The sequence below is a fragment of the Pseudorhodobacter sp. MZDSW-24AT genome, assembly GCF_002794355.1.
GTDB lineage: Bacteria > Pseudomonadota > Alphaproteobacteria > Rhodobacterales > Rhodobacteraceae > Pseudotabrizicola.
This window is the reverse complement of record NZ_PGOI01000002.1, coordinates 222,570-278,725: the sequence shown is the minus strand read 5'-3', so window position 1 is coordinate 278,725 and position 56,156 is coordinate 222,570. Positions and strand designations below refer to the sequence as shown.

Genomic DNA, 56,156 nt, shown 5'->3' with positions numbered 1-56,156 from the left:
AGCAGGAAACGGCTCCCGGCCTGCTCTGCCTCGACGGCGCCCGAGGCGATGAACCAGACCCGGTCGGGCCGATCATCCTTGCGCATCAGCAGGTCACCGGGCTTGGCGTAGACGGTTTTCATCTGACGGGCCAGTTGCGCGAGCGAGTCGGCGTCGAGATCCGAGAACAAGGGAAAGCTGCGCACGATGTCGCGGCGTTGCAGCCGCAGATCCAGACGGGGGCGTGCGGCGAGCAGGGTGCTTTCGGCCGCAGTTTGGGCGCGCAAGGACAGACGCAACTCGGGGCCGATCAGGCCATCTGCGGTCATCTGGTCGTATTCCGCCTCTTCGCGCTGCATCACAAGGCGACGGATCACGCGGCGCTCCAGCTCTTCGGCGTAGCCGGGGAACTGCGTGCGCAGGCCGTCCATCTCGCGGTTGGTGTCTTCGATGCGCCGTTTGATCAGATCGTGCAGCAGGCCAGCCACCCGGCGCGAGTGGATGCGCGTGATGCGGGAATCGATGAAGCCCGTGAGCGCGCGCAGCATCTGGCGATGCGCGACCAATGCTTCGAAACGATCCTCTGTCAGGCGTGCAAGGGGCGGTTTGATGCGGAAACGATTGTGCAGCCATTCTGCCGCCCGCAACGTGCGCCCAGCCACCAGCGCCCGACGGGCTTGCGCGCGATACCCGGCGCGGCCTTCGGTGAGCGTGGCCTCGATCAAGCGGTCGGCATCGGCCAGCATACGGTCGGCCAGACGGGCCGACATCAGATTGGCCTGAAAGGCTTCGAGGATCAGATCGCGTTCATGCCCGGCAAGGGCGAGAAGACCCAAAGTCACGCGGTCTTTTTCCAGAATGTCGCGCGCTTCATCCGCGCGTTCGACGGCGGAGTTCAGGCGCTCGCCAAAGCGGACGGCCTCTTCCCGGATGATGGCAGGGGTAAGATCCATTTCGCGTGCCGTTTCCGCGACGGTTTCGCGCACCTCTTGCAGCGCGACGGCCACCACCTGATCTGACAGCGCGCGGTCGAGAGGCGAGAGCCGGTCCAGACCGAGGAGCGAAATCACCCGGCGCAGGGTCGTGCCTTGGACCAGCAGGGTGAATAGCACGAAGCCGGTGGCGATGATGCCGACCTGCCGCTTGGTTTCCACAAAGATCGCCGGGTTTTCAGTGACGGCCAAGGCCAGCGCGAGCGTGACGGCGCCGCGCAGGCCGCCCCAAAGGATGGCGATGCGGTAGGGCGAGTCCACTCGGGGGGACAGGCGGGCCGCCGTGAGAAGCGGCAGGATGCCATAGAGCACGATGGCCCGGGCCGCGAAAGCCGCCACCACGGTGACGAGGATCAGGCCGATGTCGCTGGGGCGGATATTGGCAAGGATGCGCGGCACCAGAAGCGCTGCCAGCACAAAGATCAGCCCCCCCGCCCAGTAGGCGATGAGCGCCCAGGCATCGCGCAGCTGTGACAGGGCGGGCGGCGAGATGCGGCCGGGGGAAGAGAAGTTCACCGTCATCCCGGCGGCGACAACCGCCACCACCCCTGAGGCGCCGATCACCTGATCGGCCAGAAGAAAGGTGACAAAGGGTGTGGCAAAGCTGATCGACACCTGAGCCAGAGGCCAAGGATTCATCCAGCCCATCAGCTGAACGGCGAGACGGCCGCCCAGCCAGCCTACGGCCGCACCCGCTGCGATCAGCCAAGGGAGTTGTAGCAAGGCAAGCCCGATATTCGGCTCGGTGTCGCGGGCGGCGACGGCGACCAGAAACACAGACGTGAGCGCGATGGCCGCGGCGTCGTTCAGAAGGCTTTCCCCTTCCACGATGCGCGCCAGCCGCTGTGGGGCAGGTGTGGCGCGGAAGATGCTGACAACGGCGGACGGGTCGGTGGTGGAGACGATGGCCCCGATCAGCAGGCAGGCGATCAGCGGCAGGCTGGTAAAGGGTTTGAGCGCCATGCCGATCACAAAGGTTGCCACCACCACTGCCACCACTGCCAGCACCAGCACCGGGACCCAATCATCGAGCAGGCGGCGCAGGTTCAGGGTGAGGGAGACCTGAAAGATCAGAACCGGCAGGAAGATGTAGATGAACAGATCAGAGGAGATCGGCAGGTTCAGGATCGCCAGCGCCACCGGGTTGAGCGCATCGGTCACCTCGGTGCGGAAGAACCATGAGGCGGCCGCGCCAAGGCCAATGCCGATGGCGGCCAGAATGACGGTCACAGGCAAGCGCAGGCGGGCCGCGAGCGGCTCGGACAGGGCGATGGCCAGAAACAGGCCCGACAAAATGGCAAGAAAGACGATCAGATCCATGCGGCGGTGATAACCCTTTGTGCTTCCGAGAAAAAGGAAGGGCCGGTCACGAATGGTGACCGGCCCGAAACATAGACGCAACAGGTGTGATCGTCAGATCAGCTTGCCCATGGCGACGGCGGTATCGGCCATCCGGTTCGAGAAGCCCCATTCGTTGTCATACCATGTCAGGATTGAGCAGAAGGTGCCGTCCATCACCTTGGTCTGGTCCATGTGGAAGACCGAGGAATGTGGGTCGTGGTTGAAGTCTGCCGAGACATTCTTGAACTCGGTATAGCCCAGAATGCCCTTCAATTTGCCATTGGCGGCGGTCTTGATGGCTTCGTTGATTTCCGCGACCGAGGTTTCGCGCTTGGCGATGAACTTCAGATCCACGACCGAGACGTTCGGCGTGGGCACGCGGATCGCGAAACCGTCCAGCTTGCCTTTCAGCTCTGGCAGCACCAGACCCACGGCCTTGGCGGCGCCCGTGCTGGTCGGGATCATCGAAAGCGCTGCGGCGCGTCCGCGGTAAAGATCCTTGTGCATGGTGTCCAGCGTGGGCTGGTCGCCGGTGTAGCTGTGGATCGTGGTCATCATGCCTTTTTCAATGCCGATCACCTCGTTCAGGATATAGGCAACGGGCGAGAGGCAGTTGGTGGTGCAAGAGGCGTTCGACACCACAAGGTCATCCTTGGTGAGCGTGTCGTGGTTCACACCGTAGACGATGGTTTTGTCGGCGCCATCGCCGGGGGCGGAGATCAGCACGCGCTTGGCGCCGTTTTCCAGATGGGCTTGGCACTTTTCCTTGCTCGTGAAGATGCCGGTGCATTCCATCACCACATCCACATCGCTCCACGGCAGGTCGGCCGGGTTGCGCAGGGCGGTGACGCGAATCTTGCCACGGCCTGCATCGATCCAGTCTTCACCCGTGGTGACAGTGCCGGGGAAGCGGCCATGCACCGAGTCAAAGCGCAGCAGATGCGCATTGGTTTCAACGGGGCCCAAATCGTTGATCGCAATCACCTCGATGTCGGTGCGACCCGACTCGATGATCGCGCGCAGCACATTGCGCCCGATGCGCCCGAATCCGTTGATGGCAACCTTTACCGTCATGGCAATCTCCTTTGAAATGCGACTCGACCGTCACGTTTAGCGCTAACATCACCAGTCAGCGGCAAAAATCAACGGCAGACTGGCGCGATCAGCGCCAGAATGCCAGCCATTCGATCATATCGGCGAATTTCACCAGAAGAAACAGTGTGGCGCTTGCATGGTTCAGCGCGAGATCTGCGACAAGCGCCGCCAAGATCACGGCGCCCAGACTGAGCGCGATGCGGTCGGTCACGTCTTCCCCCTTGCGGGGGTCGGCGCCCCCTTAGTGCAACAAACGGCCCATCACCCCGGCCACATCGGCCATTCGGCAAGAAAAGCCCCATTCATTGTCATACCATGCCAGCACGCGAACGGAACGTCCCACGACCCGGGTTTGATCGGGGGCGAAGATGGACGACTGCGGCGTATGGTTGAAGTCGATCGAGACCTTGGGTTCTGGATCATAGGCCATGACCATGCCCATGTAACCGGCACAAGCCTCACGCACGATCTGGTTGACATCGTCGACCGTCACCGATTTGGCGGCGATGAATGTGAGGTCTACGGCACTCACGTTGGGGGTGGGGACACGCAGCGAGGTGCCGTCGAGTTTGCCGGCGAGTTCGGGCAGCACTTCGCCCAAGGCCTTGGCAGCCCCCGTGGTGGTGGGAATCATCGCCATGGCGGCGGCGCGGGCGCGGTAAAGATCCTTGTGGCGGCGGTCGAGCGTGGGCTGATCGCCGGTATAGCTGTGGATCGTGGTCATGATGCCAGACTCGATGCCGATGGCGTCGTTCAGCACCTTGGCCAGCGGGGCAAGGCAGTTGGTCGTGCAGGACCCGTTTGACACCACATGATGCGCGGGTGTGAGGTGGCGGTGGTTGACACCGTAGACCACGGTCAGATCGGCACGTTTTGCGGGAGCGCTGACCAGAACCCGTTTGGCCCCGCGCGACAGGTGCACGGCGGCGCGGTCGCGGTCATTGAACTTGCCCGTGCATTCCAGCACCACATCGACACCGTCCCAGTCCAGTTCGGTCGGGTCATAGGTGCTTTGCACCCGGATCGGACCCCGGCCAAGATCCAGCGTGGTGTCGCTTACCTTGATCATCCCGGGGAAGCGGCCATGCACCGAATCGTATTTCAGAAGATGCGCATTGGTTTCAATAGGCCCGGTGGCGTTGATGGCCACAACCTGCACATCGTTGCGGTTGGACTCTGCGATATGCGCGAGCGTGCAACGCCCGATGCGGCCAAAGCCATTGATGCCGACGGTGATGGTCATGCGCCTCTCCTGCGTGAACATGAGTGTCGGTTACAAGGCGAAGCGATCCATGCATAGATCAAAAATGAATAATTATCAGTGTGTTAGCGCAAACTTTCGCTGTTTGCGCTAACGTGTTGCGGCCTTTGCCTTGGACAGCGGCATCCGCTACAAACGAAGCTGCGCAGGGAGTGACAGAATGAGCGGTTTGCTGGCTTTGCTGGATGACGTGGCCGCGATCGCCAAGGTGGCGGCCGCCTCGGTGGATGATATCGCCGCGGCGGCGGCAAAGGCGGGCGCCAAGGCAGCGGGTGTGGTGATCGACGATGCTGCGGTGACGCCGAAATATGTCACCGGGTTTTCGGCGGATCGGGAGTTGCCGATCATTTGGCGCATCGCGCTTGGCTCTGTCCGCAACAAGCTGGTGATTTTGCTGCCGGCGCTGCTGCTGTTGCAGGCGTTTCTGCCGCAAGCGATCACGCCGCTGTTGATGCTTGGCGGCGCCTATCTGTGCTTTGAAGGGGCAGAAAAGGTGTTTCACGTGCTGTTCCCGCATGGGGACGCGGTGGTGGCGGCAGATCTTGCGCCCGGAGACCCGGCGCATCTGGAAGAAGAAAAGATCGCCGGAGCCATCAAGACCGATTTCATCCTGTCGGCCGAGATCATGACCATCGCACTTGCCGCCATCCCGCAAAGCACACTCTGGATGGAAGCCATCACGCTTGCGGTGGTGGGCATTGCGATCACGGTGGTGGTCTACGGGGCCGTCGCGCTGATCGTGAAAATGGATGATGTGGGGCTGCACATGGCCGCCGCTGGCCGCACCGGGGCAGGGCGCGGCATCGGGCGCGGGCTGGTGGCCTTTATGCCCAAACTGCTGGCGGTCTTGTCGCTGGTAGGGACGCTGGCCATGCTGTGGGTCGGCGGTTCCATCGTGATCCACGGGCTGGAGGAATTGGGCTTCGGCTGGGTTGGCCACCATATTCACGACTGGGCCGTGCTGGCCGGGCAAAGCGTGCCGCACGCGCCGGGGGCGGCTGAATGGATGGCAAAGGCGGTGATGGATGGCCTTTTCGGTCTGGCGCTTGGCCTTGTGCTGATCCCGCTCGCCACGCGGGTGATCCTGCCCGTCTGGGCCGCGGTGACGGGGCGCAAGGCAGGGCATTGACGCGCCGGCTCAGGCAACCCTGAGAAGGCTGGTCAGATCGGTGTTGTTCTGCATCAATTGCGCCAAGGTGATGGTGTCGAGGCTTGCGTAAAACGCCTCAAGCGCTTGGGCGAGGGCGCCTTTCAGGCGGCAGGCACCGACCAGCGGGCAATTGCACTCTGATCCCGTAAAGCATTCGGCGAAGGGTAAGCTGGCCTCGAACTGACGGACCACGGTGCCGACACGGATCTGATCGGCGCGGCGCCCCAGCATCAATCCCCCGGCCCGGCCGCGCAAGGTGTGAAGATAGCCGCTTTGGGCCAGTAGATGGATGACCTGCGCCAGATGATTTTCGCTGGCATTGCAGGCCTCGGCCACTTCGCGCTTGCGCACGATCCGATCGGGGTTGGCGGCACAGAACATCAGCGTCCGCATGGCGAGATTGGTTCGGGTGGTCAGTCGCATGCGCGTTCTCCGTGCTGGGTGGGGCGCAAGATGCCGCGCTCTGCGATCCGCCGAATTGATCCAGATCATCTGTGAAAGGCGGGGCGCGGAAAAATGTGCATTCCATGACCAAGTTTCGTGCGAAACGCGGTGGAGCGGTGGGGTTTATCGAGGCCAGACGGGCCCAACGAAGCCGCACCGCCGAATCGAACCGCCTTAGCCCGCTTTCATAGGTGCTAAGCCGCCTTGCGCGCACCGGCGTGACCTCGTCCGCACTGCCGCAGGCTGCAAGATCTTGGCGGATGTCGTGTGACGAAGGAGCTGCGCTCAGGGCTGCATCGTTCCTGCGGTGCTGCCTTTCAAGCACGGATGCCCTTGGATCAGGCAGGCGTTTTGACGCGATGGCGTGAGGGCGGACTCACCCGCGCTGGCAAGGCAGGTTTTTCAAAGCGCTTTGAAAAGTGTAAAGCTCTGAAATATTGAAATTTAAATTCCGTGCTTTTGCGCCACGGTTGCGATAACAGTTGGTCAAAGGCTTTGCGTTGTGACGGGCCGGGGTTTGCAGGACGGTGCGGGGCGCTTTACCCTGCTTTGTAGATGTTTACCCTTGGTCCAGCCCGCCGCCACCCCTAACTGTGGAACCCGATGTGAATGATCTGAGCCCCAACCCGACTGCGTTGAAAGCGAACATCCTGCGGCATCTGGCTTTTACGCTGGGCAAGGACCCAGAACATGCCAGCACCTATGATTGGCGCATGGCCTTGTCCTATGCCGTCCGCGATCAGATCATGGAGCCGTGGTTTGCGTCTACCCGCAAGACATGGGCGGCCGATCACAAGCGGGTGTATTACCTGTCGATGGAATTTCTGATCGGGCGTCTGTTGGAAGATGCGACCGTGAACCTGGGTCTGCGCGAGCAGGCGCAGGAAGCGATGGCAAGCTTCGGGCAAGAGTTTCGTGGGATCATCGAGGATGAGCCGGATGCGGCGCTTGGCAACGGCGGCCTTGGCCGTTTGGCCGCGTGCTTCATGGAGTCGATGGCCACGCTGGGATGCCCGGCCTATGGCTATGGCATCCGTTATGAACATGGGCTCTTCCGCCAGCGCTTTGAAGGCGGGCGTCAGGTGGAGACGCCGGAGGATTGGCTGAAGCAGGCGCATCCGTGGGAGTTTGCACGCCCCGAGGCGGCTTATGTGATCCCCTTCAAGGGGCACATGGAACGGCGCGACGGGCGGGATGTGTGGATGCCGGGCGAAACTGTGGTGGCGTCGGCCCATGACACGCCTGTGGTGGGTTGGCAGGGCAAATGGGCCAACACGTTGCGGCTGTGGGGGGCGCTGCCCACCACCATGTTTGACCTCGACCGTTTCAATCGGGGCGATTACGCCGCGGCGGCAGAGCCCGAAGCCTTGGCCCGCACGCTGAGCCGGGTGCTTTATCCGGATGACACCACCTATCAGGGCAAGGAGTTGCGTCTGAAGCAGGAGTTTTTCCTGACCTCGGCCGCTTTGCAGGATATTCTGCGCCGTTTCCTCGCCTCGCAATCCGATTTGCGCAAGCTGCCGGATTTCGTGGCGATCCAGATGAACGACACCCACCCTGCAATTGCGGGGCCAGAGCTGGTGCGTCTGCTTGTCGATGAGCACGGGATGCCCTTTGAGGAGGCGCTGCCAGTGGCGCGCGCCTGCCTTGGCTATACCAACCACACCCTGCTGCCCGAAGCGTTGGAGCGTTGGGCCACCTTCACCTTTGGCAATGTGCTGCCGCGCCACATGCAGATCGTCGAACAGATCGACCATTGGCACCGGACCGAGAACCACAGCCGTCCACATTATGTGGGTATCGTCAAACACCATGAGGTGCGGATGGGCGAATTGGCCTTCATCATGGCGCATAAGGTGAACGGCGTGTCGGCCCTGCATTCGGATCTGGTGAAGAAGAACCTTTTCCCCGAGTTGCACGCGCTGCACCCGGACCGGATCGTGAACCAGACCAATGGCGTGACACCGCGCCGCTGGCTGAAGATGTGCAACAAACCACTGTCCGACCTGATCACCGACAGCATCGGATCGGGCTGGGAGGCTGATCTGGACCAGCTCAAGGGTCTGGAAAAGCCCATCAATACCAAAGCCTTCCGCAAAGAGTTTGATGCCGCCAAGCGCCGGAACAAGGTGGAGTTGTCGAATTGGCTGGCAAGTCATGAAGGCATCACCGTCAACCCAGACGCGCTGTTCGACGTGCAGATCAAGCGCATCCATGAATACAAGCGCCAGCTTTTGAACATCCTGCAAACCATCGGTCATTGGGAAGCGATCAAGCAAAATCCGAACGCAAATTGGGTGCCGCGCGTCAAGATTTTTGGTGGCAAGGCTGCGCCGGGCTATGCGGTGGCCAAGGAAATCATCCGCCTTATCAACGACGTGGCGCAGGTTATTAACAACGATCCGGTCAGCGGTGACTTGCTCAAGATCGTCTATCCGGCCAATTACAACGTCTCGATGGCAGAGCGGTTGATCCCGGCGGCGGATCTGTCCGAGCAGATTTCGACGGCCGGCAAAGAAGCCTCGGGCACCGGGAACATGAAGTTCATGATCAACGGGGCGCCGACGATTGGCACTTTGGACGGCGCGAATGTGGAGATCTTGCAAGAGGTCGGGCATGAAAACTTCTTCCTGTTCGGGATGACGACCGAACAGGCGATGGCCCGCCGCCAAGACCCGGACCACGCCCGCAAGGCGATTGAGGCGAGCCAAACGCTGCAAGACGTGCTTCAGATGATCGCCGAAGGGCGCTTTAGCCCGGAGGACAAGGGCCGCTATCACGATCTGGTGCATCGCGTCTGGCATCACGATTATTTCCTCGTGGCCAGTGACTTCGACGCCTATGATGAAGCACAGGCCAAGGTGGATACCGCCTATGCCGATCGGGACAATTGGGTGAAAATGGCGGCTTTGAACACGGCACGCTCCGGGTTCTTTTCCTCGGACCGCACCATTCGCAGTTACATGAAAGACGTCTGGAACGTGACCTCGGCGCTGTAGCGCCGGGGCCTTTCTGCGCGGCTGACTTTGGGAGGAGCCAGCATGGCCGAGATCACGATTGACGAAGGAGTGGCTTGGGCCATTTGCGAAGGGCGTCATGGCGACCCGTTTTCGGTGCTAGGGCCGCACAAATTGGGCGGCAAATGGGTGGTCACGGCTTTTGTGCCGGGGGCTGAAAAGCTGTGGCTCTTGACTGGGAAATCAGGTCAAGAAGTAGAGGCAACGCATTGGGGGCAAGGGCTTTTCTTTGCCACGCTGCCGCGCAAGGCGGCGTATCGGCTGCGCGCCACGGGTCATGGCACCACATGGGAATTTGAAGATCCGTTCCGCTTTGGCCCGGTGCTGGGCGAGCTGGATGAATACCTGCTTGGCGAAGGAACCCATCAGCGCCTTTGGAAGGTGCTGGGGGCGCATGTCATCACACATGAAGGGGTGAAGGGCACGCATTTTGCGGTCTGGGCGCCAAATGCCGAACGGGTGTCGGTGGTCGGCGATTTCAACATCTGGGACGGTCGTCGCCATCCGATGCGGCGGCGGGGAGCCACGGGTGTTTGGGAAACCTTCGTCCCCGAACTGGGGGAAGGCACCACCTATAAGTATGAGATCCGCGCGCAAGGCGGCCATCTGCTGCCGCTCAAGGCCGATCCTGTCGGATTCGGATCTGAACATCCGCCTGCAAATGCCTCTGTTGTCAGGAGAATTTCCGGTGCCTTCACCGATGCCGACTGGATGGCCACCCGCGCCGAACGGCAGACGATAGACGCGCCGATCTCGGTTTACGAGGTGCATCTGGGGTCTTGGCGGCGCGCGCCGGGGGACCGGATGCTGTCCTACATTGAACTTGCCGAGCAACTTGTTGATTATGCGGCAGATATGGGGTTCACGCATATCGAACTTCTGCCCGTCAGCGAGTTCCCCTTTGATGGGTCTTGGGGGTATCAGCCGGTGGGGCTGTTTGCGCCCACCATCCGCCATGGCACGCCGCCCGAGTTCCGCGCCTTTGTGAATGCGGCCCATCGCAAGGGCCTTGGCGTGCTGCTGGACTGGGTTCCTGGGCATTTTCCGACCGACGCGCATGGCTTGGGCCAGTTTGACGGCACGCCGCTTTATGAACATGCCGATCCGCGCGAAGGGTTCCATCAGGATTGGAACACGCTGATCTACAACTACGGCCGGACCGAAGTGCAGAACTTTCTGGTGTCCAATGCGCTGTATTGGTTGGAAGAATTCCACATCGACGGGCTGCGGGTGGATGCTGTCGCCTCGATGCTTTACCGCGACTACAGCCGCAAGCAGGGCGAGTGGGTGCCCAACCGGGATGGCGGGCGCGAGAATTACGAAGCGATCGAGATGCTGCGCCGCATGAACGTCACCGCCTACGGCGAATGCGCGGGCGTGATGACGGTGGCCGAGGAAAGCACGGCTTTTCCGGGTGTCAGCCGCCCTGTGAACCACGGCGGTTTGGGCTTTGGCTTCAAGTGGAACATGGGCTGGATGAACGACACCTTGTCCTACATGGAAAAGGATCCGATCCACCGCAAGTATCACCATCACCAGATGACCTTTGGCCTGCATTACGCTTGGTCCGAGAATTACATCTTGCCGATCAGCCATGACGAGGTTGTGCATGGCAAGGGCAGCATGCTGGGGAAGATGCCGGGGTCGGGCGAGGAGAAGTTTGCCAATCTGCGCGCCTATTACGGCTTTATGTGGGCGCATCCGGGCAAGAAGCTTTTGTTCATGGGGCAAGAGTTTGCGCAAGGCGCGGAGTGGAACCACAATCAAAGCCTTGACTGGCATCAGCTTGATATTCCTGCGCATTCCGGCATTCAGTCTTTGGTGCGCGATCTGAACCGGGTGTATCGAGCCACGCCTGCGCTGCACCGCAACGACACGCGGCCCGAAGGGTTTGAATGGATTGAATCCACCGATGCCGAGGCCAGCGTTTATGCTTGGCTGCGCAAGGGGGCGGCCGGGGACCCGATGGTGGTGGCGCTGGTGAACATGACGCCGATCGAGCGGCGGTATCGCATCGGCCTGCCAGCGGGAGGCCATTGGGCAGAATTGCTGAACACCGATGCCGCGCTTTACGGCGGCGGCAACCGTGGCAACCTTGGCGGTGTCACGGCAGAGGCGGTGCCATGCCATGGGCGGCCGTGGTCAGCGCTTGTGACATTGCCGCCGCTGTCGGCGGTTTATCTCAAAGAGGGGGATCTTGCGTAAAGCAAGGCAAGGGAGGGATCATGAAGGCTAAACCCAATACAAGGCTGTCGTCGCAGGCGATGGCATTCGTTCTTGCCGGCGGACGGGGAAGCCGTCTGAAGGAATTGACAGACCGCCGCGCAAAGCCGGCGGTCTATTTCGGTGGCAAGACCCGCATCATCGATTTCGCGCTGTCCAATGCGCTGAATTCCGGCATCCGCAAGATGGCGATTGCGACACAATACAAGGCGCATAGCCTGATCCGCCACATGCAGCGCGGCTGGGGGTTTTTCCGGGCCGAGCGGAATGAATATCTGGACATCCTGCCCGCCAGCCAGCGGGTGGATGAGAACAAATGGTATCTGGGCACGGCGGATGCGGTGACGCAGAACATCGACATCGTGGATGATTACAAGGTGAAGTATGTGATCATTCTGGCGGGGGATCACATCTACAAGATGGATTACGAGATCATGCTGCAGCAGCATGTCTCATCCGGTGCCGATGTCACGATTGGCTGCTTGACGGTGCCCCGGATGGAGGCGACGGCCTTTGGGGTCATGCATGTGGACAAGGACATGCGGATCACCCAGTTTCTGGAAAAGCCCAAAGACCCGCCCAGCATTCCGGGCGATCCGGATCATGCGCTGGCCAGTATGGGGATTTACGTCTTCAACTGGGACATGCTGCGCGATCTTTTGATTCGGGATGCGGAAGACCCCAATTCCAGCCATGATTTCGGCAATGACATCATTCCGCAGATCGTGAAGAACGGCAAAGCGGTGGCGCATAAATTTGCCGACAGTTGCGTCACCTCGGGCTTGGAGGATGAGCCCTATTGGCGCGATGTGGGAACGATCGACGCATTCTGGCAGGCCAATATCGACCTGACCGATTTCGTGCCCAAACTGGATCTGTATGACAACAGCTGGCCGATCTGGACTTATGCTGAAATCGTGCCGCCTGCGAAATTCATTCATGACACCGACGGGCGGCGCGGGACGGCGATTTCCTCGCTGGTGTCGGGGGATTGCATCGTCTCGGGGTCGGAGGTGCGCAATTCGCTGCTGTTCACGGGATGTCGCACGCATTCCTACAGCACGCTGGATCATGTGGTGGCCTTGCCGCAGGTCTGTGTGAACCGGAAGGTGGAGTTGAAGAATTGTGTGATCGACCGGGGGGTGATCATCCCCGAAGGTCTGGTGGTGGGGCAGGACCCGGAGGAAGATGCCAAGTGGTTCCGCCGCACGGATGCGGGCATCGTATTGATCACGCAGGATATGCTGGATATGCGGGCGCGCAAGCTGGGATAGGCTGCGCCCATGGCAGACCCCGGGGGGCTGTCTGCCCCCCGGTCCCCCCGAGGATATTTGAGAACAGATGATGAGGGAAGCATGACCGGTCGGGTTCTGTCTGTTGCGTCGGAATGTGTGCCTTTTGTCAAGACCGGCGGGCTTGCCGATGTGGTGGGGGCCTTGCCGGAGGCCCTGGCTGGGGTTGGCTGGGAGATGCGCGTCCTGATCCCGGCCTATCGGGCGCTGCGGGGGCTGTGCGCGGGGATGACGGCGGTCTGGGAAGAGCCGGGGCTGTTTGGGGGGCATGGCACGGTCTATGCCGGGCAGGTCGAGGGGATGGAGGTGCTGCTGCTGGATGCGCCGCATCTTTATGACCGCGATGGGGGCCCTTATGGCGGACCGGGCGGGGATTGGGGAGACAATCCGCAGCGGTTTGCGGCGCTGTCTTGGGTCGCGGCGCGGATCGCGCGCGAGGGCGTGGCGGGCTGGCGGCCGGATGTGCTGCATGCGCATGACTGGCAAGCGGGATTTGCGCCTGCGTATCTGGCCTATTCCGGCGCGCGCGATGTGAAATCGGTGATGACGGTGCACAACATTGCCTTTCAAGGCTGGGCGCCCGTGCATCTGCTGCATGATCTGCGCCTGCCGGGAGAGCAGTTTTATCCCGATGGGCTGGAATATTACGGCGGCTTGTCCAGCTTGAAGGCGGGTCTGGTCACGGCGGATTGGATCACCACCGTGTCGCCCACCTATGCGGCCGAATTGATGCGGGCCGAATTTGGCATGGGTTTGCAAGGCGTGATCGCGGCGCGGGCGGCGCGGGTGTCGGGCATTCTGAACGGGGTGGACACAGGGATCTGGGCGCCCGAGTCGGAACCGGTGCCGTTCAGCGCGGCACATCCTGCGGGAAAAGCGACGGCCCGTGCGGCGCTCTGTGCCGAGTTCGGGATCGATGTGCCGGGGCCCTTGGCGATTGTGGTGAGCCGCTTGACCGATCAGAAGGGCATCGACCTGCTGCCGCAGGTGGTGCCGGACTTTGTGGCCGCAGGGGGCGGGCTCATCGTTCTGGGTTCGGGCGATCCGGGGCTGGAGGGCGCCATGCGCGCCTTGGCCGAGGCGCATCCAGCCCGGGTGGCCGTGCGGATCGGTTATGACGAGGCGCTCAGTCACCGTCTGTTTTCCGGCGCAGATGCGGTGCTGGTGCCGTCGCGCTTTGAGCCCTGTGGGCTGACACAGATGTATGGGCTGCGCTACGGCGCCTTGCCTGTGGTGGCGGCGACGGGCGGTCTGGCCGATACGGTGATCGGTGTCTCGCCTGCCACTTTGACGGCAGGGGTGGCGACGGGGGTGGTGTTTCACCCCACCGATGCGTTGGCCTTTGGTCAGGCCCTGACCAAACTGTTGCAGGTTTATAGCCAGCCCCAGCAATGGGCGCGGCTGCGGGCCAACGCGATGGCGCATCCGGTGGGCTGGGAAACTTCGGCAGCGGCCTATGCCGACTTGTATGCGCGGCTGCGCGCATGACAGCGGGGCAGGTTCTGGCGCCGCATCGGCTGTCGGGCCATGCGGTGAGCGCGGGGCGCCCTTGGCCGATGGGCGCGACGCTGGATGGCGATGGCGTGAACTTTGCGGTTTTCTCGGCGCATGCCGAACTCATCGAGCTGTGTCTGTTTTCGGCAGACGGGCGCAAGGAGCTCACACGGCTGCCGTTTCGTGAGCGCGACGGCGACATCTGGCATATGCATGTGGGCGGGCTGACGCCCGGGGCGGTTTACGGGTTTCGGGCGCATGGGCCTTATGTGCCGGAACAGGGACATCGCTTCAATCCGCACAAGCTTTTGCTTGACCCTTACGCGCGGGCGCTGGAAGGCCGGTTGCGGTGGTCGGATGCGGTGATGGGATACAAGATCGGCTCCAACCGGGGCGATCTGTCCTACGACACGCGGGACTCGGCCTTTGCTGTGCCCAAGGCGGTGGTCACCGACACCTCCTTCACATGGGGCGACGATGCCGCGCCGCGCACGCCGCGCTGCGAGACGGTGATTTATGAAGCGCATGTCAAGGCACTGACCCAATTGCATCCGGGGATCGAAAAAGGCCTGCGCGGCAGTTATCTGGCCTTGGCCAGCGATCCGGTGATTGCACATCTGCAAACGCTGGGCGTGACCGCGATCGAGCTTTTGCCGGTGCAGGCCTTTCCTGACGACCGCTTTCTGGTGGCCAAGGGCCTGCGCAACCACTGGGGCTATAACACGCTGGCCTTCTTTGCGCCCGAGCCGCGCTATATGGCCAAAGGCGCCCTGTGGGAATTCCAGACGATGGTGCGGCGTCTGCATTCGGCGGGGATCGAGGTGATCTTGGACGTGGTTTACAACCACACGGCCGAGGGAGATCAGTGGGGCCCCACGCTGTGCTACCGGGGCCTGGACAATGCCAGCTATTACCGGCTGGCCGATGGCGGGCGGCATTATGTGAATGACACGGGCACCGGCAACACGCTGAACCTGACGCATCCGATGGTGCTGCGCATGGTCATGGATTCCTTGCGCTATTGGGTTGAGGTGTGCCATGTCGACGGCTTTCGCTTTGATCTGGCCACGGTGCTGGGTCGCGAGCCGCATGGCTTTGACCCGAATGGCGGGTTTTTCGATGCCATCCGGCAAGACCCGGTGCTGAGCCGCGTCAAGCTGATCGCCGAGCCGTGGGATATTGGCCCGGGCGGCTATCAGCTGGGGCAGTATCCGCATCCGTTTCATGAGTGGAACGATCAGTTCCGCGATGGCGTGCGGCGGTTCTGGCGAGGGGACGCGGGGATGACGCCCGATCTGGCGAAACGGCTGTTGGGCAGTGCCGAACGCTTTGACCATTCGGGTCGGTCCGCCACCAGTTCGGTGAATTTCCTGACCGCGCATGACGGGTTCACTCTGGAAGATTTGGTCAGCTTTACGATCAAGCGCAACTGGGCCAATGGTGAGGACAACCGCGATGGCCATTCCGACAACCACGCCGACAATATGGGGGTGGAGGGGCCAACCGACGACCCGCAGGTGCTTGCGGCCCGTGCCTTGCGCAAGCGCAACCTTCTGGCGACGCTGTTCCTTAGCCAAGGGGTGCCGATGATATTGGCCGGGGATGAGCTGGGGCACAGTCAGGGCGGCAACAACAATGCCTATGCCCAGGACAATGCCGTCACCTGGCTGGACTGGACCCGCCCGGATCAGGGGCTGACGGCCTTTATCGCCCGGCTGACGGCGGTGCGCCGGGCGCATCCTGTGTTGCGGCAGCGGCGATTCTTGCACGCGCGCAAACGTGCTGCCGATGGCAAGCTGGATGTGGTTTGGCGCAAACCCGATGGCCAGACGCCGACGCCGCAGGATTGGCATGACCCGGCCTTCCGCGCCTTGGGGGTAGAGCTGCGGATGGCGGCCGAAGGACAGGACGCGGGCTGCGATGCGGTGCTGGCCTGGTTCAACTGCGGCGCGGCGGTGGATCTGACCTTGCCTGACGCCTCTGGCTGGGAGCTGGTGCTTGACACCACGCGCCCCGATGTCTCCTCTGGGCCGGTGCCGTCGCGGTTGCCTGCGCAATCCGTTCTGTTGTTCCGCCTGTGCCCCGACTCGGGGCAGGCGCAAGGAGAAAGACCATGATCACCACCGTTGCCACCCAACCGATCGCCGGGCAAAAGCCGGGCACTTCGGGCCTGCGCAAGAAGACGCCTGTCTTCATGGGGCCGCATTACCTCGAAAACTTCGTTCAGGCGATTTTCGATGTGGTGGGCGCCAGCGGCAAGACCTTTGTGCTGGGTGGTGACGGGCGCTATTTCAACGATCGCGCGGCACAGGTGATCTTGCGCATGGCCGCAGCAAATGGCGCGGCGCGGATGATCGTGGGGCAGGGTGCGGTGCTGTCCACCCCGGCGGCCAGCCATTTGATCCGCCTCAACAAAACCGACGGCGGCATCATCATGTCGGCCAGCCACAATCCCGGCGGACCGGAAGAGGATTTTGGCGTCAAGTTCAACATGCCCAACGGCGGCCCGGCCCCCGAAGGCGTGACCGAAGCGATGTTCCAGCGCACCACCGAGATCACCGCCTACAAGATGCTGGAGGCGCAAGACGTGGATCTGAACGCCATCGGGCGGCACGATTTGGGCGGCATGATCGTCGATGTGGTGGACCCGGTGGCGGATTACGCCGATCTGATGGAAACCCTGTTCGATTTCCCGGCCTTGCGCGCGCTGTTTGCGGGCGGCTTTCGGATGCGCATGGATTCGATGTGCGCAGTGACCGGCCCCTATGCGGTCGAGATCCTTGAAAACCGGCTGGGCGCGGCCCCCGGCACCGTCACCCACGCCACCCCTTTGCCCGACTTTGGCGGCATGCACCCCGATCCAAACCCGACTTGGGCGCATGAGTTGATGGACGAGATGATGGGTGCGGATGCCCCCGATTTCGGCGCGGCGAGTGATGGCGACGGCGACCGCAATATGGTGGTGGGGCGCGGGATCTATGTTTCGCCTTCGGACAGCCTTGCCGTGCTGGCCGCCAATGCGCATCTGGCGCCGGGCTATGCCAAGGGGCTGGCCGGGGTGGCGCGCTCGATGCCGACGTCCGCCGCCGCCGACCGGGTGGCCGATGCGCTGGGGATTGCCAAGTTCGAAACGCCCACGGGCTGGAAGTTCTTCGGCAGTCTGCTGGACGCAGGCCGGGCCACCCTGTGCGGTGAGGAATCCTTTGGCACCGGCTCTGACCATGTGCGTGAGAAAGACGGGCTGTGGGCGATCTTGCTTTGGCTCAACATCCTTGCGGTGCGCAAGCAATCGGTGGCCGAGATACTGGCCGAGCATTGGGCGCGCTTTGGCCGCAATTACTACAGCCGCCACGATTTCGAGGCGATTGCCACCGACAAGGCCGATGCGATGATGGCGGCTTTGCGTGCAAGCCTCGCCGATCTGCGGGGCCGCGAGGTGGAAGGCATGACCATCGCCACCGCCGATGACTTCGCCTATACCGACCCGGTCGATGGCTCGGTCAGCGCCAAACAGGGCGTGCGGATCATTTTCGACGATGGCAGCCGCATCGTGATGCGCCTGTCAGGCACGGGCACCGAGGGCGCCACGTTGCGCGTCTATCTGGAGCGCTACAGCCCCGGGCCAGAGGGGCTTGACCACGATCCGCAAGAGGCGCTTGCGCCCGTGATCCGCGCGGCCCACGGGCTGGCACGGCTGGCGGAGTTCACCGGGCGCACGGCGCCTGACGTGGTGACCTGACCCGACGTTCGGAAGCGCTCCGCGCGGGAGTATTTGGAAAAGGTGCAAACTGGACAGGTCCAGACCAGGCGATCTGCGGATGGATTTGCACCTTTCTGAAATACTCCCGCCGGAGGCGCAGCTTTCCACCCGGACAGGCGGCGGAGTCAGCGGAACTGTTTGGCCAGCTTCAGGCCCTGACCTTGATAGTTGGATGCAATCCGGGTGCCATACAGCGCGTCAGGGCGTTCGGACATCCGTTCATAGACCAGACGGCCGACAACTTGCCCATGCTCCAGCACAAAGGGCGCCTCATGGCAGCGCACCTCGAGGACGCCGCGCGACCCGGCCCCCCCTGCGGCGGCATGGCCAAAGCCGGGATCGAAGAAGCCCGCGTAATGGACCCGGAACTCTCCCACCATCGCCAGATAGGGCGCCATTTCGGCTGCGTAATCAGGAGGAATGGTCACCGCCTCGCGGCTGACAAGAATGTAGAAAGCGCCGGGATCCAGAATGATGCGGCCATCTTGCGTGCGGATTTCTTCCCAGAATTCGGCCGCCGGATAATGCCCGATCCGATCGAGATCGATCACACCCGTGTGCGGCTTGGCGCGGTAACCGACCAGATCGCCAGACCGGGGCCGCAGGTCGACCGAAAAACCAAGACCTTCGGAGATCACCGGGGTGCCGTCCACCAAAGGCTCTGTCTGGTGCAAGAGGGCAAGCGCATGGTCGGAGAGCACGGCTTGCCCGTCCCGAAACCGGATCTGGTTCAACCGTTGCCCTGCCCGGACGAGCACCGAGAAGGACCGGGGGCAGACTTCCGCAAAAAGCGGACCATCATAGCCATCGGGAATCCGATCAAATTCGGTGCCGCCATCGGTGATGAGACGCGTCAGCAAATCGAGACGACCGGTCGAGGATTTTGCATTAGCCACAGCCGTCAGGCCTTCGGGAAGTGACAGCCGCTCCAAGAGGGGAATCACATACACGCAGCCTTTTTCCAGCACCGCGCCATCGGTCATGTCGATCCGGTGCATTTCAAACTCCGCCAAGCGCTCGGCGACGGGGCGGCCTTTGCCTGCCAGAAAGGACGCGCGCACCCGGTAGGCGATGTGCCCCAGACGCAGATCAAGGCTGGCGGGCTGCACCTGTTCGGGAAGGATCGCGGGGGTGGCGCTGATCGCCCCATTGGCGATCAGATGGCGCAGTTGTTGCGCGGCAAGCACCCCGGTTTTCGTCATCGCGCACCCTCCAAGCCCTTGAAATGAAAACCGCCCGCAAGGCACTGGGCCAAGCGGGCGGTTTTTTCGATGGTCGGGCCGGAGAGATTCGAACTCTCGACCTTCCGCCCCCCAGACGGACGCGCTAACCAGGCTGCGCTACGGCCCGAACATGCGGGGATACATACTGATATTCGCGGGCGGCACAAGCGGGAAAGCACGAATTTTTTCCCCAGAAAGCAAATGTGTCAGCCGGGCAGGCGGGCAGAACCATCCCGGCGGTTCCGCAAAAGCACAGCCTGATCGCGCAGTTGCACCAATTGCGCATGCTGCTCATCACTCAGGGTTTCGCGCGACAGCGCGCGCAGACGCTGGGCCAAGGTTGTGCCGGCCTGCGCTGCTTTGGGCTTCTGGCGTGGGGCTTCTTGCGGCCCGGTGGGGGGCGCTTGCGCTGTCTCGGCAGGGACGACGCGGCTGAGGTGCACTACGGGTGCAGCAGCAGGTGGCTTTGGTGCTGCCTCCTCTAGCGTATCCGCCTCTTCGGCCCAAACCGCCATGGGCGCCTCGGCCACAGGTTCGGGAAGCGAGGGCACAGGCGCCGGTGGGCGTGGAAAAAGCTCGGTCACCGACGGCGCCGACTGCGGCACCGCCAGCGGCGCCGCAGGCTCGGCCATGGGGGGCTGCGGCGCCTCAGGGGTAAGGTCAGACAGCGCATCTTCTGCCAGCGGGTCTTCCTGCCGCTCCACGGGGGCGAAAGGCTCGTCACCCTCTGCGGCGGGCGTTTGCGCCGAAGCGGCGGGTGCCCGCGCCGCGGCCTGAAGCGCAATGATTTGCGCGGTTTCGGCTTCGGGCAAGGCGTGGCTGGCCACGACCGGCGGCGCGGCCGGTGTGGGAGAGGCCGCCATCTCTTCGTTTTGGCTGTCTTCCTCGGGGTCTTCGACCACACCGGCAACGTAGCGAACACCTTGTTCGCGCAGGATTTTCTGCACGCCACGGATCGTCATGCCATCTTCGTGCAACAACCGCTTGATCCCGGTCAACAGCGCCACGTCCGACGGACGATAATAGCGACGGCCGCCCGCGCGTTTCACGGGACGGATCTGCGGAAATCGGCTTTCCCAAAACCGCAGCACATGGGCCGGGGTTTCCAGAAACTCAGCGACTTCCGATATGGTGCGGAAGGCGTCGGGCGATTTGTTCATGCGCCGCGCTCTCCTTTGATCATGCGGTTACTTCTTTTTGCCTGCGGCCACGCGGTCGCGCATCAGATGGGAGGGGCGGAAGGTCAGAACCCGGCGCGGGCTGATCGGCACCTCATCCCCGGTCTTGGGGTTCCGGCCGACACGGGCCGATTTGTCCCGCACAGAAAACGTGCCAAAGGAGGAGATCTTCACCTGTTCCCCCGAAGCTAGGGCATCGGACATATGCTGCAGCACAGATTCGACAAGCTGCGCCGACTCATTCCGGCTAAGTCCAACCTCACGGAAAACGGCTTCCGACAGGTCCATACGGGTCAGTGTTTTTTCGCTCATTCGCAAATCCCCCCCGGGCTGTTGCGGCAAAGGATGCGCCGTCCGGATTTCCGAGTCAATATCAGAGACTTGAGGGCTGGAGTTAAAACAGACTCACCAGCGGAGAACCACCGACCCCCAAGCAAGGCCGCCTCCGATGGCTTCGGTCACGATCAGATCGCCTTGCTTGATCTGGCCGCGCGCCTTGCCCACCGAAAGCGCCAGCGGAATGGACGCGGCGGAGGTGTTGCCATGGTCCTGAACGGTCACCACCACCTGATCCATGGACAGCTGCATCTTCTTGGCGGTGCCTTCGATGATGCGGATATTGGCTTGATGCGGCACGATCCAATCGACATCGGCACTGGTCAACCCGGCCTTGTCGAGGCAAGCATGGGCTGTTTCGGCAAGCTTTTCAATGGCATGCCGGAACACTTCTTTGCCTGCCATCCGCAGATGCCCTGTCGTGCCCGTGCTGGTGCCTCCGTCGACGTAGAGAATGTCCTTGAAACGCCCGTCCGAGTGAAGATCGCTGGCCAGAATGCCACGATCCGTGGCAGCGCCGCTGCCCTCTTGCGCTTCCAGAACCAGCGCACCGGCGCCATCGCCGAACAACACGCAAGTGGTGCGGTCGGTCCAATCCATCAGGCGGCTGAAGGTTTCGGCGCCAATCACCAGCACCCGCTTGGCCTGACCTGACACCAGCAGCGCATTGGCGGTGGTCAGGGCAAAGACAAAGCCGGCGCAGACCGCTTGCACATCGAAGGCAAAACCACCGGGCATCGCAAGTTCGGATTGCACCATGGTGGCCACCGAAGGAAAGGTCAGATCGGGGGTGGAGGTGGCGACGATCAGCGCGTCAATATCGGCGGGCACGAGGCCAGCATCGGCCAAAGCCGCACGCGCGGCATGGGCGGCCAGATGCGAGGTCATCTCGCCCTCGGCCGCAAAGTGCCGCCGTTCGATGCCCGAGCGCGAGCGAATCCATTCATCGCTGGTTTCCACCAACGCTTCCAAATCCGCGTTTTCCACAACGCGTGCGGGCAAGTAATGGCCCACGCCCGCCACGACGGCGCGTAATGTCATAATTTTGCCCCGACTTCCCCGGCAGGTTCTTCTGCCGTCTTTTTCACCGTCAAAGCCACCCGTGCAGCCAGACGTTCCACAAAACCGCTGCGTGCCAGCTGGATCGCAAGGCCGATCGCCGCCGCAACCCCGGTTTCATCGGCAGAGCCGTGTGACTTCACGACCGTGCCATTGAGCCCAAGGAAAACGCCGCCGTTCACCCGTCGCGGATCTATGCGCTTTTGCAACTGTTTCAAGGATTTCAGCGCCAAAAGCGCCGCGAGCTTGGACAAAAGCCCGGCACCAAAAACATCGCGCAGAAAATCTGAAATCAGCTTGGCAGTGCCTTCGCCGGTTTTCAGCGCGATATTGCCAGTGAAGCCATCGGTCACAATCACATCGACCCGGTCGCCCGGAATGTCTCCGCCTTCGACAAAACCGACGAATTCAAATCCGCCTGCCTCGGCTGCTTCGACCATGCGATCATGGGCGATCTTGAGTTCGGCACGGCCCTTGTGCTCTTCGGTCCCCACATTGAGCAGACCCACGCGCGGACGCGGCAGGGCAAGGCCGTTGCGCGCGTAAGAGGCCCCCATGGCGGCGAATTGCAACAGATCCTCGGCCTCGGCCTCGATTCCGGCACCGACGTCCAGCATCACGTTGAAGCCGCCGGGGTTCCGGCTGGGCCACAGGCAGGCGATGGCGGGGCGGTTCACGCCCGCAATCTTGCGCAGGCGGACCATAGAGACCGCCATAAGCGCGCCCGTGTTCCCGCAAGACACGGCCGCCTGCGCGGCGCCTGATTTCACCGACTCGATCGTTGACCACATCGAGGTGCCTTCGCCATGGCGCATGACCTGGCTCGGCTTGTCATTCATTGTGACCGCGCGTTCCGCGTGCACCAAGCTGACGCGCCCCGACAGGCCCGGCTGCGCGGCGAGGAGGGGTGTAAGCACCGCACTGTCGCCGTGCAGGATGAACGAAACATCAGGATGCTTGGCGGCAGACAGGCCAAGACCGGCGACCACAGCCGCCGGTCCACGGTCGCCGCCCATGGCGTCGACCGAAATAACCGTCTTCGCCCCGCCTTCAAGCGTGTCCGTCACCGGAGTTTGCAGTCCGCTTGCCATGGGCAGGGTGAGCCGTCCGGGCGCGGCTTACGCCGCGTCCTCGTCCAGATCGACGTCTTTGGTGGTCGCCACGACTTCGCGGGCGTCATAGTGGCCGCAGGCGCCGCACACGTGGTGCGGGCGCTTCAGCTCGCCACAGTTCGGGCAATCAGCGGGGTTGCCAGCAACCAGAGCGTCGTGAGCGCGACGCATGTTACGGCGGGATTTGGTGACTCGGTTCTGCGGGACAGCCATGTCGCAACCTTTGGGTAGTGGGGACATGCCCCTGTTTTACTTGATCATTCTACGGTCGGATAACACCGCCGGGGGCGCGTTTCCACACCCCGAATGAGGCGCGGAACATACATTTATCTGGGCGCGGTGCAAGCCCCAATCTGCCCAAATCGGCATCATGCCCCGGAGGAGCCGCCCAGTTTGTCCTTTAGCGCCGCCAAAGAGGCAAAGGGTTTCAGGTCGACATCGCGCAAGGGTTCGGCGCCCGGAGGCGTGGCCACAAGCTCACCGAGTTCGGCGCCGGGCGCGCGGGGGTATTGCGGCAGCGCCAGCACCAAGGCCTCCAACGCGACCGCGCCCACATCGATCACCTCGGGAATCGGCTCGGCGCTGTCATCCTCTGGCATCTCAACCTCGTCGCCGCTCGGCTCGACCCAATCGGCGACAAAACGGCGCGTGACCGTTTCGCGGATCTTCGCGGGCACTGGCGCCAGCGTGACAACGCATGGCTGCTCGATCTCGGCCTCCAGCTCGGCTTCCAGCACGAAATCGCGGTTGGGGGCCGGGCGCAGTTCCCCCTTGAAGTGAAATGTCCTGACCGCGAGCAATCCAAGATCCTCGGCAATCGCCTGACGCTGGGCAGGCTCGGGCGAAAGCGCGAACCGGGTGGGTTTGCGCATCGACAGCGCGCCAGATCGTAGCGGATGGGATAGTGCGGGCGATCGTTCTGGCGCGACGCTTTCACGCAGATCAACCGAAGCATCGGATTTTTTCATGGCACGATCACCTTTGTTGTGTCAGGGCGGGCGCCTTAAGGCGGCACCGATCGGATCAGGGCGGCGCGCTGCGCCGCTTGCGCACGTTCCATTCTTGAACCGGCCTGCATCCTTCTGTAAGCCTTTGCGTCAGGAGACAGGTCTTCACCCTGTGGCACCTAAGCGCCGATGCTTGGCTTGGCAAGTCCACAGCTGATTTCGGGCCTTGGTGGTGCGGTAAAGCTGGTTAGGGAATACGACGGATGGCATCGACTTCAGTTCAGCGTGACCGCAAGCCCGCGGATGCTTCCCGTGGCGGCCTTCGGCGCGCCCTGATCGGCGTGGGTCTTGCCCTGACTTTGACGGCCTGCGCGCCCATCATCCGCAATCACGGCTATGTGCCAGCAGAGGAAGACCTGTCACAGCTTGTGGTTGGCCAAGACACGCGTGAAACCGCTGGAACCAAAGTGGGCCGTCCGTCGACCTCTGGCCTGCTGAACGACACCGGATGGTTCTACGTGCAAAGCCGCTGGGAACAGCGCGGTGCCTTCGCGCCGCAAGAGATGGACCGTCAGGTTGTCGCGCTGACCTTCAGTGATTCCGGTGTGCTTCAGAATGTGGAGCGTTTCGGGATCGAGCGCGGGCAGATCGTTCCGCTGTCACGCCGCGTGACCGAGAGCAGCGTCAAGGGTCAGAGCGTTCTGGCGCAACTGTTCTCAAGCTTTGGTCGCCTGAGCGCAGGCCAGCTTCTGAGCGAGTAAGCCCAGAAGCTGCCGCCAAGGCAGGGTTACTCTGGCTCAAACTTCAGGGCCACCCCGTTCATGCAATAACGCAGGCCCGTTGGGGCGGGACCGTCATTGAACACATGGCCCAGATGCGCATCGCAGCGATTGCAGTGCACTTCGGTGCGCCGCATGAACCAACTGCGGTCTTCGGTCTCCCCCACCAATTCCTCGCTGATCGGTGCATAGAAGCTGGGCCAGCCGGTCCCTGAATCGAACTTCGTCGACTGGTCGAACAAGGGAGCGTCGCAACACACGCAGCGATAGGTCCCCGGTTCTTTTGGGAAGTTGTCATGCGTAAACGCCCGTTCGGTGCCGTGTTTGCGTGTGACCTTGTAAGCAAGATCCGACAGCATCGCCTGCCATTCGGAATCCGATTTCACAACCTTGTCCATACGCATCTCCTGTGGTTCTGTGCGCCTGACAGGCGCCGGTTGGGCGCTGTCTGTGATGTCTATCTAGGGGGGGCAGGTGCAGGTGCCAAGGGTCGGGGGGCAGGCATGAAGCCATTTGCACGCGGCCGCTATGAGGTGCGCTTTGCCCAATCCGAGGCCGAAGTCGAGGCCGCACAGCGCTTGCGACACAAAGCTTTTCTTGCGGCACGCGGGCACACGCGCGCGGACGGGCGCGATGTGGATGCCTTTGATGCGACGGCGCGGCATGTCCTTGTGCTCGACACGGCCTGCGCCGAGCCTGTTGCCTGTTACAGGGTGCAACTGTTCCACGGAACCGAAGTGGCAGCGTCTTATGCAGCACAGTTCTACGATCTGTCACGGCTGACGCATTTTCCAGAACCGATGCTGGAAATGGGGCGCTTTTGCCTCGACCCCAGCAGACATGACCCCGACATCCTGCGCCTTGCTTGGGCTGCCATGACGCGCCTTGTGGACGATGCGCGGGTGGGGCTGTTGTTTGGTTGCTCAAGCTTCAACGGCGCAGACATTGCGCTGCATGCCAGTGCTCTGGCCGCATTGACCGGGCGTGTCGCACCCTCGACGTGGCGGCCTGCGGCGCGCGCGCCCGAACAGGTGACGCTTGCCAAGCTTTCAGCGGCAACTCAATCGGCGGCAACGCTGCCCCCGCTGCTGCGCACCTATTTGTCGATGGGGGGCTGGGTCAGCGATCACGCGGTGATCGACCGCCACATGGATACCTTGCATGTTCTGACCGGGGTCGAGATTGCGGCAATCCCCGCCGCGCGGGCGCGCGCCTTGCGCATTCTGGCGGCGTCCTGAATGGGGTATAATAATACCACTTTTGTAAGCATATGTTTTTGCTTACTTTTATATTGCCATGGGTCCTTGACGCAATGCAGATGATACGCGATAAGCCGCCATCCGAGTTACCGGGGGGGCAACCCCTTCCTATTCTCCATGGGACACCACCGATGAAAACCTTTACCGCTACTCCGGCGGACATCGAGAAAAAGTGGATCCTGATCGATGCCGAAGGTATCGTTCTGGGCCGCCTTGCCACGATCGTCGCCAACATTCTGCGCGGCAAGAACAAGCCGACCTTCACGCCGCACATGGATATGGGTGACAATGTCATCATCATCAATGCGGACAAGATCCAGATGACCGGCAACAAGCGTGCCGACAAGGTCTATTACTGGCACACCGGCCATCCGGGCGGGATCAAGCAGCGCACGGCACGTCAGGTGCTGGAGGGCGCGCATCCTGAGCGTGTCGTGATCAAGGCCGTCGAGCGGATGATCACCCGCAACCGTCTGGGCCGTCAGCAGATGACGAACCTGCGCGTCTATGCCGGTGCGGAGCATCCGCATGAAGCTCAGCAGCCGATCGTCCTGGACGTTGCGGCGCTGAACCCCAAGAACACCCGGAGCGCGTGATCATGGCTGACATCAAATCTCTTGACGATCTGAAATCGGCCGTTTCCGGCACCTCCGCGGATGTGGCGGCTCCGGCTGCGGCACCGCGTGTGGCTGTGCGCGACGCGCTGGGTCGGTCTTATGCGACCGGCAAGCGGAAGAACGCTGTGGCCCGCGTCTGGGTCAAGCCGGGCACCGGCAAGGTGACCGTGAACGGCAAGGAAATGGCCGCCTATTTTGCGCGTCCGGTTCTGCAGATGATTCTGAAGCAGCCCTTCACCGTCGCCAACGTGGAAGGCCAGTTCGATGTGATGGCCACCGTCGTGGGTGGTGGTCTGTCGGGGCAGGCGGGCGCTGTGAAGCATGGCATCTCGAAGGCCCTGCAGCTTTATGAACCCGGCCTGCGCGGCGCGCTGAAGGCGGCGGGCTTCCTGACCCGTGACAGCCGCGTGGTCGAGCGCAAGAAGTATGGCAAGGCGAAAGCCCGCAAGTCCTTCCAGTTCTCGAAGCGCTGATCGGCTTTGGTTTTTGGAAAAGGCCCGCCTTCTGGCGGGCCTTTTTCGTTGCGGTGCCCCCTGTGTTACACGCGCAGGGGTCTTGTGAGATCAAAGACTTAGCCTGGCTCTGTTCAGGAAGTTTTAACCTTTGGCGGCCCGTGCTCTGCCCAAAAAAAAGGGCCGGATAAATCCGGCCCAGTCAGGGGAAGTAAGGGAGCTACAAAGGGGTGGGAAAGATCAGCTTTCCCAGAAACGACGGCTGGCCTCGGCCTCGGCGGTGAGCGGGTCGACACCGATGTCGCGCAACAAGTGCCCGTCCAATCGGCGCAAGTCCTTTCGGGTGCGCTGGCGGGTTTCCCACGCCATCACGCGGACCGCGGCGGCCAGCACCAACCGCGACAGCGGAGGGAGAGAGGCGGGGCGGATAACCAGCGTTTCGGCGGGTGACATGACGGGTTCCTATTCACGAGCAATTTGTGTTGATACAATGGCGCGTCGGCCATATGATAGAGATACAAAGCCCGGAAATGAATCGCCAGAGGAACATTGTGGCTGATACAATATGGTTGCCGAAGCTGTCGGATGCCGATGGCCCCAAATATCTGGCCCTGACGCGCGCGCTGCGTGAAGCGATCAGGTCGGGCGAGTTGGAAACCGGGGCGCAATTGCCGACGGTGCGCGAATTGGCATGGCAGTTGAAGGTGACGCCCGGCACGGTGGCGCGGGCCTATAGTCTGGCGACGCAAGAGGGTATGCTGGCGGCGACGGTGGGGCGCGGCACCTTTGTGGCGGCGAGCGCGCCACGGCTGGGGCCGACGCAGGCGCTGTTTGTCGACCGTGAGCCCGCCCGGGTGAGCGGCAAGGTGGACCTGCGCGCGCCGATCTTGCCGGATGTAGGGCAGGGCGCGGCGATTGCGGCGGCCTTGCTGGCCTTGGGCGGCGATGGCGAAACCGACTGGATCGACTACCCGAGCCAGCAGGCCGAGCTGCCCTTGCGCGCGGCGGTGTGTGACTGGGTGTCGGACCGGATGCTGGGGCCGATTTCGGCGGAGGATATTGTGCTGGCCCATGGCGGCCAGAACGCCATCAACCTTGTGTTCATGTGCTGTCTGCGCGGCGAGCGCCCGGTGGTGCTGACGGAAGAACTGGCCTATCCCGGTTTTCGCCACGCGGCGCGCCTGAGCCGGGCCGAGGTGGTGGCGGTGGAGATTGACGGCGAGGGGATTGTGCCAGAGGCGCTGGAACAAGCCTGCCGTCGCCATGGCGCGCAGGTTCTGTGTCTGACAACCGAGGCGCAAAACCCCACCACGGTGCGGATGGGGCTGGAACGGCGGCAGGCGCTGGTGGACATCGCCCGGCGCTATGACCTGCAAATCATTGATGATGATTGTTATTCGGTGTCGACCACCACGCTGCCGTCGATGCGGGCGCTGGCGCCCGAACGTGTGTGGCATGTGGGCAGCCTGTCAAAGACCATTTCGGCGGGCTTGCGCTTTGGCTATCTGGTCGCCCCGGTGGGCATGGGGCAGACGGGGCGGTTGACGGCGCAGCATCAGTTCTTTGCGCTGTCGCGCCCCATTGAGGCGATTGTGTTGCACTTGTTGCAATCGGGCGAGGCGGTGCGCCTGCGCCAACTGGTTCAGGAAGAGCTGGAGGCCCGGTTGCAGTTTGCGGTGAACGCGCTGGGGGCCTTTGATCTGAGTTGGCAGGCGGGATTGCAGTTCATTTTCCTGCGCTTGCCTTCGGGCTGGCGGGCCAGCAGCTTTTGCAGCCATGCCGAGGCCGCGGGGGTGATGGTGCGGTCGGCCGATGAATATGCGCTGATCCATGGCCGCGCGCCCCATGCGGTGCGGGTGGCGCTGTCGGGCAATGTATCGATGCCGCGCTTTCAGGACGGAATCACAAGATTGGCACAATTGCTGGCGCAGCCGCCGGCCGAATTGATGGTCTGACCGGCGCGCTCCACGGCACGCTGCGAGGGGGGGCTGAATTGTGGCACAATTGTGGCAGCATTGTGCCGCCCGCAAGGCCGCATTGCGGCAGCTGTTGCAGGGATGTGTCCATGCGCCCGCAAAATGCGCCTTGCCGCGCCTTGCACCGAGGCAAAGCTTGACGGGTGCGGGGGACTGCCCCAGTTCTGACATCATAACGAGCAGACGCATGCAACGTCATGCATAAAAATGACAGGACGAGCCCTATGGGACAGCAAACCACTTTCCATGCCCCGCATGGCGGGGCCGATTTTCTGGGCTATCGGACGCGCGCCGGGGCCACCGAGATTGTTTATGATGACGGCGTCGCGCGCCGGATGGTGTGGCGGGTGTCGGGTGCCGCGCCCGAAGCGCGGCTTTCCGAGGCGCTGCGGGCCGCGGTAGGCGCGGTGCGTGTGGTGCCCTCGCTTTATGACGAGCTGAAAAAGCGCGCCATCGCCATTGAGCGGGTTGCAGGCTAAGACCTGTTGCTGCGATTATGGGCAAAGCCGGACCGGTGGTCCGGCTTTTTTCGTGACAGGGCTTGAGGCTGGCCAGATCGGGCCTTGCCAGTCTGAAGCGCATGTGACTAAGTTTTGATCAAAGTCGCGGCACAGCGGCACCGGGCCATCCGCCGGGATCGGCGCAACAGGGGGTGACATGGCGAAATCGACTTCGGTGCTGGGCCGGTCAGAGGCGCGCGCGGGCCTTTTGATGATCAGCCCCACGGCGCTTTATGCCGTGTTGTTGCTGGCAGCCCCTTTGGCGACTGTGCTGTTGTATTCGCTGGCGACCGGCGGGCGCGGCGTGGTGACATGGGATTTCAGTCTGGCCAATTACATCGAGGTCTGGACCGGGCCGGTCTATCGCGCGATCATGCTGCGGTCGCTGCTGGTGGCCCTGTCGGTGACGGTTGTCACGGTGCTGATCGCCTATCCGATCGCCTATTTCGTGAGCTTCCATGTGGCGCCTTCGAAAAAGTCGCTCTGGCTGTTCCTGATCACGATTCCCTTCTGGACCAGCTATCTGATCCGCGTGTTCCTGTGGAAGGTGATCCTTGGCTATAACGGCGTGATCAACTCGGGGCTGATGGGCATTGGAATCATCGACGAGCCGCTGACATGGATCAATTACAATGTCGGGGCCTTGGTGGTGACGCTGGCCCATGCCTATGCGCCTTTTGCGATTCTGCCGATCTTCGTGGCGCTGGAAAAGATTGACCGCAGTCTGCTGGAGGCCGGGCAGGACTTGGGCGAGTCGAAGTTGCGCACGTTCTGGCGGGTGACGCTGCCCTTGTCGATGGGCGGGGTGATTGCGGCGGTGCTGATCGTGTTCATCCCGACGATCGGCGATTATGTGACGCCGGATCTGATTGGCGGGGGCAAATTGCCGATGATCGCCAATATGATGGAAGTGCAGATGCTGAAGATCAACAACAAGCCCTTGGGCTCGGCGATTGCGGTGTCGGCGATGCTGATCGTGGCGCTGATCTCGCTGGCCTTCGTGCTGGTGAACCGGCGCTTCCTTGGGGCGGGAAAGTAGAGGTGGCATGATGAAATCCCGCGGGCTCAAGGCCTATGCCATTGGCTACCTGATCTTTCTGTATGCGCCGATTGCGCTGTTGCCGATCTTTGCCTTCAATGACAGCCGGATCATCGCCTTTCCGCTGTCGGGGTTCACGACGAACTGGTTTGCCGAGATGTGGGCGGACCGGCAGCTGTGGCAGGCGCTGAAGAATTCGCTGGTGATCTCGGGGTCGACGGCGGTGATTGCCACGGTGCTGGGGGTGTTTGGCGCGCGGGCGAGCACGCGCTATGCCTTTCCGGGCAAGGGGGGGCTGGTGGGGCTGATCATGCTGCCCTTGGTGCTGCCCGAGATGATCGTGGCGATGTCGCTGCTGGTGGTGCTGCTGGCGATTTCGGTGCCGCTGTCGATCTTCACGGTCATTCTGGGCCATGTGCTGATCACCACGCCCTTTGCGGTGGCGATCCTGTCGTCGGCGTTCCAGAGCTTGGACAAGTCGCTGGAAGAGGCGGCCTATGACTTGGGCGAGGGGCCGGTGTCGACCTTTCGGCTGATCATCCTGCCGCTGGTGGCGCCGGGGATCATCTCGTCCTTGCTGATCTGTTTCACCATCAGTCTGGATGAGTTCATCATCGCCTATTTCCTCGCGGGCGCCGATACGGTGCTGTCGTCCTATATCTACAGCCAGTTCCGCTTTCCGGCGAAGGTGCCGGCCATGCTGGCGCTTGGCACCATTCTGGTGCTGGTGTCGGTGACGCTTCTTTCCATTGCAGAATTCTTCCGTCGGCGCGGGATCGCGAAGACCGGCGGCAAAGACACCGGAGGCTTTTTGTGAGCAACGCATCTTCCCCGCCCAAGCCGACGATGATCGAGTTCCGCGACGTGCACAAATATTACGGCGATTACCACGCGCTGCGCGGGATCAATGGCACCATCCGCGCGGGGGAATTCTTTTCGCTGCTGGGGCCTTCGGGCTGTGGCAAGACCACGCTCTTGCGCACCATCGCAGGCTTTGAAGGCATCGACAGCGGGGCGGTGCTGATCGACGGCAAGGACATGGCGAAAGTGCCCGCCAACCTGCGGCCCACCAATATGGTGTTCCAGTCCTATGCGATCTTTCCGCATATGAGCGTGGCCGAGAACGTGGGCTTTGGCCTGCGCCGCGACCCGCGCAGCAAGGCCGAAAAGGCGGCGGCGGTGGAAGAGGCGCTGGAGATGGTGGGGCTGAAAGGCTATGGCGGCCGCGCCGCCCATGCGCTTTCGGGCGGGCAGCGCCAGCGGGTGGCGCTGGCGCGTGCGCTGATCCTCAAGCCCAAGGTCCTGCTGCTCGACGAGCCGCTGAGTGCGCTCGACAAGAAGATGCGCGAGCATATGCAGGTGGAGCTGATCAAGCTGCAACGGCAGGTGGGCATCACCTTTGTTCTGGTGACCCATGACCAGGAAGAGGCGCTGGTGATGTCGGACCGGATCGCGGTGATGTTCGAAGGCGAGATCGCGCAGCTGGCCGATCCCGAAACCCTGTATCGCCGCCCCAACAGCCGCAAGGTGGCGGATTTCATCGGCACCATGAACTTTATCCCCGCCGAGGTGATCGGCACGCAAGGCGATCAGATCGAGGTCGAGGCCAAAGGTCTGGGCCGCGCGCTGTTGAACGCTGATCAATGCCCGGCGGGTCGGGGCGATGTCCCTGTCGTGGGCCTGCGCCCCGAGACGCTGACGCTGCTTTACCCCGGCCAGACCACCAGCGAGCGCAAGGTGGACGGGGTGATCGACGAGGTGATCTATTTCGGCGACATGACCTATTATGATGTCTATCTGGGCGGCACCGATGTGGAGGTGCGGCTGTCGATGCGCAACACGCCGGGGCGGCCGATTCTGGAGGTGGGCAGCACCGTGGATGTGGCCTGGAGCCCGAGCGCGCTGGTGCTGTTCCGCTGAGCCTGCAAGAGGAGATCGCGGGCTGCCGCTTGTGCGCGGCCCGCTTTGCCGCCACCGCCACCGCGCATGTGCCGCGCCCGGTGGTGTGGTTCGAAAGCGGCGCGCGGCTGTTGATCGCGGGGCAGGCCCCCGGCGCGCGGGTGCAGGCGAGCGGCCGGCCCTTTACCGATGCTTCGGGCCTGCGCTTGCGCGATTGGCTGGGGCTGACGGAGGCCGCCTTCTACGACCGCGCGCGCGTGGCCATCGTGCCGATGGGGTTCTGCTTTCCCGGCTATGACGCCAAAGGGTCTGATCTGCCGCCCCCCGCGCTCTGTGCCGCGACCTGGCGCGGGCGGGTGATGGCAAGCCTGCCGCACATCCGGCTGACGATTCTGGTGGGCGGGGCGGCGATGCGCTGGCATCTGGGGCCGGGGCCGGTGACCGAACGGGTGGCAGAATGGCGCAAGGCGGCAGCAGACGGCATCTTTCCCTTGCCCCATCCTTCGTGGCGCAATACCGGATGGCTGCACCGCAACCCGTGGTTCGCGGCCGAGCTGTTGCCCGTGCTGCGCGCGCGGGTGGCCGAAGTGATGGAGCCTTGACCGATGTCCGAAATCATCAGCCTGCTGGATGCCGCCCATGCCGCCGTGCATGCCGACCCAGAGAACGAGACGCTGCGCCTGCGGTTTTTCGAGCGGCTGGCCGATGGCGAAATGTTCCTGCTGCTGGAACGGGAAGCGCAAGGCGAGGTGCTGGAACCCCGGGTGTTTGATCTGGAAGACGGGCGCTTTGTGCTGGTGTTCGACCGCGAAGAGCGGCTGGCGGGGTTCACGGGCGGCATCGCTCCCTATGCCGCCTTGCCGGGGCGGGTGATCGCAGGGCTCTTGAAAGGGCAGGGCATCGGGCTGGGGGTGAATCTGGGCGTGGGGCGTTCAGAGATGCTGTTGCCCCCCGAGGCGATGGACTGGCTGGCCGAGACGCTGGAGGAGGCGCCGCAAGAGGTGCAGGACCTGCCCGAACATTTTCACGCGCCGAAGGTGCCCGAAGGCTTGGTGGCGGGCTTGGATGGCAAGCTTGCCCGCGCAGGCGGCCTTGCCTCGGGCGCGCTCTTGGCGGCGGTGACCTATCGCGGTGGGCGGCGGGGGCATATGCTGGCCTTTCTGGACGCGGCCCCGGGGGCGGAGGCGGCGCTGGCCCGCGCGGCCTCGGAAGCGCTGGTGTTTTCCGGGATCGAGGCCGGGGAGCTGGACGTGGCTTTCCTGCACAGCGCCGATCCGGCGGCGGTGGCCATGGCGCGGCTGGCCTTGCGCTTTGATCTGCCCGCGCCAGAGCAGCCCACGCAGCCCGGCGCGCCGGGGATGGACCCGAAGCGGCCGCCGCGGTTGGTCTGACGCGGGTGGGGGCCGCACTTGGAGGCCAGCGTCGCGCGGGGGCCAGCCCCCGCACCCCCGGGATATTTATGAACAGATGAGCGGGGCCGGGCGCGCGGGGGCGGTGACGACGCGAGGGGGGCGGCGGTTGCTGGGGCCAGCGTCGCGCGGGGGCCAGCCCCCGCACCCCCGGGATATTTGTGAACAGATGAACGGGGCCGGGCGCACGGGGGCGGTGACGACGCGAGCGAGGCGGCGGTTGCTGGGGCCAGCGTCGCGCGGGGGCCAGCCCCCGCACCCCCGGGATATTTAGGAACAGATGAGCGGGGGCCGGGCGCGCGGGGGCGGTGACGTGGCTTGACGGCGCAGGCAGGGGCGCATACCTGACGGCGCATGGCACGCGCACCCCTTCTTCAGATCTCCGACATCTCGCTCACCTTTGGCGGGAACCCTGTGTTCGACAACCTGTCGCTGGTGATCCAGCCCGGAGACCGGGTGGCGCTGGTGGGGCGCAATGGCTCGGGGAAATCCACCCTGATGAAGGTGATGGCCGGGTTGGTCGAGGCCGACCGGGGCGGGCGCGTGGTGTCTCCGGGCGTGCGGGTGGGCTATATGGAGCAGGACCCGGATCTGTCGGGGTTCGAGACCTTGGGGGATTTTGCCGCCAGTGGCCTTGACGTGGGCGAGGAATACCGGGTGGCGATGGTGGCGGAAGGGTTGAAGTTCAACCCCGAGACGCCGGTTGCGACCGCGAGCGGTGGCGAGCGGCGGCGGGCGGCCTTGGCCAAGCTGCTGGCAGAGGCGCCGGAGCTGATGCTGCTGGACGAGCCGACCAACCATCTGGACATTCAGGCGATCGAGTGGCTGGAGGCAGAGCTGGCCTCGACCCGCACCGGATTTGTGCTGATCAGCCATGACCGCGCCTTTCTGAAGGCGCTGACGCGGGCCACGCTTTGGGTGGATCGCGGCGAGGTGCGGCGGCGCGAGGCGGGGTTTGACGGGTTCGAGGAATGGCGCGAGACGGTCTGGGCCGAAGAGGATGAGGCGCGCCACAAGCTGGACCGCAAGATCAAGGCCGAGGCGAAATGGGCGGTCGAAGGGATCTCGGCGCGCAGGAAGCGCAACCAAGGGCGGGTGCGGGCCTTGGCGGCCTTGCGGGCCGAGCGCAGCAGCCAGATCCGTCGGCAAGGCACGGCGGCGCTGGAGATGGAGAGCGGGCCCACCAGCGGCAAGCGGGTGATCGAGGCGCGGGGCATCGGCAAGGGCTTTGGCGACAAGCGGATTCTGGACGGGTTTGATCTGCGGGTGCTCCGCGGCGACCGGGTGGCATTTGTGGGCCCCAATGGGGTGGGCAAGACCACATTGCTCAAGATGCTGACGGGGGAGATCGCGCCGGATGCGGGCGAGGTGATCCTTGGCACCAATCTGGAGATTGCGGTGTTTGACCAGACGCGCGCGCAGCTGGATGCGAATGCGACGCTGTGGGAGAACCTGACGGGCGATCCGCTGATGGCGGTGTCGGGGGCGTCGGATCAGGTGATGGTGCGGGGCACGCCCAAGCATGTGGTGGCCTACCTCAAGGACTTCCTGTTTGATGAGCGGCAGGTGCGCGCGCCGGTGCGCAGTCTTTCGGGGGGGGAGAAGGCGCGGCTGTTGCTGGCCAAGCTGATGGCGCGGCCGTCCAACCTGTTGATCCTGGACGAGCCGACCAACGATCTGGATGTGGAGACGCTGGATCTGCTGCAGGATGTGTTGGGTGAGTATGACGGCACGGTGCTGCTGGTCAGCCATGACCGGGATTTCATCGACCGGGTGGCGACGGCGACGGTGGCGATGGAAGGCAACGGGCGGGCGACGGCCTATCCGGGCGGCTGGTCGGATTATGTGGCGCAGCGCCCCGAGGTGATGGCGGCGGAGGCCAAGGCGGCGAAGGCCGCGGCTCCGGTGAAGGAGGCGCCAAAGCCGCCCAAGAGCGCGGGGCTGTCCTTCACGGAGCGCAAGCGCCTGGACGATCTGCCCGCGATCATCGCGCGGCTGGAGGCCGAGATTGCCAAGCTGGAAGAGTTTCTGGCGGTGCCGGATCTGTACCGCACCGATCCGGTGAAGTTCAAGAAAGGCACCGAGGCGCTGACCGAGCGGCAGATCGCGCTGCAAAGCGCCGAGGAAGAGTGGCTGGCTTTGGAAGAGCGGGCCTGAGCGGGGCGCGCCTACCAGCGCCCGGTGGCGCCGCCGCCGGAGGAGCTGCCGCCCCCGAAACCACCCGAGCGGCTGGAACCATTGGATTTTTTCGGGATCGTGTAGGGTTCGCTGCGGTCATGGCCGCAGGCGGCGCAGCGGGTGTGGATCAGGCCATGGCCTGCGCGGGCGGGGCTGGCGGCCAGCAGGACATCGCGATGGCGCGAGAGGCGGCGCGCGCCGCAGGTGGGGCAGGCGCGCAGCCGCACCAGCGCATCGCCGAGCCGTTGGCGCGCCACAAGGCCGAGGAAGGCGAGGATCATGCCGCCGAACACCGCGAAGGGAGCGAGCGCGCCCCAGTCCAACGGCGGCTCTGGCGGCCTCTCTGCCCCGGCGGCGAAGGGTCGGGCGATCAGATCGAAGGTGGCGGGCACCCCGGCGCTGATCCCGGCGATATAGTCGCCATCGCGGAAGGCAGGGAGAAAGGCGCGGTCGATCACGCGTTGGGCGGCATTGTCCCAGATCACCTCATAGCCCGCGCCCAGCGCGATGCGCATTTCGCGGTCTTCCTGCGCGATGAGGATGAGAATGCCATCGTCGCGCGCGGCGTCGCCCACGCCCCAGTGATTGAAGAGGGCCTTGGCATAATCCTCGATCCGCTGGCCTGCGCCGCCGTGATCGGACAGGCGGGCCATGGTGACGAGGACCACCTGCACGCCCGTCTCGGCCCGGCCTTGGGCGAGGATCTGCACCAGCTCTGCCTCGGCCTCGGGGGGCAGGAGATCGGCGAAATCGCTGACGGTGTCGCTGAGGGGGGCGGGCAAGCCTTGCGCCTCTGCGGGCGCGGGCAGGGATTGCGCCCATATCGGCGCGGGCAGGGATTGCGCCTGCCCCAAAGCGGCAGTGAAGGACAAGATGAGGAGGGTGAGGGTGGAAAGGGCGCGCGGCATGAAGGCACCTGTGAGGGAGTGGCCCCCATCATGGCAGCTTTGCCAAGGGCTGCAAATGGGGCTTGGCGGGGGGCGTGGCGCGGGGTAGAACGCCCTCATGACAACGCGTTGCATCATCTGCGGCTGCATTACCTGCTGACCTTTGGTCGCGCGGGGGCTTGTCAACATTCCCAAACGGATTGGAACTTGCTAGACCCCGCGCCGGGATGCCGCTGCGCATAAGGGATTTGGGCTATGGTGACGATCAAGCTGACCAATTCGAAGACCCACCGCAAGGAGGTGTTCGAGCCTTTGGACCCGCGCCATGTGCGGATGTATGTTTGCGGGCCCACGGTGTATGACCGGGCGCATCTGGGCAATGCGCGCCCCGTGGTGGTGTTTGACGTGCTCTATCGGTTGCTGCGCCATGTCTATGGTGCGGAGGCGGTGACTTACGTGCGCAACTTCACGGATGTGGATGACAAGATCAACGCCAAGGCCGCCGAGACGGGGCGGGCCATTCGCGACATCACCGATGAGACGATTGGCTGGTATCACGACGATATGGACGCTTTGGGGGCGTTGCGGCCCAATCACGAGCCGCGCGCGACCGAGTTTATCGGCGCGATGATCGCGATGATCGAAGGGCTGGTCGCGAAGGGCCATGCCTATGCGGCGGAAGGCCATGTGCTGTTCCGGGTGCGGTCTTATGCCGACTATGGCGCGCTGTCGGGCCGGTCGGTCGATGACATGATCGCGGGCGCGCGGGTGGAAGTGGCGCCCTTCAAGGAAGACCCGATGGATTTCGTTTTGTGGAAGCCATCGGAGGCCGGGGTGCCGGGCTGGGAGAGCCCTTGGGGCTATGGGCGGCCGGGCTGGCATATTGAGTGCTCGGCCATGGCCTATGAGCTTCTGGGGGAGAGTTTCGACATTCACGGCGGGGGGTTGGATCTGCAATTCCCGCATCATGAGAATGAGATCGCGCAGAGTGCCTGCGCGCATGACCACGGCAGTTTCGCGCAGGTCTGGCTGCACAATGAGATGCTGCTGGTCGAGGGCAAGAAGATGTCTAAATCCTTGGGCAACTTCTTTACGGTGCGGGATTTGCTGGCGCAGGGCTATCCCGGCGAGGTGATCCGCTTCGTGCTTTTGAGCACGCATTACCGCAAGCCGATGGACTGGACGGCGGAGAAGGCGCGGGAGGCGGAGCGGCATTTGCAATTGTTTTGGTCCATGACCGCACAGGTTGCCGCCGGGGCTGTGGATCAAAGGGTTATCGACGCATTGAGCGATGACCTGAATACTGCCCAAGCCCTGAGTGTGTTGCACCAACTTTACACCGAAGGAGATGCAACAACCCTTGCCGCAACCATGGACTTTCTAGGTTTTGTCGGCGGAGATCGCGCATATTGGGTGGAAGAAGATAAGGCCGTGCGTGCGAGGCTGGAGCCCTATGCAGAGGCTTTGGCGCAGGCACGAGAGCAGGCCATGCAAACCAAGGACTTCTCAAACGTGGACGCTTTGAAGGTGATGTTGATTTCGGCGGGTGCCGAAGTTCGTATGTCAAAAGGCTCTGTTGAAGTCTTGCCGACACCCGACTTTGATCCTGTGAAACTGGAGGCGCTGAAGTGAACGAATTTTCTGCGAAAATTCGGTTGGGGGGCTGTCTGCCCCCCGTCGCCTGCGGCGACTCCCCCCGAGGATATTTGCAAACAGATGAGGCGACCCGGGATGCGTGAGCGCTTGTATCTTTATGACACCACGCTGCGCGACGGGCAGCAGACGCAAGGGGTGCAGTTCTCGGCTTTGGAGAAATGTTTGATCGTCGAGGCGCTGGATGCTTTGGGCGTGGATTACATCGAAGGCGGCTGGCCCGGGGCCAATCCGACGGATTCGGAGTTTTTCAGCACGGTGCCGCCGACCAAGGCCCGGATGACCGCCTTTGGGATGACCAAGCGCGTGGGGCGGTCGGCCGAGAATGACGATGTGCTGGCGATGGTGCTGGATGCGGGCACCGGGGCCGTCTGTCTGGTGGGCAAGACGCATGAGTTTCATGTGGTGACGGCGCTGGGATGCACTTTGGAGGAAAACCGCGCGGCGATTGCGCAATCTGTGGCGCATGTGGTGGCGCGCGGGCGGGAGGCGTTGTTTGACGCCGAGCATTTCTTTGACGGCTACCGCGCCAATCCCGGCTATGCGCTGGACTGTTTGCGGGCGGCCTTGGACGCCGGGGCGCGCTGGGTGGTGCTGTGTGACACCAATGGCGGCACCTTGCCGGCCGAAGTGGGGCAGGTGGTGGCTGAGGTGATCGCGGCGGGGGTGCCGGGGGATCGGCTGGGGATTCACTGCCATGACGACACCGGGATGGCGGTGGCCTGTTCGCTGGCGGCGGTGGATGCCGGGGTGCGGCAGGTGCAGGGCACGCTGAACGGCTTGGGCGAGCGTTGTGGCAATGCCAATCTGGTGAGCCTGATCCCGACCCTGATGCTGAAAGAGCCCTATGCCAGCCGCTTTGAGACAGGGGTGAGCCGGGAGGCTTTGGCGGGATTGCTGCGCACCAGCCGGATGCTGGATGATGTGCTCAACCGGGTGCCGCTGCGTGCGGCGGCCTATGTGGGGGCGAGCGCCTTTGCCCATAAGGCGGGGCTGCATGCGAGTGCGATCCTGAAGGACCCCAGCACCTATGAGCATGTGCCGCCCGAGACGGTGGGCAATGCGCGGGTGATCCCGATGAGCAATCAGGCCGGGCAGTCGAACCTGCGGGCGCGGCTGGCGCAGGCGGGGATTGTGGTGGACCCCATGGATGCGCGGTTGGGGCGCATTCTGGAGGTGGTGAAGGCGCGCGAGGACCAAGGCTATGCCTATGACGGGGCGCAGGCGAGCTTTGAGCTTTTGGCGCGGCGCGAGCTGGGGCAATGCCCGGAGTTCTTCGAAGTCAAGCGCTACCGGGTGACGGTGGAGCGGCGCAAGAACAAGTATGACCGCATGATCAGCCTGTCGGAGGCGGTGGTGGTGGTCAAGATTGGCGGGCGCAAGATGCTGTCGGTGAGCGAATCGATGGATGAAAGCGGCACCGACCGTGGTCCGGTGAACGCGCTGGCCAAGGCGCTGGCGAAGGATCTGGGGCCGTATCAGGCGTGCATCGACCGCATGAAGCTGGTGGATTTCAAGGTGCGCATCACCCAAGGCGGCACCGAGGCGGTGACGCGGGTGATCATCGATTCGGAAGATGAGCAAGGGCGGCGCTGGTCGACGGTGGGGGTGAGCCCGAACATCGTGGACGCGTCCTTCGAGGCGCTTTTGGATGCGATCCAGTGGAAGCTGATCCGCGATCTGGGGCAGCCTGTGCAAGAGGCGGCGGAATGAGCGCGGTGCCAAAGGCGTTTTTCACGTTGCATGAGGGGCTGACGCGCGAGGCGCCGGGGGATGCCGAGTCGCTGGCTTGGGCGCTGGATGTGGCGGGCACCCCGGCGCGGGGGCGAATCTTAGATGCAGGCTGCGGGCCGGGGGCGGATCTGGCGCTGTTGGCGGGCTTGCGCCCCGGGGCCGCGCTGGTGGGCCGCGATCTGCATGCGCCGTTCATCGCGCGCATCCGGGCCGAGCAGCCATATGTGAGCGCTGAAGTCGGTGACATGCTGACTCCTGACGGGGAGTTTGATCTGATCTGGTCAGCGGGCGCGGCCTATGGGCCGGGGGTTGACGCGGCGCTGGCGGCGTGGCGCAGGCATGTGCGCCCCGGGGGGGCCGTGGCCTTTTCCGACTGCCTGTGGCGCAGCCCGCACCCCGCCCCCGCGGCGCGGGCGTTCTGGGCCAAGGACTATCCGGCGATGCAGGATCTGCCCGGCCATATCGCGCGCATCGAGGCGGCGGGCTATCGCATTCTGGGCGCGCGCTGGCTGGGCGATGCGGCATGGGAGGCCTATTATGGCCCCTTGGCCGAACGGGTCGCCGCCTTGCGCGCGGGTGCCGATGCCGAGATGGCGCAGGTGCTGGATCAGACCGAGGCGGAAATCGCGCTCTGGCGCCTTCATGGCGCGGATTTCGGCTATTACCTGACCGTGGTGCGCCCGCTATGAGCCTGGATGCCTGTGCTGCACTGGTTCAACGCGGCGATCCTGACCGGTTTCAGGCCGTGATGGCGGCCCCCGTGGCGGCGCGGGCCAAGCTCTTGCCGCTCTATGCGCTGAACCTTGAAGTGGCGCGCGCGCCTTGGGTCAGCAAAGAGCCGATGATCGCCGAGATGCGGTTGCAATGGTGGCGCGACGTGGTGGCCGAACCGGCCCCGCGCGCGCATGAGGTGGCGGCGCCCTTGCACGATCTGATCCAAGCGGCACAACTCCCAACGGATGTGCTGGACCGCATGATCGAGGCCCGGCGCTGGGACATTTACAGCGATCCGTTCGAGGATCAGGCGGCGATGGACGCCTATCTGGACGACACCGCCGGAGGGCTGATGTGGCTGAGCGCCTGTGCGCTGGGGGCAAGGCCCGAAGCAGAGGCGGCGGTGCGCAGCTACGCCTGGGCGGCAGGGCTGGCAAGCTATCTGCGCGCGATCCCGGAACTGGCGGCGCGCGGGCGCATCCCGCTGGTCGATGGCCGCGCCCCCGCGATCACCGCCTTGGCCTTGCGCGGACAGATCCGGCTGAACGCCGCGCGCCGCGCCGGGGTGCCGCGCGCGCTGCGCCCGGCGCTGCTGGCAGGCTGGCAGGCGGAAGGCCTGCTGAAACGCGCCGCGCGCGATCCTGCCGCCGTGGCCGAAGGCCGGTTGCAGCTTTCGGATTTCGCCCGCCGCGGCCGCCTTTTGTGGCAGGCCACGACCGGCCTGTTCTGACACGCGGCGCGCCCACAAACAGGGGCGCGCCCCCTGCCGCTTGCACCTTTCTGAAATACTCCCGCGCGGAGCGCTCCTGCGGGTGGGGCCAAGCGCGCGCGGTCAGAGCTGCGCGCCTCACCCGCGCATCTCGCGCGGCCGCGCCCACAGCCAGATGAGCGCGCCCCCCGCGAGCACCAGAAACGGCAGCATCGCCATGTTGACAAGCTGCCAGCCGGTTTCGACCGAGCCGCCGGCGCAATTCATCAGCCCGCCCGAGGAAAAGCTGGCGACCGAGACGCCACCGAACAGGATCAGGTCATTCAACCCTTGCAGGCGGCCGCGCTCTTCCGGGCGCTGCGCCGACGTGAGCAGCGTAGTGGCACCGATGAAGCCGAAGTTCCAGCCCAGCCCCAGAAGGATCAGGGCGATGTAGAAATTCTCAAGCGCGACGCCCGCCATCGCCACCGCCCCTGATCCTGCAAGGATCAGAAGGCCTAGGGCAATCACCCGCTCGACCCCGAACCGCGCGATCAGATGGCCGGTAAAGAAGCTGGGCGCATACATGGCCAGCACATGGGCGCTGACCACATTGGCGGCATCGGCGGTTTCAAACCCGCAGCCCACCACCGCCAGCGGCGAAGAGGTCATCACCAGATTCATCAGCGCATAAGAGACGGTGGCGCAGATCATGGCGACGGCGATGGTCGGGGTGCGGATCAGCTCGGCCCGGCTGCGCCCTTGCGGCGCGCCCAAGGCGGGCGCTTTTGGTTTTGGGATGGACAGTCCCAAGAACAGGAAGGCCCCCAGCAGGTTCAGCACGATCACCGACAGATAGGTCGCAAGGAAGGGCACCACCATCGCCTCGGCGGTGGCCTTGACCAGTTGCGGGCCAAGGATGGCCGACAAGAGCCCCCCTGCCATCACCCAGGAAATCGCCTTGGGGCGGAAGCTCTCGGAGGCGGTGTCGGCGGCGGCAAACCGGTAGAATCCTTGCGCACTCATGTAGATGCCGGTGAAAAGCCCGCCAAGGCAGAACAAGAGGAAACTGCCTGTCAGCAGGCCATAGGCGCCGATGGCGGCACCGATCGCACCGCCCAAGGCCCCCAGCACAAAGCCCGCCCGGCGGCCATGCCTTTGCATGAAGGCCGAGATCGGCGTGGCGGTGAGCATGGAGCCGATCACCGTGAGCGAGATTGGCAAGGTGGCCCAGCAGGCGTTGGGCGCAAGGCTTTGCCCGGCAAGGCCCGCGATGGTGAAGATCATCGGCATCTGTGCCCCGAGCACGGCCTGCGCCGCGACAAGGACAAGGACATTGCGTTTGGCGGTGGTGTCCTGGGTCATGGTCTGTTCAGCGGTAGGGGGTTTGCGCGGGACGGGCAAGGGGGAATTGGCCGCAGGGCTTGGCTTGTGCAGAGGCGCCCTCTGCGGCAGGGTGGTGCCATGATTGGACGCATCATCGAAACCGAGGCCTGTGTGGCCGAAGGTGCCGCTTGGCTTGCGGCGCGGGACGCGCGGCTGGGCGCGGCGCTGGCGCTGTGCGGGCCCTTGCCGCTGCGGCGGCAGGCCGATGGCTTTGGCGCGCTGCTCTCGGCCATTGTGTCGCAGCAGGTCTCGGTCGCCTCGGCCCGCGCGATCTGGGCGCGGCTGGAGGCGGCGGGGCTGGCGGAGGCGGCAGGCATGGCGGCTGCGGATGAGGCGGCCTTGCGCGCCGTGGGCCTGTCGCGGCAGAAGGCGCGCTATGGGCAGGCGCTGGCGCGGGCCGGGATCGACTTTGTCGCCTTGCGCGGCCTGCCTGATGCCGAGGTGGTGGCCACGCTGGTCGCGGTGCCGGGCATCGGGCGCTGGACGGCCGAGATCTATGCGATGTTCGCCTTGGGCCGGGCGAATGTGTTTGCGCCCGGCGATCTGGCGCTGCAAGAGGCGGCGCGGCTGCTCTATGGGCTGGCGCACCGGCCTTCGGAAGCGGCGCTCAGGGCGCAGGCAGAGCTTTGGTCGCCTTGGCGGTCGGTTGCGGCACGGGCGCTTTGGGCCTATTACCGGGTGGCCAAGGAACGCGAAGGGATCAGATGATGCGGCAGTTGCAATCGGCGCGGCGGGGGGTGACACAGGGCCGGGCCAAGAATGTGGTCGTCTTCGTGCATGGCTATGGCGCCGATGGGGCCGATTTGCTGGGGCTGGCCGATCCGCTGGCGCCGCATCTGCCCGAGACGGCCTTCTATGCGCCGGATGCGCCCGAGCCTTGCGCGGGCAATGGCTTTGGCCGCCAATGGTTCTCGATTCCATGGCTGGACGGGTCGAGCGAGGCCCAAAGCCGCGACGGGCTGCTGCGCGCGGCGCAGGATCTGAACGGATTTCTCGACGCCGTGCTGGCGGCGGAAGGCGTGGGGCCCGAGGCGCTGGCGCTGGTCGGCTTTTCGCAAGGCGCGATGATGAGCCTGCATGTCGCGCCGCGCCGTCCGGTGCCGGTCGCAGGGGTGGTGGCAATCTCGGGGCGGTTGCTGGCGCCGGAGGTGCTGGGCGCAGAGGCGCTGGTGCGCCCGCCGGTGCTGCTGATCCACGGCGATCAGGATGCGGTGGTGCCTTTCGCCGATATGTCGCTGGCCGGCAATGCGCTGGTGGGGGCGGGGTTCGAGGTCTTTGGCCATGTGATGCAAGGCACCGGGCATGGGATTGCGCCCGATGGTCTGGGTGTGGCGCTGCAATTCCTGCGCGAACGGTTGCCGGGGTAGCGCGATTTTTCGCCGAAAAATCGTTTTTGCCTGAGGCAGAACGATTTTTCTGCGAAAAATCGGTTTTGGCTCAACGGGACTGCGCGGCGAGATAGGCGGCGCAACCGGTGAGGGCGGCAAAATCATCCTCGACCACGGTGATCGAGAAATCGGTCTGCAACAGGTCCACCCGGCGGGTTTCGCGGAAGTGATCGGCCAGACCCAGCCGCGCGAAATGCGGGGTCATGGCGCGGGCCATGCCACCGATCAGGTAGATGCCGCCATAGGGCAGATGGATCAGCGCAAGATCCGCCAGCGTCTGCCCCAGAATCCGCGTGTAGAGGCTGGCGGCATGGGTCGCGACCGGGTGGCCCTTGTCGAGGTCTTCGAGCACCTGCGCCGAGGTGGTGGCGGCAGGTTCGCCGGCCTGATCGGCGGCGAAGGCGTGCAGGTTGATGAGACCCCGGCCGGACAGCACCTCTTCCACGCCGCAATGCGCGACCTCGCCCCGGCTGGCCAGAAGCGATTCGACAAAGCGCATCAAGAGCAGGTCTTCTTCCGAGCGCACCGGCATGTTGACATGGCCGCATTCCGACGGCGGCACGATGCGGGCCGCGCCAGTGCCATGCACGGGGGCGGCGTTGACGCCGGTGCCAAGCCCCACCACCAGCAGGGTTTCCGACGGATGCGCGCTGCCGCCTTGCGGCGCGGGCATCACCGGGCGCAGGTTGCCGGGCGCGATATGGCCCAGCGCTTGGCCTTGGGCTTGCAGATCGTTGAGGATGGCCGTGTGCTTGGCCCCGGTGGCGGCGCGCAGTTTGGCGGCGTCGATCACCCAATCGAGGTTGGTCATGCTGGCCACCCCGTCCTGCACCGGGCCTGCGGCGGCGACACAGGTGCCCGACACGCTGGCGCCGTTCGATGTCAGGTAGTCGGAGAGGATATTGGCGATGTCCTGTCCGCGCGCCTTATACTCGGCGTTGGAAAAGCGCGCGACCGTGTCGGGCAGCACGCGCGGCCCGTCGGCAAGTGCCACGCGGGTGTTGGTGCCGCCGATGTCGGCGAGGAGGGCGAGGGTCATAAGCGGCGTCCTTGAGGTCAGTCGTTGCGGGCGAGGGCCCGGGCGAGCGCGTGATACGAGGATTTCGGGGTCCTTGCCAAGCTGTCAAAATCGACATGCACGAGGCCAAAGCGTTTCTCGTAGCCTTCGGCCCATTCGTAATTGTCGAGAAGCGACCAGTAGAAGAAGCCTTGCACATTGGCGCCCTCTGCAATCGCGCGCCGCGTGGCGCCCAGATGCGCAAAGAGAAACTCTTCGCGCACCGCATCGGTGACCGCGCCGCCCGAAAGCTCATCCGCATTGGCCATGCCGTTTTCGGTGACATAGATCGGCAGGTCGCCCACGTAATCGCGCGCCATCCGGGTGAGGAAATGCTGGAGGCCGTCGGGGTAGATTTCCCAGCCCATCTGGGTTTTGGCCAAAGGCCCCGGCACATCGGCCAGATGCGGCCATGGGGCGGCGGCGTTGTGCGCGTGCAGGTGGCGGGTGTAGTAATTCACGCCCAGCCAGTCCAGCTTTTGCCCGATCAGCGGCATGTCATCTTGCCAGTTCTGCGGCATATGCGGCCCGAGGCCTTCGAGCACGATCTCGGGGTAGCTTTGCCGGGTGATGCCTTCGATGAACCAGCGGTTGAAGATGCCGTCCCAGCGCGCGGCGGCCTGTTGATCCTGCGCGCTGTCGGTGGCGGGTTGTGCGTAATCGAAGTTGAGCACGATGCCGAGATTGGGCTGGCCCATCCCGCGCAGACGTTCCACCGCCATGCCATGCGCCAGAAGAATATGGTGCATGGCGCGGGCGGTGGCGCGGATGTCACGCTGGCCGGGGGCATGGGCGCCGATGAAATGCGACAGCCACGCCACGCACCACGGCTCGTTGATGGTGGCGATGCTGGCCACGCGGTCGCCGAGGCGTTCGGTGATGAATTGCGCGAAATCGGCAAAGCGCGCCGCGGTGTCGCGGTTGGTCCAGCCGCCCTGATCGGCCAGCGGCGAGGGCAGTTCCCAGTGATAGAGCGTCTGGAACGGCTTCAGCCCCCGGGCCAACATGCCATCGACCAGACGGTCGTAGAAATCCAAGCCTTCGGGGTTGACGGTGACCCCATTGGGCATCACCCGCGCCCAAGAGGTGGAGAAGCGATAGGCGTCCATGTTGGCGGCGCGCAGCAGATCAAGATCGGCGGGCCACTGGTGGTAATGGTCACAGGCGCGGGCGCCATCTTCGGCGCGCACCACATTGCCCGGCGTGGCGGCGAAGGTATCCCAATGGCAAGGACCGCAGCCCCCAAAGCCTGCGCCTTCGATCTGATATGCGGCGGTGGCCGCGCCAAAGAGGAATCCGGGCGGGAAATCGAAGCGCGAGAGGCGAGGCGGCTGGGTCATGGCGGGAGCTTTCGGTCGGACGGAAAAAAGGGGCAGGCGGGTTTGATCGCGGTCAGGTCCGGGGGCAAGGGCCAGTGGACTGGCCGATGATCAGCTCGGCCTCGAGCAGGCGTTGCTGCGGGCCGGGGCTGGGGCTTGCGATCATGTCGAGCAGCATTTCGGCGGTCAGACGGCCTGCATCGCGCACCGAGGAGCGGGTGGCGGTGAAGATCGGCACGTCATCGCCGTTTTTCATATAGCTCAGGTCATCGTCATGGATGATGACGCTGATGTCGCGGCCCATCTGGAGGCCTGCTTCTTCCAGCGCGCGGCGCACGCCCATGCCCGAGATCATGGAGGCGACCAGAAAGGCGGTGGGACGGCGGGGCAGGGCGAGCATGGCGCGGGCGGCGCGGTGGCCTGCGATTTCGGTCATCTCATCGGTGGCCATCAAGGCGGGGTCGGGCGCGATGCCGCGCGCCGAGAGCGCATCGACATAACCGGTGCGGCGGCGGATGGCGAAATCCATGAATTCCAGACCATTCACCAGCCCGATGCGGCTGTGGCCAAGATCGAGCAGGAATTCGGTGGCGCGCTGGAAGGCGCGGCGGTTGTTCACATCAAGCCAGCTGTAGGGCAGGCTCGCGCCCGTGGCGCGGCCATGCACCACGAAAGGCAGGCCGATTTCGTGCAAAAGCGCGATGCGCGGGTCGTTGAGCTTGGGCGCGTGGACGATGACGCCATCGACATTGCCTTTGGATTTCAGCCCGCGATAGGCGGCCTCTTCCTGCTCGTCCGGGACCACGGACAGCACCATGTCATAATCGTTGCGGCTGTAGGTTTCACCGGCCCCGGCGATGAAATCGGCAAAGACCGGGTTCACGATTTCATGCCGCGTGGCGACGGGGATCACATGGCCGATGGCCATGGCGCGACCGGTGGCCAGCCGGATTGCGCGGGTGTTGGGGTGGTAATTGTGACGCTTGGCCGCGGCCATGACACGTTCGCGCGTGGCTTCATTCACCTCGGGGTAGCCGTTCAGCGCACGGCTGACGGTGGTGGGAGACAACCCGAGACGGGAGGCGAGTTCCTTGAGGTTCATTGCGGCAAAGTCATGGCTGGACGGTTCCGGGGGCTACGGGGGCGAAAGAAGGGCCCTGCGCGCGCCCAAAACGGTTTCAATCGGCGCTGACCTTAGCCAGCCGCTGCGCCGAGGTCAAAGACAAAGCGCAGCCGCCGTAATCGTTTCAGGAGGATGCTGCGCCTGCAAAATCGGCGCTTCGCATTCATTGCGGGCGCTTTGGATTGACAGGTGGCAGGCCATCGGCAAAGGTGCGGCATCCAAAGCGGTTTGAAGGCGATTCTTCGGGATCGGTCTTGGGCGGCTGTTGGCACAACGCCTCGCAAAGATGGGCGGGGTCATCCGGGAGGACTGCACATGAAATCGAAACTGACCGTCAGCGTTGCCGCGCTGGCCTTGCTGTCAGGCGGCGCCTTTGCGCAAGACCTGAAATTTCCGATCGGCGAAGGCGCCTATAACTGGGCCTCGTTCGAAGAGTTCAAAGCCGCGCACGGCGATCTGGCCGGGCAAGAGCTGACGATTGCCGGGCCATGGCTGGGGCCGGACCAAGAGCTGGTCGAGTCGATGCTGGCCTATTTCGAGGCGGCCACCGGTGCGGATGTGAAATATGTGGGTTCGGACAGCTTCGAGACGCAGGTGCGCATTGACGCCGAAGCGGGTTCGGCGGCCAATATCTCGGTCTTCCCGCAGCCCGGGCTGACGGCGGATCTGGCCCGTCTGGGGCAAGTGGCGCCGTTGACCGAGGCAGATGCGGCATGGCTGAGCGAGAATTACGCGGCCGGTCAATCATGGGTGGATCTGGCGAGCTTTCCGGGGCCGGATGGCAATGACGCGCTGTTTGGCTTTTTCTACAAGGTCGATCTGAAATCGCTGGTCTGGTACAGCCCCGAGAACTTTGAGGATGCGGGCTATGCAGTGCCCGAGTCGATGGAAGATCTGAAGGCGCTGACCGAGCAGATGGTGGCCGATGGCGTGACGCCGTGGTGCGTGGGTCTGGGCTCGGGCGGGGCGACCGGCTGGCCGGCGACCGACTGGGTGGAAGACATGATGCTGCGCGTGAACACGCCGGCAGATTATGACGCTTGGGTCAGCAATGAGCTGAAGTTCAACGATCCCAAGGTGGTGGCCGCGATCGAGGAATTCGGCTGGTTCATCGAAGAAGGCAAGGTGGCCGGCGGCGCGGGCGCTGTGGCGACCACCGATTTCCGCGACAGCCCGAAAGGTTTGTTCTCGTCGCCGCCGCAGTGCATGATGCACCGTCAGGCGTCGTTCATCCCGTCCTTCTTCCCGGAAGGCACCGAGATGGGGGTGGATGCGGACTTCTTCTATTTCCCGGCCTATGCCGAGAAGGATCTGGGCAAGCCGGTTCTGGGCGCGGGCACGCTGTTTGCGATCACCAAGGACAGCCCGACCGCGCGCGCCTTTATCGACTGGCTGAAAGTGCCGGTGGCGCATGAAGTGTGGATGGCGCAGTCGGGCTTTCTGACACCGCATAAGGGCGTGAACCTTGACCTTTACGGCGATTCCACCCTGCGCGGCATGGGTGAGATCCTGCTGGGGGCAGACACGTTCCGCTTTGACGGGTCGGACCTGATGCCGGGCGGCGTGGGCGCAGGCTCGTTCTGGACCGGGATGGTGGATTTTGCCGGCGGCAAATCCGCGCAAGAAGTGGCGGATGCGATCCAGTCGTCTTGGGATGGCCTGAAGTAAGCGCGATCAGCCCCGGCGGCAGAGCATGCCGCCGGGGTTTTTCGTTCCGCCGGGGCGGCGCGAGAGACGAAAACGAGTGCCGGGTTACCGGCCACGGACCGGGGAACCACTTTAAGGGGGAGGTTGAGGCGCCATGTCACCGGCACTTCAGGGGTTGATCACCATCATCATCGGCGTTGGCGGCTGCGTCGGCTATTTCTATTTTTCCAACCTGTTTCTGGACAAGGTGCTGTATCCGCCGACCGGCCCGAATGCGGGGCGCAACATCACCCGGGCGGGGATGATCCGGCCTTGGCTGTTTCTGGCGCCCGCGCTGATCGCGCTGACGGTGTATCTGGCCTATCCGGTGGTGGAGACGCTGCGGCTGTCGCTGACCGAGCGGGTGCCGGGCGGGGGCTATGCCTTTGTCGGGCTGGACAATTACAGCAAGATGGCGGCCGAGCCGAAGTTCTGGGAAGCCTTGCGCAACAACATGCTGTGGCTCATCGTGGTGCCGGCGATGTCAACCGCCTTTGGGCTGCTGGCGGCGCAGCTTTCGGACCGCATCCGCTGGGGCAATCTGGCCAAATCGCTGATCTTCATGCCGATGGCGATTTCCTTTGTCGGCGCTGCGGTGATCTGGAAGCTGGTCTATGACACGCGGCCCGTGGGGCAAGAGCAGATTGGCATTCTGAACGCGGTCTGGCTGGCCTTTGAGGGCGGGCCGATGTCGGTGCTGTTCCTGAAGATCGTGCCGATCCTTGGCCTTTTGGCCTTTGCCGTCGCGGTTGGCTTGATCGCTTGGGTCTTTGTGCGCCCGATGCTGAAGGCGCGCGAACAGGTGGGCAGCGGCACCATCCCGTTGCGGCTGCTGGTGGGCGCGGGGGCGCTGTGGCTGATCTACATGTCGCTGCGGTCGATCTTTGGGCTGGCGGGGGCGGATCTGCCTTATGGCGTGCCGCAGACATGGCTGACGATTCCGTTCTGGAACAGCTTTTTCCTGATGATCGTGCTGGTCTGGATCCAGACCGGCTTTGCCATGGTGATCCTGTCGGCGGCGCTGCGCGGGGTGCCGGAAGACACCATCGAGGCGGCCATCGTGGATGGGGCCAATCCGTTTCAGATTTTCTTCAAGATCAAGGTGCCGCAGATCATGGGCACCATCGTGGTGGTCTGGACCACCATCACCATCGTGGTGCTGAAGGTGTTCGACATCGTCTATGCCATGAGCAACGGGCAATGGGAGACGCAGGTTCTGGCCAATTACATGTATGACAAGCTGTTCCGCGCCAATGACTGGGGCGTGGGCTCGGCCTCGGCCATGATCATCATGCTGTTGGTGACACCGATCCTGATCTGGAACGTCTACAACGCCCGCAAAGAAATGCGCTGAGAAAGGCCGGACCCATGGATAACATCGTAGGCAAGAAATCCGGCCTGACTTGGGCGGTGCACATCTCGATGGCGGTGCTGGTCGCCTTGTGGCTGTTCCCGACGCTGGGGCTGTTCGTGTCGTCCTTCCGCACGGCGGATCAGATTTCCAGTTCCGGCTGGTGGTCGGCGCTGTCGACGCAAGAGCGGCAGGTTCCCGCGATCCGCGTCGGCGGCGACGAGGTGGAGGTGGATGGGCGCTTTGTGATTGAAGGGCGGCTGTTCAGCGCAACCGATGCGACGCTGTCGGCTTGGGGGACCACATCTACCGCGCCCGAGGCGAATGCGCCGGGCGATGTGGTGGAATTGAACGACGGGGTGACGCTGACGGTGGCGGAGGATGGCGCCTATGTGCTGTCGAGCCCGGTGACCACCGAAGGCACCCGGCTGCCGCGGATTTTCAGCACCGCCACCACGCCGCCCGAGTTCACGCTGGAAAACTACCGTGCGATCCTGTTCGAGCCTAGCAACACCGACGGCATGTCACGCGCCTTTTTCAACACGCTGACGGTGACGATTCCGGCGACGATCATTCCGATTCTGGTGGCCGCCTTTGCCGCCTATGCCTTGGCATGGATGGATTTTCCGGGGCGCGCGCTGTTGATTGCCGCGATCGTGGGCCTGTTGGTGGTGCCGTTGCAACTGGCGCTGATCCCGCTTTTGAAGCTGCACAATGACATTGGCATCGGCAAAGGGTATCTGGGCACATGGCTGGCGCATACCGGCTTTGGCCTGCCGCTGGCGATCTATCTTTTGCGCAATTACATGGTGGGCTTGCCGCGCGACATCATCGAATGCGCCAAGGTGGACGGAGCATCAGATTTCCAGATCTTCACGCGGATCATTCTGCCGCTGTCTTTCCCGGCGCTGGCCTCTTTCGCGATCTTCCAGTTCCTGTGGACGTGGAACGACCTGCTGGTGTCCTTGGTGTTCCTGATCGACTCGACCGGGCAGACCACGGTGATGACCAAGCAGATCGTGGAGCTTTTGGGCACGCGCGGCGGCAATTGGGAAATTCTGGCGACGGCCGCCTTTATCAGCATCGCGGTGCCGTTGCTGGTGTTCTTTGCAATGCAGAAATATCTGGTGCGCGGCCTGCTGGCCGGCTCGGTGAAGTGAGACGTTTATGACCAAGCAAGACCAAATCGTGATGGGGGCAGAGGCCGAGTGGTGGCGGGGGGCGGTGATCTATCAGATCTATCCGCGCAGCTTTCAGGACAGCACCGGCGATGGCATCGGGGATCTGAAGGGGATCACCGCGCGGCTGGACCATATCGCGCGCCTTGGGGCGGATGCGATCTGGATCAGTCCGTTCTTCACCAGCCCGATGAAGGATTTCGGCTATGACGTCAGCGATTATTGCGACGTGGACCCGATGTTCGGCACGCTGTCGGATTTCGATGCGCTGGTGGCACGGGCGCATGAGTTGGGCCTGAAGGTGATGATCGATCTGGTGCTGTCGCATACGAGCGACCAGCACCCGTGGTTCAAGGAAAGCCGCAAGAACCGCAGCAATGCGCGGGCAGACTGGTACGTCTGGGCCGAGCCCAAGGGCGATGGCACGCCGCCCAACAACTGGCTGTCGATTTTCGGCGGGTCGGCCTGGCAATGGGACAGTCGGCGCGAGCAGTATTACCTGCACAACTTCCTGACCAGCCAGCCGGATCTGAACTTTCACCACGAACCGGTGCAGGAGGCGCTGCTGGATGTGGCGCGGTTCTGGTTGCAGCGGGGGGTGAACGGTTTCCGGCTGGACACCATCAACTTCTACTTTGCCGACAAGTATCTGCGCGACAACCCGAGCCTGCCGAAGGAATTGCGCAATGACAGCATCGCGCCGGGGGTGAACCCCTATAACCATCAGCTGCATCTGTTCGACAAGAACCAGCCGGAGAACACGAATTTTCTGCGAAAATTCCGCGCCGTGCTTGACCCCTATGGGGCGGCGGCCGTGGGCGAGGTGGGCGATGCGCAGCGCGGGCTTGAGATCATGGCCGAGTATACCTCGGGCGGGGACAAGGTGCAGATGTGCTATCCGTTCGAGATGTTGCAGCCCAAGCGGCTGACGGCGGCGCTGTTGGAAGACACCTTTGCGCGGATGACGGCGGTGGCGCCGGATGCTTGGCCGTGCTGGGCCTATTCCAACCATGACACGGTGCGCCATATCACGCGCTGGGGGTTGAGCGAGGCGGCGGCGCGCACCTATACGGTTCTGCTGATGTGCTTGCGCGGGTCCTTGTGCCTGTATCAGGGCGAGGAATTGGGTCTGCCCGAGGCGGAGATCGACTTTGAAGAGTTGCAAGACCCTTATGGCATCGAGTTCTGGCCCGAGTTCAAGGGGCGCGATGGCTGCCGCACCCCGATGACTTGGGTGGCGGACAATGCCCATGGTGGCTTTTCCGAGGGCGTGCCGTGGTTGCCGGTGAAGGCGCCGCATCTGAACCGGGCGGTGGCGGTGCAGGAGGCGGAGGCGACATCGATGTTGCAGCATTACCGCCGGGCGCTGGCCTTCCGCCGCGCGCATGAGACGTTGCGCACCGGAGATCTGACCGGGCTGGTGGCCACGGGCGATCTGGCGGTGTTTCAGCGCGGGGGCGATGAGGCGATTTTCTGCGCCTTCAATCTGGGCGCAGAGCAGGCGCAGGCCGAGTTGCCGCAGGGCGATTGGGAGGCGATCGGTGGGGATCTGGGGGCGACAGCGGCCATCGGGGGGGCGGTGACGCTTGGCCCTTGGGGGTTCTGCCTGATGCGGAAAGTATAAGAGGGGGAACGCGGCATGGCCGAATTGAAGCTGAAGAATGTGGAAAAGGCCTATGGCGAGGTCAAGGTCCTGTCCAACATCAATCTGGACATCAAGACCGGCGAGCTGATCGTGTTTGTCGGACCGTCGGGCTGTGGCAAATCGACCTTGTTGCGGATGATTGCGGGGCTGGAGAAGATCACCGGCGGCGATTTCAGCATTGACGGCGCGCGGATGAACGAGGTGCCTCCGGCGCAGCGCGGCATTGCGATGGTGTTCCAATCTTATGCGCTGTATCCGCATATGACGGTGCGCGACAACATGAGCTTTGCGCTGAAGATCGCCAAGAAATCACAGGCCGAGATCGATGCGGCGGTGGCGAAGGCGGCGAAGATCTTGCAGCTGGAGCCTTACCTTGACCGTTTGCCCAAGGCGCTTTCCGGCGGGCAGCGGCAGCGGGTGGCGATCGGGCGCAGCATTGTGCGCGACCCCAAGGTGTACCTGTTTGACGAACCGTTGTCGAACCTTGACGCGGCCTTGCGGGTGGCGACGCGGCTGGAGATTGCGCAGCTGAAGGAGTCGATGCCCAATTCCACCATGATCTATGTGACGCATGATCAGGTGGAGGCGATGACGCTTGCCAGCCGGATCGTGGTGCTGGCGGGCGGTGGCATCAGTCAGGTCGGCACGCCGCTGGAGCTGTATGAACGGCCGCGCAATGAATTCGTGGCGCAGTTCATTGGCAGCCCGGCGATGAACCTGATGGCGGGCGAGGTGATCGGCACCGGCGCGCAGACGCGGGTGCGGCTGGCCAATGGCGGCGAGGCGGTGTCCAATGTGCCGACGCTGGCGGCGGATCAGGGGCTGAAGGTGAATATCGGGGTGCGGCCCGAGGATCTGGTGGCGACCAGCGGTCCGGCGATCTTTACCGGCGCGGTGGAGATCACCGAAGCGCTTGGCGAGGTGACGCTGCTGTATTTCAAGCGCGCGGGCGCGGATGCGCAGGTGGTGGCCAAGCTGCCGGGCATTCATACCGATGTCAGGCACAAGACGGTGGCGCTGGGGGCGGACCCGGCCAAAGTGCATCTGTTCGCGCAAGGGCAAAGTCTGCTCTACCGCTGAGCGGCGCGCGCATCGCACGCAAGGGCCCCGGTGCAGACCGGGGCCTTTTCCTTTGCCGAAGCCGCTGCGGCCCTTGCGGCGCGGGCGCCTTTGCGGTCTGACTGCGGAGCAGGAAGAGGAGAGCCCCGCCATGGCCATGGAGCCCGCCCGCACGCGCCCGAAGATGTTTCCCCCGCCGGAGTTTCCGCCGCGCAAGCTGCCGCTGTTTGCGCGGATGCCGCCCGCGGTGTTTCCGTCGCTGCTGGGGGCTTTAGGGCTGTCGCTTGCGTTGAAACGCGCGGCGGCGGGTTCGGCGTTGCCCGAAGGGGTGGCGGATCTGGCCATGGGTTTGGTGGCCGGGCTGTGGCTGTTTTGCGCGCTGGCCTATGCGAGCAAGCTGCTGCGGCGCCCTGCGGTGCTGCTGGAGGAGGTGCAGAGGCTGCCCGGGCGGGCCGGGGCGGCGGCGGCCACGGTGGGGGCCTTGGCGCTCGCGGCGGTGTTGGGCTTTTTCGCGCCCGCGCTGGCCAAGGCGGTGCTGGTGGCGGGGCTGGCGTTGCACGGCCTGTCGGCGCTGGTGATGCTGCGGGTGCTGTGGCGCGCGCCGCCGGAGGGGCGGGTGGTCACCCCGGTCTGGCACCTGAGCTTTGTGGGCTTCATCGTGGGCGCATTGGCGGCGGTGCCCTTGGGCTGGGGCGGGTTGGCCGCGGTGATCCTGTGGGCCAGCTTGCCGGTGGCGCTGGGGATCTGGGGGGTGAGCCTGTGGCAGATCGTGCAGCGGGTGCCGCCCGCGCCCTTGCGCCCGCTGATGGCGATTCATCTGGCGCCCGCCAGCCTGTTTGCCAGTGTGGCCGGACTGCTGGGGATGACGGTCTTGGCCCATACCATGCTGGGAGTCGCCTGTGCCGTGGCGCTGACGCTTTTGCTGGCGCTGCGCTGGATGTGTGCGGCGGGGTTCACGCCGCTGTGGGGGGCTTTTACCTTTCCGCTGGCGGCCTTTGCCGGGGCTTTGCTGATCAACGGCTGGACGGTGGCGGGCGGGATCGTCACGCTGCTGGCGCTTGGCGTGGTGCCGGTGATCTTGTGGCGGGTGCTGCGGATGTGGCCGACCGGGGCCTTGGCCGCGCGGACCAATGCCGCCACCGCCTAGGGGCGCGGTAGGGAGAGATAGACGCTGTCACACCAGCGGCCCGCAATCAGAAGCGTGCGCTTTGCCCGGTGGGTTTCGTGAAAGCCAAGCCGGGTGAGCAGACCAAGGCAGGCCGCATTGTCGGGGTCGA

General features: G+C 63.9%; 51 protein-coding genes and 1 tRNA gene (2 of these 52 cut by a window edge). 31 read left to right on the top strand and 21 right to left on the bottom strand.

The window, feature by feature from the left end:
• From CUR21_RS02970 to gap (CUR21_RS02955), 4 genes are all read right to left on the bottom strand, one after another.
• Positions 1 to 2,291, bottom strand: partial view of a cation:proton antiporter gene (locus CUR21_RS02970; protein ID WP_100195520.1) — the 5' portion only. 268 nt of this gene lie to the left of the window's left edge; 2,291 of the gene's 2,559 nt are visible here — the first part of the coding sequence; it begins with the start codon at positions 2,289 to 2,291; the stop codon falls past the left edge of the window.
• Between the two features lie 93 nt (positions 2,292 to 2,384).
• Positions 2,385 to 3,386: a type I glyceraldehyde-3-phosphate dehydrogenase gene (gap, locus tag CUR21_RS02965; protein ID WP_100195519.1), complete on the bottom strand. Its 1,002-nt coding sequence runs from the start codon at positions 3,384 to 3,386 to the stop codon at positions 2,385 to 2,387.
• A gap of 88 nt (positions 3,387 to 3,474) precedes the next feature.
• A complete protein-coding gene (locus tag CUR21_RS18730) occupies positions 3,475 to 3,618 on the bottom strand; it encodes a hypothetical protein (RefSeq protein ID WP_100195518.1) in 144 nt (47 codons plus the stop codon).
• 30 nt (positions 3,619 to 3,648) lie between these two features.
• The gene (gap, locus tag CUR21_RS02955; protein WP_100195517.1) at positions 3,649 to 4,650 is read right to left on the bottom strand and encodes a type I glyceraldehyde-3-phosphate dehydrogenase; all 1,002 of its coding nucleotides are present in this window, start codon (positions 4,648 to 4,650) and stop codon (positions 3,649 to 3,651) included.
• 178 nt (positions 4,651 to 4,828) lie between these two features.
• Between gap (CUR21_RS02955) and CUR21_RS02950 the strand changes: the two genes are divergently transcribed.
• Positions 4,829 to 5,797 (top strand): DUF808 domain-containing protein, encoded by a 969-nt coding sequence (locus CUR21_RS02950; RefSeq protein ID WP_100195516.1) that lies wholly within the window; start codon positions 4,829 to 4,831, stop codon positions 5,795 to 5,797.
• Between the two features lie 9 nt (positions 5,798 to 5,806).
• Here CUR21_RS02950 and CUR21_RS02945 read toward each other — a convergent pair whose 3' ends face one another.
• Positions 5,807 to 6,241, bottom strand: a complete 435-nt coding sequence (locus CUR21_RS02945; protein WP_100195515.1) for an Rrf2 family transcriptional regulator — start codon at positions 6,239 to 6,241, stop codon at positions 5,807 to 5,809.
• Positions 6,242 to 6,867: 626 nt separating this feature from the next.
• On the opposite strand from CUR21_RS02945, the gene CUR21_RS02940 reads away from it, so the two are divergent.
• The 6 genes from CUR21_RS02940 (at position 6,868) to CUR21_RS02915 (ending at position 18,027) form a co-directional block, all read left to right on the top strand.
• Complete coding sequence (locus CUR21_RS02940; protein WP_100195622.1) at positions 6,868 to 9,261, top strand: glycogen/starch/alpha-glucan phosphorylase; 2,394 nt, start codon at positions 6,868 to 6,870, stop codon at positions 9,259 to 9,261.
• A gap of 42 nt (positions 9,262 to 9,303) precedes the next feature.
• On the top strand, positions 9,304 to 11,484 hold the full coding sequence (gene glgB / locus CUR21_RS02935; RefSeq protein ID WP_100195514.1) for a 1,4-alpha-glucan branching protein GlgB: 2,181 nt from the start codon (positions 9,304 to 9,306) through the stop codon (positions 11,482 to 11,484).
• 20 nt (positions 11,485 to 11,504) lie between these two features.
• Positions 11,505 to 12,776: a glucose-1-phosphate adenylyltransferase gene (glgC, locus tag CUR21_RS02930; protein ID WP_100195513.1), complete on the top strand. Its 1,272-nt coding sequence runs from the start codon at positions 11,505 to 11,507 to the stop codon at positions 12,774 to 12,776.
• 81 nt (positions 12,777 to 12,857) lie between these two features.
• Positions 12,858 to 14,282, top strand: a complete 1,425-nt coding sequence (gene glgA / locus CUR21_RS02925) for a glycogen synthase GlgA (RefSeq protein WP_100195512.1) — start codon at positions 12,858 to 12,860, stop codon at positions 14,280 to 14,282.
• Complete coding sequence (gene glgX, locus CUR21_RS02920) at positions 14,279 to 16,405, top strand: glycogen debranching protein GlgX (RefSeq protein ID WP_232622662.1); 2,127 nt, start codon at positions 14,279 to 14,281, stop codon at positions 16,403 to 16,405. The genes glgA and glgX overlap by 4 nt, the downstream gene beginning before the upstream one ends.
• A complete protein-coding gene (locus tag CUR21_RS02915) occupies positions 16,402 to 18,027 on the top strand; it encodes an alpha-D-glucose phosphate-specific phosphoglucomutase (protein WP_100195511.1) in 1,626 nt (541 codons plus the stop codon). Before glgX ends, CUR21_RS02915 begins: the two co-directional genes overlap by 4 nt.
• Before the next feature lie 146 nt (positions 18,028 to 18,173).
• On the opposite strand, the gene CUR21_RS02910 is transcribed toward CUR21_RS02915, so the two are convergent.
• The 8 genes from CUR21_RS02910 to CUR21_RS02875 form a co-directional block, all read right to left on the bottom strand.
• Positions 18,174 to 19,250 (bottom strand): 2'-deoxycytidine 5'-triphosphate deaminase, encoded by a 1,077-nt coding sequence (locus CUR21_RS02910; RefSeq protein ID WP_100195510.1) that lies wholly within the window; start codon positions 19,248 to 19,250, stop codon positions 18,174 to 18,176.
• A 70-nt stretch (positions 19,251 to 19,320) separates the two neighbouring features.
• Positions 19,321 to 19,398 (bottom strand) — tRNA-Pro (locus CUR21_RS02905).
• Positions 19,399 to 19,477: 79 nt separating this feature from the next.
• On the bottom strand, positions 19,478 to 20,431 hold the full coding sequence (locus CUR21_RS18835; protein ID WP_232622661.1) for a MerR family transcriptional regulator: 954 nt from the start codon (positions 20,429 to 20,431) through the stop codon (positions 19,478 to 19,480).
• A 27-nt stretch (positions 20,432 to 20,458) separates the two neighbouring features.
• Positions 20,459 to 20,761 (bottom strand): integration host factor subunit alpha, encoded by a 303-nt coding sequence (gene ihfA / locus CUR21_RS02895; RefSeq protein WP_100195509.1) that lies wholly within the window; start codon positions 20,759 to 20,761, stop codon positions 20,459 to 20,461.
• Between the two features lie 93 nt (positions 20,762 to 20,854).
• Positions 20,855 to 21,826, bottom strand: a complete 972-nt coding sequence (locus CUR21_RS02890; RefSeq protein WP_100195508.1) for a beta-ketoacyl-ACP synthase III — start codon at positions 21,824 to 21,826, stop codon at positions 20,855 to 20,857.
• Positions 21,823 to 22,935 carry a phosphate acyltransferase PlsX gene (gene plsX / locus CUR21_RS02885; protein WP_100195507.1) on the bottom strand — a complete coding sequence of 371 codons (1,113 nt, stop codon included), beginning with the start codon at positions 22,933 to 22,935 and terminating at the stop codon, positions 21,823 to 21,825. Before plsX ends, CUR21_RS02890 begins: the two co-directional genes overlap by 4 nt.
• A gap of 27 nt (positions 22,936 to 22,962) precedes the next feature.
• The gene (gene rpmF, locus CUR21_RS02880) at positions 22,963 to 23,169 is read right to left on the bottom strand and encodes a 50S ribosomal protein L32 (protein WP_100195506.1); all 207 of its coding nucleotides are present in this window, start codon (positions 23,167 to 23,169) and stop codon (positions 22,963 to 22,965) included.
• Between the two features lie 155 nt (positions 23,170 to 23,324).
• The gene (locus CUR21_RS02875; RefSeq protein ID WP_100195505.1) at positions 23,325 to 23,924 is read right to left on the bottom strand and encodes a DUF177 domain-containing protein; all 600 of its coding nucleotides are present in this window, start codon (positions 23,922 to 23,924) and stop codon (positions 23,325 to 23,327) included.
• A gap of 242 nt (positions 23,925 to 24,166) precedes the next feature.
• On the opposite strand from CUR21_RS02875, the gene CUR21_RS02870 reads away from it, so the two are divergent.
• A complete protein-coding gene (locus CUR21_RS02870) occupies positions 24,167 to 24,664 on the top strand; it encodes an outer membrane protein assembly factor BamE (protein WP_100195504.1) in 498 nt (165 codons plus the stop codon).
• A gap of 26 nt (positions 24,665 to 24,690) precedes the next feature.
• On the opposite strand, the gene msrB is transcribed toward CUR21_RS02870, so the two are convergent.
• Positions 24,691 to 25,080 carry a peptide-methionine (R)-S-oxide reductase MsrB gene (gene msrB / locus CUR21_RS02865; protein ID WP_100195503.1) on the bottom strand — a complete coding sequence of 130 codons (390 nt, stop codon included), beginning with the start codon at positions 25,078 to 25,080 and terminating at the stop codon, positions 24,691 to 24,693.
• Positions 25,081 to 25,185: 105 nt separating this feature from the next.
• On the opposite strand from msrB, the gene CUR21_RS02860 reads away from it, so the two are divergent.
• From CUR21_RS02860 to rpsI, 3 genes are all read left to right on the top strand, one after another.
• Positions 25,186 to 25,920, top strand: coding sequence for a GNAT family N-acetyltransferase (locus tag CUR21_RS02860; protein ID WP_100195502.1), 735 nt, complete (start codon positions 25,186 to 25,188; stop codon positions 25,918 to 25,920).
• Positions 25,921 to 26,072: 152 nt separating this feature from the next.
• The gene (rplM, locus tag CUR21_RS02855; protein ID WP_100195501.1) at positions 26,073 to 26,537 is read left to right on the top strand and encodes a 50S ribosomal protein L13; all 465 of its coding nucleotides are present in this window, start codon (positions 26,073 to 26,075) and stop codon (positions 26,535 to 26,537) included.
• A gap of 2 nt (positions 26,538 to 26,539) precedes the next feature.
• Positions 26,540 to 27,031, top strand: a complete 492-nt coding sequence (gene rpsI, locus CUR21_RS02850; RefSeq protein WP_100195500.1) for a 30S ribosomal protein S9 — start codon at positions 26,540 to 26,542, stop codon at positions 27,029 to 27,031.
• A gap of 219 nt (positions 27,032 to 27,250) precedes the next feature.
• Here rpsI and CUR21_RS02845 read toward each other — a convergent pair whose 3' ends face one another.
• Positions 27,251 to 27,463 (bottom strand): DUF1127 domain-containing protein, encoded by a 213-nt coding sequence (locus tag CUR21_RS02845; protein ID WP_100195499.1) that lies wholly within the window; start codon positions 27,461 to 27,463, stop codon positions 27,251 to 27,253.
• Between the two features lie 98 nt (positions 27,464 to 27,561).
• Between CUR21_RS02845 and CUR21_RS02840 the strand changes: the two genes are divergently transcribed.
• The 8 genes from CUR21_RS02840 (at position 27,562) to CUR21_RS02805 (ending at position 35,990) form a co-directional block, all read left to right on the top strand.
• Positions 27,562 to 28,965, top strand: a complete 1,404-nt coding sequence (locus CUR21_RS02840; RefSeq protein ID WP_100195620.1) for a PLP-dependent aminotransferase family protein — start codon at positions 27,562 to 27,564, stop codon at positions 28,963 to 28,965.
• 245 nt (positions 28,966 to 29,210) lie between these two features.
• A complete protein-coding gene (locus CUR21_RS02835) occupies positions 29,211 to 29,465 on the top strand; it encodes a hypothetical protein (RefSeq protein WP_100195498.1) in 255 nt (84 codons plus the stop codon).
• Between the two features lie 178 nt (positions 29,466 to 29,643).
• Positions 29,644 to 30,525, top strand: a complete 882-nt coding sequence (locus CUR21_RS02830; protein ID WP_100195497.1) for an ABC transporter permease — start codon at positions 29,644 to 29,646, stop codon at positions 30,523 to 30,525.
• A 10-nt stretch (positions 30,526 to 30,535) separates the two neighbouring features.
• Complete coding sequence (locus CUR21_RS02825) at positions 30,536 to 31,342, top strand: ABC transporter permease (protein WP_100195619.1); 807 nt, start codon at positions 30,536 to 30,538, stop codon at positions 31,340 to 31,342.
• Positions 31,343 to 31,371: 29 nt separating this feature from the next.
• Positions 31,372 to 32,445 (top strand): ABC transporter ATP-binding protein, encoded by a 1,074-nt coding sequence (locus tag CUR21_RS02820; protein ID WP_100195618.1) that lies wholly within the window; start codon positions 31,372 to 31,374, stop codon positions 32,443 to 32,445.
• Positions 32,446 to 32,474: 29 nt separating this feature from the next.
• Entirely contained in the window at positions 32,475 to 33,026 is a 552-nt protein-coding gene (locus CUR21_RS02815) for a uracil-DNA glycosylase family protein (protein WP_369802497.1), read from the top strand.
• A 15-nt stretch (positions 33,027 to 33,041) separates the two neighbouring features.
• On the top strand, positions 33,042 to 33,815 hold the full coding sequence (locus CUR21_RS02810; RefSeq protein ID WP_198431606.1) for an SseB family protein: 774 nt from the start codon (positions 33,042 to 33,044) through the stop codon (positions 33,813 to 33,815).
• 372 nt (positions 33,816 to 34,187) lie between these two features.
• Positions 34,188 to 35,990 carry an ABC-F family ATP-binding cassette domain-containing protein gene (locus CUR21_RS02805; RefSeq protein WP_100195494.1) on the top strand — a complete coding sequence of 601 codons (1,803 nt, stop codon included), beginning with the start codon at positions 34,188 to 34,190 and terminating at the stop codon, positions 35,988 to 35,990.
• 11 nt (positions 35,991 to 36,001) lie between these two features.
• On the opposite strand, the gene CUR21_RS02800 is transcribed toward CUR21_RS02805, so the two are convergent.
• A complete protein-coding gene (locus CUR21_RS02800) occupies positions 36,002 to 36,919 on the bottom strand; it encodes a YgcG family protein (RefSeq protein WP_157791924.1) in 918 nt (305 codons plus the stop codon).
• Between the two features lie 234 nt (positions 36,920 to 37,153).
• Here CUR21_RS02800 and cysS point away from each other — a divergent pair, with 234 nt between their 5' ends.
• The 4 genes from cysS (at position 37,154) to CUR21_RS02780 (ending at position 41,729) form a co-directional block, all read left to right on the top strand.
• Positions 37,154 to 38,530, top strand: a complete 1,377-nt coding sequence (cysS, locus tag CUR21_RS02795) for a cysteine--tRNA ligase (protein ID WP_100195492.1) — start codon at positions 37,154 to 37,156, stop codon at positions 38,528 to 38,530.
• Between the two features lie 99 nt (positions 38,531 to 38,629).
• The gene (cimA, locus tag CUR21_RS02790; RefSeq protein WP_232622660.1) at positions 38,630 to 40,264 is read left to right on the top strand and encodes a citramalate synthase; all 1,635 of its coding nucleotides are present in this window, start codon (positions 38,630 to 38,632) and stop codon (positions 40,262 to 40,264) included.
• Positions 40,261 to 40,974 carry a trans-aconitate 2-methyltransferase gene (locus CUR21_RS02785; RefSeq protein ID WP_100195490.1) on the top strand — a complete coding sequence of 238 codons (714 nt, stop codon included), beginning with the start codon at positions 40,261 to 40,263 and terminating at the stop codon, positions 40,972 to 40,974. The genes cimA and CUR21_RS02785 overlap by 4 nt, the downstream gene beginning before the upstream one ends.
• Positions 40,971 to 41,729, top strand: coding sequence for a squalene/phytoene synthase family protein (locus CUR21_RS02780; protein ID WP_100195489.1), 759 nt, complete (start codon positions 40,971 to 40,973; stop codon positions 41,727 to 41,729). Before CUR21_RS02785 ends, CUR21_RS02780 begins: the two co-directional genes overlap by 4 nt.
• A gap of 117 nt (positions 41,730 to 41,846) precedes the next feature.
• Here the strand turns inward: CUR21_RS02780 and CUR21_RS02775 are convergent, their stop codons facing one another.
• On the bottom strand, positions 41,847 to 43,052 hold the full coding sequence (locus tag CUR21_RS02775) for an MFS transporter (RefSeq protein WP_100195488.1): 1,206 nt from the start codon (positions 43,050 to 43,052) through the stop codon (positions 41,847 to 41,849).
• A gap of 99 nt (positions 43,053 to 43,151) precedes the next feature.
• On the opposite strand from CUR21_RS02775, the gene CUR21_RS02770 reads away from it, so the two are divergent.
• Together CUR21_RS02770 and CUR21_RS02765 are read left to right on the top strand one after the other, a co-directional pair.
• Positions 43,152 to 43,781, top strand: coding sequence for a DNA-3-methyladenine glycosylase (locus tag CUR21_RS02770; protein ID WP_100195487.1), 630 nt, complete (start codon positions 43,152 to 43,154; stop codon positions 43,779 to 43,781).
• Positions 43,778 to 44,440 carry an alpha/beta hydrolase gene (locus CUR21_RS02765; protein WP_100195486.1) on the top strand — a complete coding sequence of 221 codons (663 nt, stop codon included), beginning with the start codon at positions 43,778 to 43,780 and terminating at the stop codon, positions 44,438 to 44,440. Before CUR21_RS02770 ends, CUR21_RS02765 begins: the two co-directional genes overlap by 4 nt.
• Positions 44,441 to 44,510: 70 nt before the next feature.
• On the opposite strand, the gene CUR21_RS02760 is transcribed toward CUR21_RS02765, so the two are convergent.
• From CUR21_RS02760 to CUR21_RS02750, 3 genes are read right to left on the bottom strand one after another with little or no spacing between them, the layout of a single operon-like run.
• A complete protein-coding gene (locus CUR21_RS02760) occupies positions 44,511 to 45,500 on the bottom strand; it encodes a glucokinase (RefSeq protein WP_100195485.1) in 990 nt (329 codons plus the stop codon).
• A gap of 17 nt (positions 45,501 to 45,517) precedes the next feature.
• Complete coding sequence (locus CUR21_RS02755; RefSeq protein ID WP_100195484.1) at positions 45,518 to 46,858, bottom strand: GH1 family beta-glucosidase; 1,341 nt, start codon at positions 46,856 to 46,858, stop codon at positions 45,518 to 45,520.
• A gap of 52 nt (positions 46,859 to 46,910) precedes the next feature.
• Positions 46,911 to 47,939 carry a substrate-binding domain-containing protein gene (locus tag CUR21_RS02750; protein ID WP_100195483.1) on the bottom strand — a complete coding sequence of 343 codons (1,029 nt, stop codon included), beginning with the start codon at positions 47,937 to 47,939 and terminating at the stop codon, positions 46,911 to 46,913.
• A gap of 336 nt (positions 47,940 to 48,275) precedes the next feature.
• On the opposite strand from CUR21_RS02750, the gene CUR21_RS02745 reads away from it, so the two are divergent.
• From CUR21_RS02745 to CUR21_RS02720, 6 genes are all read left to right on the top strand, one after another.
• Positions 48,276 to 49,628: an ABC transporter substrate-binding protein gene (locus tag CUR21_RS02745; RefSeq protein WP_100195482.1), complete on the top strand. Its 1,353-nt coding sequence runs from the start codon at positions 48,276 to 48,278 to the stop codon at positions 49,626 to 49,628.
• Between the two features lie 133 nt (positions 49,629 to 49,761).
• Positions 49,762 to 51,000: a carbohydrate ABC transporter permease gene (locus CUR21_RS02740; RefSeq protein WP_100195481.1), complete on the top strand. Its 1,239-nt coding sequence runs from the start codon at positions 49,762 to 49,764 to the stop codon at positions 50,998 to 51,000.
• A gap of 14 nt (positions 51,001 to 51,014) precedes the next feature.
• Positions 51,015 to 52,157: a carbohydrate ABC transporter permease gene (locus CUR21_RS02735; protein ID WP_100195480.1), complete on the top strand. Its 1,143-nt coding sequence runs from the start codon at positions 51,015 to 51,017 to the stop codon at positions 52,155 to 52,157.
• A gap of 7 nt (positions 52,158 to 52,164) precedes the next feature.
• Positions 52,165 to 53,799 (top strand): alpha-amylase family glycosyl hydrolase, encoded by a 1,635-nt coding sequence (locus CUR21_RS02730; protein ID WP_232622659.1) that lies wholly within the window; start codon positions 52,165 to 52,167, stop codon positions 53,797 to 53,799.
• Positions 53,800 to 53,814: 15 nt separating this feature from the next.
• A complete protein-coding gene (locus CUR21_RS02725; RefSeq protein WP_100195478.1) occupies positions 53,815 to 54,900 on the top strand; it encodes an ABC transporter ATP-binding protein in 1,086 nt (361 codons plus the stop codon).
• A 130-nt stretch (positions 54,901 to 55,030) separates the two neighbouring features.
• Positions 55,031 to 56,026 (top strand): tellurium resistance protein, encoded by a 996-nt coding sequence (locus CUR21_RS02720; protein WP_100195617.1) that lies wholly within the window; start codon positions 55,031 to 55,033, stop codon positions 56,024 to 56,026.
• Here CUR21_RS02720 and CUR21_RS02715 read toward each other — a convergent pair.
• Positions 56,023 to 56,156 carry the 3' end of a GNAT family N-acetyltransferase gene (locus CUR21_RS02715; protein ID WP_100195477.1) on the bottom strand. It continues 388 nt past the right edge of the window, so 134 of the gene's 522 nt are visible here — the last part of the coding sequence; its start codon lies beyond the right edge, outside the window; it ends in the stop codon at positions 56,023 to 56,025. The genes CUR21_RS02720 and CUR21_RS02715 overlap by 4 nt on opposite strands.

Excerpts from the sequence above, each read along its gene's own strand:
- gap (WP_100195517.1), bottom strand. The coding sequence starts at position 4,650 with ATGACCATCACCGTCGGCATCAATGGCTTTGGCCGCATCGGGCGTTGC.
- CUR21_RS02725 (WP_100195478.1), top strand. The coding sequence starts at position 53,815 with ATGGCCGAATTGAAGCTGAAGAATGTGGAAAAGGCCTATGGCGAGGTC.
- glgC (WP_100195513.1), top strand. The coding sequence starts at position 11,505 with ATGAAGGCTAAACCCAATACAAGGCTGTCGTCGCAGGCGATGGCATTC.
- plsX (WP_100195507.1), bottom strand. The coding sequence starts at position 22,935 with ATGGCAAGCGGACTGCAAACTCCGGTGACGGACACGCTTGAAGGCGGG.
- CUR21_RS02845 (WP_100195499.1), bottom strand. The coding sequence starts at position 27,463 with ATGTCACCCGCCGAAACGCTGGTTATCCGCCCCGCCTCTCTCCCTCCG.
- rpsI (WP_100195500.1), top strand. The coding sequence starts at position 26,540 with ATGGCTGACATCAAATCTCTTGACGATCTGAAATCGGCCGTTTCCGGC.
- CUR21_RS02835 (WP_100195498.1), top strand. The coding sequence starts at position 29,211 with ATGGGACAGCAAACCACTTTCCATGCCCCGCATGGCGGGGCCGATTTT.
- CUR21_RS02860 (WP_100195502.1), top strand. The coding sequence starts at position 25,186 with ATGAAGCCATTTGCACGCGGCCGCTATGAGGTGCGCTTTGCCCAATCC.
- CUR21_RS02820 (WP_100195618.1), top strand. The coding sequence starts at position 31,372 with ATGATCGAGTTCCGCGACGTGCACAAATATTACGGCGATTACCACGCG.
- cysS (WP_100195492.1), top strand. The coding sequence starts at position 37,154 with ATGGTGACGATCAAGCTGACCAATTCGAAGACCCACCGCAAGGAGGTG.
- CUR21_RS02755 (WP_100195484.1), bottom strand. The coding sequence starts at position 46,858 with ATGACCCAGCCGCCTCGCCTCTCGCGCTTCGATTTCCCGCCCGGATTC.
- msrB (WP_100195503.1), bottom strand. The coding sequence starts at position 25,080 with ATGGACAAGGTTGTGAAATCGGATTCCGAATGGCAGGCGATGCTGTCG.
- glgA (WP_100195512.1), top strand. The coding sequence starts at position 12,858 with ATGACCGGTCGGGTTCTGTCTGTTGCGTCGGAATGTGTGCCTTTTGTC.
- CUR21_RS02720 (WP_100195617.1), top strand. The coding sequence starts at position 55,031 with ATGGCCATGGAGCCCGCCCGCACGCGCCCGAAGATGTTTCCCCCGCCG.
- CUR21_RS02910 (WP_100195510.1), bottom strand. The coding sequence starts at position 19,250 with ATGACGAAAACCGGGGTGCTTGCCGCGCAACAACTGCGCCATCTGATC.
- gap (WP_100195519.1), bottom strand. The coding sequence starts at position 3,386 with ATGACGGTAAAGGTTGCCATCAACGGATTCGGGCGCATCGGGCGCAAT.
- CUR21_RS02770 (WP_100195487.1), top strand. The coding sequence starts at position 43,152 with ATGATTGGACGCATCATCGAAACCGAGGCCTGTGTGGCCGAAGGTGCC.
- CUR21_RS02830 (WP_100195497.1), top strand. The coding sequence starts at position 29,644 with ATGGCGAAATCGACTTCGGTGCTGGGCCGGTCAGAGGCGCGCGCGGGC.
- rplM (WP_100195501.1), top strand. The coding sequence starts at position 26,073 with ATGAAAACCTTTACCGCTACTCCGGCGGACATCGAGAAAAAGTGGATC.
- CUR21_RS18835 (WP_232622661.1), bottom strand. The coding sequence starts at position 20,431 with ATGAACAAATCGCCCGACGCCTTCCGCACCATATCGGAAGTCGCTGAG.
- CUR21_RS02890 (WP_100195508.1), bottom strand. The coding sequence starts at position 21,826 with ATGACATTACGCGCCGTCGTGGCGGGCGTGGGCCATTACTTGCCCGCA.
- CUR21_RS02750 (WP_100195483.1), bottom strand. The coding sequence starts at position 47,939 with ATGAACCTCAAGGAACTCGCCTCCCGTCTCGGGTTGTCTCCCACCACC.
- CUR21_RS02740 (WP_100195481.1), top strand. The coding sequence starts at position 49,762 with ATGTCACCGGCACTTCAGGGGTTGATCACCATCATCATCGGCGTTGGC.
- CUR21_RS02915 (WP_100195511.1), top strand. The coding sequence starts at position 16,402 with ATGATCACCACCGTTGCCACCCAACCGATCGCCGGGCAAAAGCCGGGC.
- ihfA (WP_100195509.1), bottom strand. The coding sequence starts at position 20,761 with ATGAGCGAAAAAACACTGACCCGTATGGACCTGTCGGAAGCCGTTTTC.
- CUR21_RS02775 (WP_100195488.1), bottom strand. The coding sequence starts at position 43,052 with ATGACCCAGGACACCACCGCCAAACGCAATGTCCTTGTCCTTGTCGCG.
- CUR21_RS02800 (WP_157791924.1), bottom strand. The coding sequence starts at position 36,919 with ATGCCGCGCGCCCTTTCCACCCTCACCCTCCTCATCTTGTCCTTCACT.
- CUR21_RS02780 (WP_100195489.1), top strand. The coding sequence starts at position 40,971 with ATGAGCCTGGATGCCTGTGCTGCACTGGTTCAACGCGGCGATCCTGAC.
- glgX (WP_232622662.1), top strand. The coding sequence starts at position 14,279 with ATGACAGCGGGGCAGGTTCTGGCGCCGCATCGGCTGTCGGGCCATGCG.
- CUR21_RS02785 (WP_100195490.1), top strand. The coding sequence starts at position 40,261 with ATGAGCGCGGTGCCAAAGGCGTTTTTCACGTTGCATGAGGGGCTGACG.
- CUR21_RS02950 (WP_100195516.1), top strand. The coding sequence starts at position 4,829 with ATGAGCGGTTTGCTGGCTTTGCTGGATGACGTGGCCGCGATCGCCAAG.
- CUR21_RS02730 (WP_232622659.1), top strand. The coding sequence starts at position 52,165 with ATGACCAAGCAAGACCAAATCGTGATGGGGGCAGAGGCCGAGTGGTGG.
- glgB (WP_100195514.1), top strand. The coding sequence starts at position 9,304 with ATGGCCGAGATCACGATTGACGAAGGAGTGGCTTGGGCCATTTGCGAA.
- CUR21_RS02825 (WP_100195619.1), top strand. The coding sequence starts at position 30,536 with ATGAAATCCCGCGGGCTCAAGGCCTATGCCATTGGCTACCTGATCTTT.
- CUR21_RS02875 (WP_100195505.1), bottom strand. The coding sequence starts at position 23,924 with ATGAAAAAATCCGATGCTTCGGTTGATCTGCGTGAAAGCGTCGCGCCA.
- CUR21_RS02805 (WP_100195494.1), top strand. The coding sequence starts at position 34,188 with ATGGCACGCGCACCCCTTCTTCAGATCTCCGACATCTCGCTCACCTTT.
- rpmF (WP_100195506.1), bottom strand. The coding sequence starts at position 23,169 with ATGGCTGTCCCGCAGAACCGAGTCACCAAATCCCGCCGTAACATGCGT.
- CUR21_RS02870 (WP_100195504.1), top strand. The coding sequence starts at position 24,167 with ATGGCATCGACTTCAGTTCAGCGTGACCGCAAGCCCGCGGATGCTTCC.
- CUR21_RS02765 (WP_100195486.1), top strand. The coding sequence starts at position 43,778 with ATGATGCGGCAGTTGCAATCGGCGCGGCGGGGGGTGACACAGGGCCGG.
- CUR21_RS02735 (WP_100195480.1), top strand. The coding sequence starts at position 51,015 with ATGGATAACATCGTAGGCAAGAAATCCGGCCTGACTTGGGCGGTGCAC.
- cimA (WP_232622660.1), top strand. The coding sequence starts at position 38,630 with ATGCGTGAGCGCTTGTATCTTTATGACACCACGCTGCGCGACGGGCAG.
- CUR21_RS02760 (WP_100195485.1), bottom strand. The coding sequence starts at position 45,500 with ATGACCCTCGCCCTCCTCGCCGACATCGGCGGCACCAACACCCGCGTG.
- CUR21_RS02945 (WP_100195515.1), bottom strand. The coding sequence starts at position 6,241 with ATGCGACTGACCACCCGAACCAATCTCGCCATGCGGACGCTGATGTTC.
- CUR21_RS02745 (WP_100195482.1), top strand. The coding sequence starts at position 48,276 with ATGAAATCGAAACTGACCGTCAGCGTTGCCGCGCTGGCCTTGCTGTCA.